Source organism: Micromonospora sp. NPDC005324, from assembly GCF_040607155.1.
GTDB classification, from domain to species: domain Bacteria; phylum Actinomycetota; class Actinomycetes; order Mycobacteriales; family Micromonosporaceae; genus Micromonospora; species Micromonospora trifolii.
Genome location: NZ_JBEXGE010000019.1, coordinates 1 through 56709, shown reverse-complemented (window position 1 = coordinate 56709; position 56709 = coordinate 1). Strand labels below are relative to the sequence as shown.

At 71.8% G+C, this 56709-nt stretch carries 52 protein-coding genes (1 of these 52 only partly in view); 25 read left to right on the top strand and 27 right to left on the bottom strand.

From position 1 onward, the window contains the following. The 6 genes from ABZS40_RS20350 to ABZS40_RS20325 form a co-directional block, all read right to left on the bottom strand. On the bottom strand, positions 1-178 hold the start of the coding sequence (locus ABZS40_RS20350; RefSeq protein ID WP_354944819.1) for a flavin reductase family protein. 383 nt of this gene lie to the left of the window's left edge; only the first 178 of its 561 coding nucleotides appear in the window; it begins with the start codon at positions 176-178; its stop codon lies beyond the left edge, outside the window. Then, complete coding sequence (locus tag ABZS40_RS20345; RefSeq protein ID WP_354944817.1) at positions 175-1509, bottom strand: LLM class flavin-dependent oxidoreductase; 1335 nt, start codon at positions 1507-1509, stop codon at positions 175-177. Before ABZS40_RS20345 ends, ABZS40_RS20350 begins: the two co-directional genes overlap by 4 nt. 11 nt (positions 1510-1520) lie before the next feature. Beyond that, complete coding sequence (locus ABZS40_RS20340) at positions 1521-2387, bottom strand: ABC transporter permease (protein ID WP_354944815.1); 867 nt, start codon at positions 2385-2387, stop codon at positions 1521-1523. Continuing rightward, a complete protein-coding gene (locus tag ABZS40_RS20335) occupies positions 2380-3225 on the bottom strand; it encodes an ABC transporter ATP-binding protein (RefSeq protein ID WP_354944814.1) in 846 nt (281 codons plus the stop codon). Before ABZS40_RS20335 ends, ABZS40_RS20340 begins: the two co-directional genes overlap by 8 nt. Then, a complete protein-coding gene (locus tag ABZS40_RS20330; RefSeq protein WP_354944813.1) occupies positions 3222-4253 on the bottom strand; it encodes an ABC transporter substrate-binding protein in 1032 nt (343 codons plus the stop codon). The genes ABZS40_RS20335 and ABZS40_RS20330 overlap by 4 nt, the downstream gene beginning before the upstream one ends. A 131-nt stretch (positions 4254-4384) precedes the next feature. Beyond that, positions 4385-4462, bottom strand: coding sequence for a putative leader peptide (locus ABZS40_RS20325; RefSeq protein WP_349881247.1), 78 nt, complete (start codon positions 4460-4462; stop codon positions 4385-4387). 248 nt (positions 4463-4710) lie between these two features. Between ABZS40_RS20325 and ABZS40_RS20320 the strand changes: the two genes are divergently transcribed. Further along, positions 4711-4887, top strand: coding sequence for a DUF4236 domain-containing protein (locus ABZS40_RS20320; protein ID WP_354944811.1), 177 nt, complete (start codon positions 4711-4713; stop codon positions 4885-4887). A 73-nt stretch (positions 4888-4960) separates the two neighbouring features. On the opposite strand, the gene ABZS40_RS20315 is transcribed toward ABZS40_RS20320, so the two are convergent. Both ABZS40_RS20315 and ABZS40_RS20310 read right to left on the bottom strand, forming a co-directional pair. Further along, positions 4961-5845: a hypothetical protein gene (locus ABZS40_RS20315; RefSeq protein ID WP_354944809.1), complete on the bottom strand. Its 885-nt coding sequence runs from the start codon at positions 5843-5845 to the stop codon at positions 4961-4963. A gap of 24 nt (positions 5846-5869) precedes the next feature. Then, a complete protein-coding gene (locus tag ABZS40_RS20310) occupies positions 5870-6391 on the bottom strand; it encodes a VOC family protein (protein ID WP_196921829.1) in 522 nt (173 codons plus the stop codon). Between the two features lie 49 nt (positions 6392-6440). Here ABZS40_RS20310 and ABZS40_RS20305 point away from each other — a divergent pair, with 49 nt between their 5' ends. Together ABZS40_RS20305 and ABZS40_RS20300 are read left to right on the top strand one after the other, a co-directional pair. Next, the gene (locus ABZS40_RS20305) at positions 6441-6902 is read left to right on the top strand and encodes a MarR family transcriptional regulator (RefSeq protein ID WP_354944967.1); all 462 of its coding nucleotides are present in this window, start codon (positions 6441-6443) and stop codon (positions 6900-6902) included. A 57-nt stretch (positions 6903-6959) separates the two neighbouring features. After that, the gene (locus tag ABZS40_RS20300) at positions 6960-8570 is read left to right on the top strand and encodes a tetratricopeptide repeat protein (RefSeq protein WP_354944807.1); all 1611 of its coding nucleotides are present in this window, start codon (positions 6960-6962) and stop codon (positions 8568-8570) included. Positions 8571-8890: 320 nt separating this feature from the next. Here the strand turns inward: ABZS40_RS20300 and ABZS40_RS20295 are convergent, their stop codons facing one another. Further along, positions 8891-10309: an ATP-binding protein gene (locus ABZS40_RS20295; RefSeq protein ID WP_354944965.1), complete on the bottom strand. Its 1419-nt coding sequence runs from the start codon at positions 10307-10309 to the stop codon at positions 8891-8893. Positions 10310-10383: 74 nt separating this feature from the next. Next, complete coding sequence (locus ABZS40_RS20290; RefSeq protein ID WP_124816037.1) at positions 10384-11040, bottom strand: response regulator transcription factor; 657 nt, start codon at positions 11038-11040, stop codon at positions 10384-10386. A 95-nt stretch (positions 11041-11135) separates the two neighbouring features. Here ABZS40_RS20290 and ABZS40_RS20285 point away from each other — a divergent pair, with 95 nt between their 5' ends. Further along, on the top strand, positions 11136-12269 hold the full coding sequence (locus tag ABZS40_RS20285) for a sigma-E factor regulatory protein RseB domain-containing protein (protein WP_354944806.1): 1134 nt from the start codon (positions 11136-11138) through the stop codon (positions 12267-12269). A 68-nt stretch (positions 12270-12337) separates the two neighbouring features. On the opposite strand, the gene ABZS40_RS20280 is transcribed toward ABZS40_RS20285, so the two are convergent. Beyond that, positions 12338-12964: an SGNH/GDSL hydrolase family protein gene (locus ABZS40_RS20280; RefSeq protein WP_354944804.1), complete on the bottom strand. Its 627-nt coding sequence runs from the start codon at positions 12962-12964 to the stop codon at positions 12338-12340. Between the two features lie 146 nt (positions 12965-13110). Here ABZS40_RS20280 and ABZS40_RS20275 point away from each other — a divergent pair, with 146 nt between their 5' ends. Further along, positions 13111-15405: an ATP-binding domain-containing protein gene (locus ABZS40_RS20275; RefSeq protein WP_354944803.1), complete on the top strand. Its 2295-nt coding sequence runs from the start codon at positions 13111-13113 to the stop codon at positions 15403-15405. A gap of 56 nt (positions 15406-15461) precedes the next feature. On the opposite strand, the gene ABZS40_RS20270 is transcribed toward ABZS40_RS20275, so the two are convergent. Next, positions 15462-15881, bottom strand: a complete 420-nt coding sequence (locus tag ABZS40_RS20270; protein WP_354944801.1) for a hypothetical protein — start codon at positions 15879-15881, stop codon at positions 15462-15464. Between the two features lie 191 nt (positions 15882-16072). On the opposite strand from ABZS40_RS20270, the gene ABZS40_RS20265 reads away from it, so the two are divergent. Together ABZS40_RS20265 and ABZS40_RS20260 are read left to right on the top strand one after the other, a co-directional pair. Next, positions 16073-18115, top strand: a complete 2043-nt coding sequence (locus tag ABZS40_RS20265; protein ID WP_354944800.1) for a glycerophosphodiester phosphodiesterase family protein — start codon at positions 16073-16075, stop codon at positions 18113-18115. 177 nt (positions 18116-18292) lie between these two features. Further along, positions 18293-18670, top strand: a complete 378-nt coding sequence (locus ABZS40_RS20260) for a hypothetical protein (RefSeq protein ID WP_354944799.1) — start codon at positions 18293-18295, stop codon at positions 18668-18670. Positions 18671-18735: 65 nt separating this feature from the next. Here ABZS40_RS20260 and ABZS40_RS20255 read toward each other — a convergent pair whose 3' ends face one another. The 3 genes from ABZS40_RS20255 to ABZS40_RS20245 form a co-directional block, all read right to left on the bottom strand. Continuing rightward, on the bottom strand, positions 18736-19686 hold the full coding sequence (locus tag ABZS40_RS20255; RefSeq protein ID WP_354944798.1) for a sporulation protein: 951 nt from the start codon (positions 19684-19686) through the stop codon (positions 18736-18738). Positions 19687-20144: 458 nt separating this feature from the next. Next, positions 20145-20354, bottom strand: a complete 210-nt coding sequence (locus tag ABZS40_RS20250) for a DUF397 domain-containing protein (RefSeq protein ID WP_354944797.1) — start codon at positions 20352-20354, stop codon at positions 20145-20147. Next, positions 20351-21223 carry a helix-turn-helix transcriptional regulator gene (locus ABZS40_RS20245; RefSeq protein ID WP_354944964.1) on the bottom strand — a complete coding sequence of 291 codons (873 nt, stop codon included), beginning with the start codon at positions 21221-21223 and terminating at the stop codon, positions 20351-20353. Before ABZS40_RS20245 ends, ABZS40_RS20250 begins: the two co-directional genes overlap by 4 nt. Positions 21224-21554: 331 nt before the next feature. Between ABZS40_RS20245 and ABZS40_RS20240 the strand changes: the two genes are divergently transcribed. Next, a complete protein-coding gene (locus ABZS40_RS20240; protein WP_354944796.1) occupies positions 21555-21827 on the top strand; it encodes a DivIVA domain-containing protein in 273 nt (90 codons plus the stop codon). 86 nt (positions 21828-21913) lie between these two features. Then, positions 21914-22150 (top strand): hypothetical protein, encoded by a 237-nt coding sequence (locus ABZS40_RS20235; protein ID WP_354944962.1) that lies wholly within the window; start codon positions 21914-21916, stop codon positions 22148-22150. Positions 22151-22341: 191 nt separating this feature from the next. Here the strand turns inward: ABZS40_RS20235 and ABZS40_RS20230 are convergent, their stop codons facing one another. From ABZS40_RS20230 to ABZS40_RS20220, 3 genes are all read right to left on the bottom strand, one after another. Then, entirely contained in the window at positions 22342-22830 is a 489-nt protein-coding gene (locus ABZS40_RS20230) for a hypothetical protein (protein WP_354944794.1), read from the bottom strand. A gap of 117 nt (positions 22831-22947) precedes the next feature. Then, positions 22948-23724, bottom strand: a complete 777-nt coding sequence (locus ABZS40_RS20225) for a DeoR/GlpR family DNA-binding transcription regulator (RefSeq protein ID WP_112675483.1) — start codon at positions 23722-23724, stop codon at positions 22948-22950. A gap of 37 nt (positions 23725-23761) precedes the next feature. After that, positions 23762-25753 carry a beta-galactosidase gene (locus tag ABZS40_RS20220; RefSeq protein WP_354944792.1) on the bottom strand — a complete coding sequence of 664 codons (1992 nt, stop codon included), beginning with the start codon at positions 25751-25753 and terminating at the stop codon, positions 23762-23764. Between the two features lie 282 nt (positions 25754-26035). Here ABZS40_RS20220 and ABZS40_RS20215 point away from each other — a divergent pair, with 282 nt between their 5' ends. The 7 genes from ABZS40_RS20215 to ABZS40_RS20185 all read left to right on the top strand — a co-directional run bounded on the left by ABZS40_RS20215 (position 26036) and on the right by ABZS40_RS20185 (position 34091). Then, positions 26036-27364, top strand: coding sequence for an ABC transporter substrate-binding protein (locus ABZS40_RS20215; protein ID WP_354944791.1), 1329 nt, complete (start codon positions 26036-26038; stop codon positions 27362-27364). Between the two features lie 21 nt (positions 27365-27385). After that, positions 27386-28342 (top strand): sugar ABC transporter permease, encoded by a 957-nt coding sequence (locus ABZS40_RS20210; protein ID WP_354944790.1) that lies wholly within the window; start codon positions 27386-27388, stop codon positions 28340-28342. Beyond that, on the top strand, positions 28339-29223 hold the full coding sequence (locus ABZS40_RS20205; protein ID WP_354944789.1) for a carbohydrate ABC transporter permease: 885 nt from the start codon (positions 28339-28341) through the stop codon (positions 29221-29223). Before ABZS40_RS20210 ends, ABZS40_RS20205 begins: the two co-directional genes overlap by 4 nt. After that, entirely contained in the window at positions 29220-31355 is a 2136-nt protein-coding gene (locus tag ABZS40_RS20200; protein ID WP_354944787.1) for an alpha-galactosidase, read from the top strand. Before ABZS40_RS20205 ends, ABZS40_RS20200 begins: the two co-directional genes overlap by 4 nt. 104 nt (positions 31356-31459) lie before the next feature. After that, the gene (locus ABZS40_RS20195; RefSeq protein WP_354944786.1) at positions 31460-31861 is read left to right on the top strand and encodes a YciI family protein; all 402 of its coding nucleotides are present in this window, start codon (positions 31460-31462) and stop codon (positions 31859-31861) included. A gap of 3 nt (positions 31862-31864) precedes the next feature. Next, complete coding sequence (locus ABZS40_RS20190) at positions 31865-33127, top strand: sigma-70 family RNA polymerase sigma factor (protein WP_354944961.1); 1263 nt, start codon at positions 31865-31867, stop codon at positions 33125-33127. A 643-nt stretch (positions 33128-33770) separates the two neighbouring features. Then, complete coding sequence (locus tag ABZS40_RS20185) at positions 33771-34091, top strand: multidrug efflux SMR transporter (protein WP_354944784.1); 321 nt, start codon at positions 33771-33773, stop codon at positions 34089-34091. 83 nt (positions 34092-34174) lie between these two features. Here the strand turns inward: ABZS40_RS20185 and ABZS40_RS20180 are convergent, their stop codons facing one another. Further along, the gene (locus ABZS40_RS20180; RefSeq protein WP_354944783.1) at positions 34175-35509 is read right to left on the bottom strand and encodes a cellulase family glycosylhydrolase; all 1335 of its coding nucleotides are present in this window, start codon (positions 35507-35509) and stop codon (positions 34175-34177) included. Between the two features lie 375 nt (positions 35510-35884). On the opposite strand from ABZS40_RS20180, the gene ABZS40_RS20175 reads away from it, so the two are divergent. Together ABZS40_RS20175 and ABZS40_RS20170 are read left to right on the top strand one after the other, a co-directional pair. Continuing rightward, positions 35885-36847: a TIGR03557 family F420-dependent LLM class oxidoreductase gene (locus ABZS40_RS20175; protein WP_354944782.1), complete on the top strand. Its 963-nt coding sequence runs from the start codon at positions 35885-35887 to the stop codon at positions 36845-36847. Then, positions 36844-37719 (top strand): alpha/beta fold hydrolase, encoded by an 876-nt coding sequence (locus tag ABZS40_RS20170; RefSeq protein WP_354944781.1) that lies wholly within the window; start codon positions 36844-36846, stop codon positions 37717-37719. The genes ABZS40_RS20175 and ABZS40_RS20170 overlap by 4 nt, the downstream gene beginning before the upstream one ends. Positions 37720-37914: 195 nt before the next feature. Here the strand turns inward: ABZS40_RS20170 and ABZS40_RS20165 are convergent, their stop codons facing one another. From ABZS40_RS20165 to ABZS40_RS20135, 7 genes are all read right to left on the bottom strand, one after another. Continuing rightward, entirely contained in the window at positions 37915-38052 is a 138-nt protein-coding gene (locus tag ABZS40_RS20165) for a hypothetical protein (RefSeq protein WP_354944780.1), read from the bottom strand. Further along, on the bottom strand, positions 38049-38858 hold the full coding sequence (locus ABZS40_RS20160; RefSeq protein ID WP_354944779.1) for an endonuclease/exonuclease/phosphatase family protein: 810 nt from the start codon (positions 38856-38858) through the stop codon (positions 38049-38051). The genes ABZS40_RS20165 and ABZS40_RS20160 overlap by 4 nt, the downstream gene beginning before the upstream one ends. A gap of 11 nt (positions 38859-38869) precedes the next feature. Next, positions 38870-40360 (bottom strand): phosphatase PAP2 family protein, encoded by a 1491-nt coding sequence (locus ABZS40_RS20155; RefSeq protein ID WP_354944778.1) that lies wholly within the window; start codon positions 40358-40360, stop codon positions 38870-38872. Between the two features lie 70 nt (positions 40361-40430). Then, on the bottom strand, positions 40431-41432 hold the full coding sequence (locus ABZS40_RS20150) for a YihY/virulence factor BrkB family protein (protein ID WP_354944777.1): 1002 nt from the start codon (positions 41430-41432) through the stop codon (positions 40431-40433). Beyond that, on the bottom strand, positions 41425-42429 hold the full coding sequence (locus tag ABZS40_RS20145) for a diacylglycerol kinase family protein (RefSeq protein ID WP_354944776.1): 1005 nt from the start codon (positions 42427-42429) through the stop codon (positions 41425-41427). Before ABZS40_RS20145 ends, ABZS40_RS20150 begins: the two co-directional genes overlap by 8 nt. Before the next feature lie 93 nt (positions 42430-42522). After that, positions 42523-43101, bottom strand: a complete 579-nt coding sequence (locus ABZS40_RS20140) for a Clp protease N-terminal domain-containing protein (protein WP_354944775.1) — start codon at positions 43099-43101, stop codon at positions 42523-42525. Then, entirely contained in the window at positions 43101-43337 is a 237-nt protein-coding gene (locus ABZS40_RS20135; RefSeq protein ID WP_030336062.1) for an HTH domain-containing protein, read from the bottom strand. Before ABZS40_RS20135 ends, ABZS40_RS20140 begins: the two co-directional genes overlap by 1 nt. A 152-nt stretch (positions 43338-43489) precedes the next feature. Between ABZS40_RS20135 and ABZS40_RS20130 the strand changes: the two genes are divergently transcribed. The 3 genes from ABZS40_RS20130 (at position 43490) to ABZS40_RS20120 (ending at position 47680) form a co-directional block, all read left to right on the top strand. Further along, complete coding sequence (locus tag ABZS40_RS20130; protein ID WP_354944774.1) at positions 43490-44350, top strand: universal stress protein; 861 nt, start codon at positions 43490-43492, stop codon at positions 44348-44350. Positions 44351-44417: 67 nt separating this feature from the next. After that, on the top strand, positions 44418-46811 hold the full coding sequence (locus ABZS40_RS20125) for a phosphoketolase family protein (protein WP_354944960.1): 2394 nt from the start codon (positions 44418-44420) through the stop codon (positions 46809-46811). Between the two features lie 11 nt (positions 46812-46822). Then, positions 46823-47680, top strand: coding sequence for a universal stress protein (locus ABZS40_RS20120; protein WP_354944773.1), 858 nt, complete (start codon positions 46823-46825; stop codon positions 47678-47680). A 36-nt stretch (positions 47681-47716) separates the two neighbouring features. Here ABZS40_RS20120 and ABZS40_RS20115 read toward each other — a convergent pair whose 3' ends face one another. After that, positions 47717-48709: an NAD-dependent epimerase/dehydratase family protein gene (locus tag ABZS40_RS20115; protein WP_354944772.1), complete on the bottom strand. Its 993-nt coding sequence runs from the start codon at positions 48707-48709 to the stop codon at positions 47717-47719. 204 nt (positions 48710-48913) lie between these two features. Between ABZS40_RS20115 and ABZS40_RS20110 the strand changes: the two genes are divergently transcribed. Genes ABZS40_RS20110 through ABZS40_RS20095 form a run of 4 tightly spaced genes read left to right on the top strand, consistent with a single transcriptional unit; the run spans position 48914 to position 56493 of the window. Continuing rightward, positions 48914-49846: an ABC transporter ATP-binding protein gene (locus ABZS40_RS20110; RefSeq protein WP_354944771.1), complete on the top strand. Its 933-nt coding sequence runs from the start codon at positions 48914-48916 to the stop codon at positions 49844-49846. Beyond that, entirely contained in the window at positions 49843-50565 is a 723-nt protein-coding gene (locus ABZS40_RS20105) for an ABC transporter ATP-binding protein (RefSeq protein ID WP_354944770.1), read from the top strand. The genes ABZS40_RS20110 and ABZS40_RS20105 overlap by 4 nt, the downstream gene beginning before the upstream one ends. A 7-nt stretch (positions 50566-50572) precedes the next feature. Next, positions 50573-53737: a permease gene (locus tag ABZS40_RS20100; RefSeq protein ID WP_354944768.1), complete on the top strand. Its 3165-nt coding sequence runs from the start codon at positions 50573-50575 to the stop codon at positions 53735-53737. Beyond that, positions 53734-56493 carry an FtsX-like permease family protein gene (locus tag ABZS40_RS20095; protein ID WP_354944766.1) on the top strand — a complete coding sequence of 920 codons (2760 nt, stop codon included), beginning with the start codon at positions 53734-53736 and terminating at the stop codon, positions 56491-56493. The genes ABZS40_RS20100 and ABZS40_RS20095 overlap by 4 nt, the downstream gene beginning before the upstream one ends. Positions 56494-56709: the final 216 nt, after the last annotated feature.

Genomic DNA, 56709 nt, shown 5'->3' with positions numbered 1-56709 from the left:
TGAAGCCCGCCCGGATGGGCGCGCCGATCCCACCCAGGCAGGCGGGGTCGGTGGCGCGGGCGACGGCGGTGACCACCGTGACGCTGCTGGCCTGCCGCCGCAGCAGTGCGCGGAACAGGTCCGCGTTGACCGGTCGCAGCTCGGCGATGTCCGCCGAGGGGCGCTCCACGGTGGTCACGCCGGCACCAGGGCCGGCGCCGCGTACGCGCTGGCCGGTCGGGGCAGGCCGTAGTGCTCGCGCAGCGTCCGACCGGTGTACTCGGTGCGGAACAGTCCACGGGAGCGCAGCACCGGCACCACGTGGTCGACGAAGTCGGCGAGCCCGCCGGGCAGGTGCGGCGGCATGATGTTGAACCCGTCGGCGGCGCCCTGGGTGAACCACAGCTCGATCTGGTCGGCGACCTGTTCCGGCGTACCGGCGACGACCCGGTGACCCCGGCCGCCGCCGAGCCGGCCGATCAGCTGGCGTATGGTGAGCTGTTCCCGGCGGGCCAGCTCGGTGACGAGCTGGTAGCGGCTCTGGTGGGCCTGCACGGTGCCGGCGGCCGGCAGCTCCGGCAGCGGCCCGTCCAACGGCAGGCCGGTCAGGTCGATGCCGAGCATCCCGGAGAGCTGGGCCAGGGCGTAGTCGGGGACGATCAGCTCCTCCAACTCGGCGGCGAGCGCCAGCGCCTCGGCCTCGGTGCCGCCGAGCACCGGCGCGATGCCGGGCAGGACCTTCACCAGGTCCGGGTCCCGGCCGGCGGCGGTGACCTGCCGGCGCAGCTCGGCGTAGAAGCTCTGCCCGTCGGCGAGGGTCTGCTGCGCGGTGAAGACCGCCTCGGCGTAGCGGGCGGCGAAGGCGATCCCGTCCGGCGACGAGCCGGCCTGCACCAGCAGCGGCCGGCCCTGCGGCCCCCGGGGGATGTTCAGCGGGCCACGGACCTGGAACTCCGGCCCGCGGTGCGCCACCTCGTGCACCCGGTCGGTGTCGGCGAACACCCCGGCCGTGGTGTCGAAGACCAGCGCGTCGTCCTCCCAGCTGTCCCAGAGCTTGATTGCCACGTCGACGAACTCGGCGGCCCGGCGGTACCGGTCGGCGTGTTCGGGGTGGCTGTCCCGGTTGAAGTTGACAGCCTCCCGCTCCTGAGCGGAGGTGACGATGTTCCAGCCGGCCCGGCCGCCGCTGAGGTGGTCCAGAGAGGCGAACTTGCGGGCGACGTGGAACGGCTCGTTGTAGGTGGTGGAGACCGTCGCGATGAGACCGATGTGTTCGGTCACCGCGGCGAGCGACGCGAGCAGGGTCAGCGGCTCGAAGACGGCCTGGATGTTGTGTCGGGGGTTCGGCCCGACCGACAGACCGTCGGCGAGGAAGAGCGAGTCGAGGGTGCCGCGTTCGGCGATACGGGCCAACTCCTGGAAGTGCCGTACGTCGGTGACCCGACGCGGGTCGGTGCGGGGGTGCCGCCAGGCGGCCTCGTGGTGGCCGACGCCCATCAGGAACGCGTTGAGGTGCAGGGTGCGGGTCATTGGTGTCCGTCCTATCCGGCAGAGACGTCGACGCGCCAGGTGGAGAAGCGACGTTCGAGGGCGACGAGGAGCTGGTTGACGACCAGGCCGATGGCGGAGATCGTGATGATCCCGGAGTACATGTCGGCGATCGCGAAGTTGTACTGCGCGTAGTTGATGAGGTAGCCGAGCCCGGCCTTCGCGCCGACCATCTCGGCCGCTACCAGCACCAGGATCGAGTACGCCCCGGCCAGCCGGACGCCGGTGAAGATTGTCGGCACCGCCGCCGGCAGGATCACCTTCTGGAACAACCGCAGATGGTTGAGCCCCATCGAGCGGGCCGACCGGATCAACAGCGGGTCGACGCCCTTCACCCCGGCGATGGTGTTCAACAGGATCGGCCAGGAGCACGCGTACAGCACCAGGGCGATCTTGGAGGTCTCCCCCAGGCCGAGGATGAGCACGAACACCGGCAGCAGGGCCAGCGCGGCGGTGTTGCGGAACACCTCCAGTAGCGGGCTGAGCAGCTCGGCGAGCGGCCGGTACCAGCCGATCAGCAGCCCGAGCGGGATGGCGGTGAGCACCGCCAGGCCGAGCCCGGCCAACGACCGGGTGAGGCTCGCGCCCACGTGCTCGGCCAGCTGCCCGCTGCGCAGCAACTCCCACCAGGCCACCAGCACCTCCGACAGCGGCGGCAGAAAGACCCGGTCCACCAGCCCGAGCCGGGGCGCGCCCTCCCAGATCGCGGCCAGCGCGGCGATGGCGACGGTGCGGTGCAGCACCTTCGCGCCGATGCCGAGCAGCCGACCGGCGCGACCGGGAACGGCCCGCTCGGCCGACAGGCGGGGCACTGTGGGTGGGCCGGGGAGTCGGATGGGACGTTCGGCGATGTCAACCAACGCGGGCCTCCTCGGTGTGGCGGACGCCGGTGCCCTCGGCCGCCTGAGCGGCCCGCACCTCGTCACGCAGCAGGGTCCAGATCTGGTGGCGGTGGTGGCGGAACGCGTCGGTGGAGCGGACGTCCTCGACCGCGTCCCGGTCGCCCAGGTCGATGTCGATGACCTGCTTGAGCCGCCCGGGCCGGGACGTCAGCACCGCCACCCGCTGACCCAGGTAGACCGCCTCGTCGATGCCGTGGGTGATGAACACGATGGTCTTGCCGGTACGGGCCCAGATCCGCACCAGCTCGTCTTGCAACGAGTCGCGGGTCTGCGCGTCCAGGGCGGCGAACGGCTCGTCCATCAGCAGCACGTCCGGGTCGTACGCGAGGCTGCGGGCGATGGCCACCCGCTGCTTCATCCCACCGGACAGCTCGTGCGGGTAGCGGTCGGCGAACCCGCGCAGGCCCACCAGGTCGAGGTGGTGCGCGATCAGGGCGGCGCGTTCGGCCCGGGGCACCCCCTTCGCCTCCAGGCCGAACGCGACGTTGCCGGCGGCGGTGCGCCAGGGCAGCAGCGCGTACTGCTGGAAGACGATGCCCCGGTCCAGGCCGGGACCGGTGACGGGCCGACCGTCGACGAGCACCCGCCCCGCGGTCGGCTCGGTGAGCCCGCCGAGCAGGTCGAGCAGCGTGGACTTGCCGCAACCGCTGGGGCCGACGACGACCAGGAACTCGCCGGGGCGTACCCCGAGGGTGACCTCGTCCAGCGCGGTGACCGCGCCGGCGCCGCCACGCCGGCTGGCGCGGACCGGGAAGGTCTTGCTCACCCGATCAAAGAGGATCTTGTCGGTGCTCACGCGTTCCCCCCGTCCACGAAGGGGTTGAACCGGTTGGTGTAGACGTCGCCGGGCTTCGGACGGTCGCCCTTGAGCTCGCCCTCGGCGGCGAGCCAGTCGATCCAGGTGCCGAACTCCTGCTCGCCGATCACCCCGCCACGGCCGGCGACGCCGCTGCTCTTCCAGTAAGCGACCAGCGACGGGTCCTCGTTGCGGCCGCGCTTGCCGATGATGTCGCGCATCCGGGCGACCACTGTCTCCCGGGGCTGGGTGCGGGCCCACTCGATGGCCTTGCCGACCCCGGTGACGAACGCCTTGACGGTCTCCGGGTTGCGCTTGATGAAGTCGTCGCGGAAGACGTAGGTGCCGCCGCTGAAGGCGCCGAGCAGCTCGTAGTCGGTGAAGATGGTGCGGATGCCGCCACTGGCGACCGCTTTGTCGCGGATCACCCCGCCGAGCACCGCGACGTCGATCTGCCGCTGCCGCAGCGACTGCTCGGTGTTCACCGGTGGCAGGGCGACCAGCTCGACCTGCTTGATCTCGGCGGGGGTGAGACCGCCACGGGCGAGCCAGGTCTTGAGCACGGCCTCGGCGTGCGCGCCGAGGGTGTTCATGCCGACCTTCTTGCCGATCAGGTCACGGGGGCCGCGGATCGGGCTGTCGTCGAGCACGTAGTAGCCCTGGAACGTCTGCGCGTCCGAGCCGTAGTAGCTGACCACGGCGGTGATCGGGGCGTTGGCGGCGGCGAGCTTGACGATGGCGCCGTTGAACGCGCCGCCGAAGTCGCTCTGCCCGGTGGCGGTGGCCTGGATGTCCTGCGGACCACCTGTGACGTTGCCGATCCACGTGAGCTTGACGTCGCCGAGGTAGCCGAGGTCGGCGGCGAGTTCGGGGAGGGTTACCTGACCGACCGAGCCCTGGTAGCGCAGCTCGCTGGCCTGGGCGCCGCCGGCTGCCGCGTCACCGCCGCAGCCGGCGGTGGCGGTGAGCACGACCAGCGCGGCAACGGCGGCGAGGGTACGCAGAATGGCACGACGGGGTGGGGACATGAGGAGTCTCCTGATCTGTCCACGATGGGAGCGGGGACGCCCGGATGAGGGCGTGCGGGCACGCTGCTCCGCGTTGAGCGGGCGGGCGGTGAGAGTGCGGCGCTGAAGGCGAGCCGGATGGACCGGTCAGCTCAACAGAGCGCGCTCGCGTGCCGGACCAGGTCGACGTGCACACGAGCGGTGAGGAGAAGCTCATCCCGCTGCGACATGACCCCATGCTGCCCGGGATCGCAACGAGCGGTCAACGGCCTTCCAGAAGATGAGACTTCTATCGCTGCCGATGTTACGGAGCGCCCCGACCAGCGTTTACCGTGCCGCAACACCTATCTGTTGGATAGAGATTGCGGTGCCCGGTGGACGACCGTCCAGGGCGGACAGCGAGAGTGTTTCAAAAGTTGCCGGTTCGGGAATGTTCGATCTCGACACGGCAGGGAACGGTGACGAGGGGAGACCTCCGATGGGCCTCATGTTTCGCAAGCGCAAGAAGTACGGTCCGCTAATCCTGAACTTCACCGAGAACGGCTTCTCCTCGTGGAGCATCAAGATCGGTCGCTGGTCCTGGAACTCCAAGGCCCGTGCGCACCGGGTCGACCTGCCGGGTCCGCTGAGCTGGAAGCAGGACAAGTCCCGGTAGTAAGCATCCCGGGAGTCGAGCGGGGTGCCGGTGATTCACCGGCACCCCGCTCGGCGTCTGCGGGGTGGGGCGCTCAGCGCGCCAAAAGGATGATTTCGTCGCCGGCCAGCCGCCCGGATTCGCGGTCGCGTCGCAGGACGCCGGCGTCGATCAGCTCGACGAGGGCCTGGTTGGCGTCGACGGCCCGATAGACGGTCGCGGTGAGGGTGTGCCGGCGTAGCTCGGTGACGGCCCGTGGTCCGCCCGCCCGCAACTCGGCCAGCAGCTCGTGGGCCAGCGGTTCGAGGTCGGGATCGCCGACCACGTCGACAGTCGTGCCGGTCGGGTCGAGCGGGTCGCGGTAGCGCACGTCGAGGTCCGCGCCGACCGCCCAGAGCGCGTCACGGACCGCCTCCAGGCTCCGATCGGAGCGGCTGCCGAACGCGATCACCCCGACGGCCTCGCCGCCGGGCAGCACCGGTGCCACCTCGGCGACCAGAGGGAAGCCGGCGGAGACGAGCACGTCTCGGGCGCTGTCGGCGGTGTGCAGCAGCAACTCTCCGGTCCGACCGTTGGTCGCGGCGCCGAGCAGCTTCGGCGTCACCGCGCCGGGCAGGTCCACGAAGGAGAACAGCGGCGCGCCGGCCGCCCCGGCGGCCTTCACCGCGACCGGCAGCCGGTACGGCTCGCCGGGCAGCAGGTGCACTGTGACCTCGGCGGGCAGCTCCGCTTCGATCGGGCCGAGTCGGGCCGGCAGGTCGGCGGCGGCGTCGGTCAGCACCAGCACCGTCACCTGCCGGCCGCGGACCTGGTCGCCGTGCGTGGCGACCAGGCGCAGCGCGGCCTCCGCGCTGCCCGCGTCGGCGCCCGCGAGGGCTATGGTGGCCCGCCGGGAGCGGTGCAGGGCCGCGGGCAGCCAGGTCGTCAACTGGCGGACCAGCAGCTCGCGGAGAAAATCGGTGGTCCGGTCGGTCGGCATCGGTCCGTTCTACCGTACGGGCGGTCAGGCCGGGACGGAGATCCCCACCCCGCCCCGGGTCTGCCCGCCGTAACGCTGCCGCTCGGCGTCCAGGTCGAGCCGACCGATCTGCTTGCGGGCGGCCAGCGCGGTGTCGTCGAGCAGGTCGGCCGGGATCAGCCAGACCACCTCGAACTCCAGGCCGTCCGGGTCCTTGCCGTAGAGGCTCTTGGTCGTGCCGTGGTCAGAGGTGCCGACCAGCGCGCCAGCCGCGACGAGCCGCTCGGCGGTGGCGGCCAGCTCGTCGAGCGTGTCCACCTCCCAGGCGAGGTGGTAGAGGCCGACGGTGGACCGACCTGCTGTCGACCGACCGGCGCCCGCGCCAACCTCGAAGAGGCCGAGGTCGTGGTCGTTGGTGGAGTCGGGGGCCTGGAGGAAGGTGGCGCCCCGGAAGCCGTCCGGGGTCATCGCCACCGGGCGGAAGCCCAGCACGTCGCTGTAGAAGGCGACGCTGCGGGCGAGGTCACTGACGTAGAGGACCGCGTGGTTGAGCCGGTGGATACCCATGACCCGAGGCTAACGCGGTTTAGTTGAGCATTCAACCATCGGGGGTATGATGGCGGTCATGACCCGCTGGTTGGACCCCGACGAGCAGCGCACGTGGCGCGCGTACCTGACAGCCTCCCGGGTGCTGATGGACACTCTCGACCGCGAGCTGCAACGCGACGCGGGCATGCCGCACGCGTACTACGAGATCCTGGTCCAGCTCTCCGAGGCCCCCGGTCGTCAACTGCGGATGAGCCAGTTGGCCCAGGCCGCGGGGTCGTCGCGCAGCCGGCTCTCGCACGCCGTGGCCCGGCTGGAGGCCGCCGGCTGGGTGCGCCGCGAGGACTGCCCCACCGACCGGCGCGGGCAGATCGCGCTGCTCACCGACGAGGGCTTCGCCACCCTCGCGGCCGCCGCACCCGGCCACGTCGAGGGGGTACGCCGACACCTGTTCGACGCGTTGAGCCCCGCCCAGGTCGACCAGCTACGCCAAATCAGCGAGACCCTGGCCGAGCACCTGAGGAGATCCTGACCAATCGACACCGGCGCGGGTCTTGTACTTACCGTCGTCGGATGAGCACGATGGGGCGTGTCTTCCGGCTTCGGTGAACTGACTGATCAGGCGCACCACCTCGTGTCCTCCGGCGATCTGGCCGGCGCACAGCAACTGCTGTCCGACGCGCTCACCGACGCCGACCCCCGTCCTGCCAACGCCACCCCCGAGCTGGCCGAGGCGGCCAGCCTCCAGGCGCGGGTCCTGATCGCCCTCGGTGAGCCGCACTCGGCCCGGGGGTGGGCCGCCTTCGCGTACGCGGCCACCACCCGCCTGCACGGCCGCGCCGACCCGCGCACGGTGGCCGCGGCGGCGACCCTGGCCGCGGTGCTGCACCGGGTCGGCAGCCACTCCCGGGCGGCGCGGCTCTACCAGGAAGTCATCATCGAGCTGACCGCGCAGGACGGCCCGGAGTCGCTGCGGGTGCTCGCCGCGCACGCCGACCTGGCCACCGTCGAGTACGCGCGCGGGCAGTGCGCGGTGGCCCGCGACCGCCTCCAGGACGCCTGGGAGCTGCACCGCGAGGTGTACGGCGACGGGCACCCCAGCGGCATCAAGATGCTGGCACGGCTCGGGGCGATGCAGCGCGACTGCGGGCAGTTCACCGAGGGACACGACAACCTGGCGCTCGCCCGTGAGCTGTGCCGGCAGCACCTGCCCGCCGACGACCCGCTGGCCACCCAGGTGGCGGCCCTGGCCCGGGCGGCGGCCAGTCCCGACCACGCCTGCGCGGACAACCCGCCCACGGCTCGGGACACGCCCGTCGTGCCGGCCGCCCGCGTCCCACCGCACGGCGACGGGCCGGTCGAATCCGGTTACCACCCGCCAGCAGCCGCGACCCACCACGCCGGGGCGGTGCCGAACCCCCGGCTGCCCTCCGACGAAGCGGTCGGCTCGACAGGCGGCAGATGGGCGTCCGCACCGGTGGACGAGCCCTCGCCGCACCCCACCGACCCTCCGGTGCCCCCGTCGGTGGTCGGGCTGGCCGGCGGCACGGAGGAGCAGCCCGGGGTGTACCGGCTGCACCGACCCGCCGCCCCGTACGCGTCGTCCGGGCCGCACCAACCATCCGACCCGTACGCCCGCCCGGACCCGTACGCGCAGGTGGAGCCGTACACGCCGTCGCGGCTGCTGCCGGTGCCCGTGCACCGCGCGCCGCCGGAGCAGCGCAACCGGCTGGTGCCGGTGCTGGTGGCCGGCGTGGTGGTGGTGCTCCTCGGCGCGGCAGCGGTGATCGCCGGGGTGGCCCGGGTCGACGGCGACGACGAGCCGACCCCGCCGCCGGCCAGCGCCTCCCCCACCGCCGGTGGGCCGGCCAGCACCGCGCCGGCCCCGGGCGGCATGGCACCCACGTCGGCTGCCGCCGCGGCGCCGCCCGGCACTCCGCCCAGCGCGGTGACCCTGCGCGACACCCGGGACAGCATCGCGCTGAACTGGACCTATCCCCCCGGTGGCGAGGGCCCCGTGGTCATCGCGGGCGGCCGCACCGGCCAGACCCACAACATCTTCGCGACGCTGCCCGCCGGCACCACCAGCTTCGTCATCTACGCGCTCAACCGCACCAACGACTTCTGCTTCACCGTCGCCGTCGCCTGGTCCACCGACACCGTGGCCCGTTCCAAGCAGGTCTGCACCCGCCGCCGCTGACCCACCCGTCCGCGTCCCGCCAGCCGCATCCCGCCAGCTGCATCCCGCCAAGCCACACATGTGGTTAACGTCCGCTGCCATCACTCAACGTGGTCTACCCGTTGACGACACCGCCGTTACACCGCGTTAAGTCGGCGTACCTGGCACGATGCCTCATCCGGCCTTTGCTCTGCTTCACTCCACGCAACACCTCTGTCGACCAGCGGAAACGTTGCAGCAGCCGCTTCAAACTGCTTCTACGGGCATCACGTGGCGTAGCTGTTGCGCCCGTTGAAGCAGAGCAAAGGACCACCATCGGGTGGATGGGGGCACCGTCGCGGTCACGAACCGTCAACCTTTGGACCACCGCCTTCCTCGGCCGGCAACGCTGGCAGCAGCAGGCACACCCGAAGCCCTTGCTGCTCCGGCGCGTCGGTCAGGGTGATGCTGCCGCCCGCGCGTCGGACCAACTCTCGGACGATGGCCAACCCCAGGCCGGCGCCCCCGTCGTCGCGGGCCCGCCCGTCATCCAGCCGGGTGAACCTGTCGAAGACCCGCTCCCGGTCCGCCACCGGGACGCCCCGGCCGTCGTCGGTCACCGTCACCAGGTGGTGCGCCCCCACGCCAGGCCCGGCCGTCGTCCCAGTCGCCACCGCCACCCCCGTCGCTCCCGCCGTCGACGTCGTCGCCTCGGCCGCGAGCACGACATCGCCCCGCGCGTGCCGTACCGCGTTGTCGACCAGGTTGGCCAGCACGCGACGCAACTCCTCGACGCTGCCGATCGTCCAGAGCGGGCCCGCCGGCGGCGTCACCCGCACCGGCGGCGACGGGTAGCGGGCGGCGACCTCGGTCAGCAACGCGCCCAGCTCCACCGGGCCGGTCCCCCGGGCCGGTGGAGCCTCGTCCAGGCGGGCCAACAGCAGGAGATCGTCGACCAGTCGGCTCAACCGGTCGGTGTCGGCGAGCAGGTTGGCGGTTACCGCCGTCCAGTCCGTCCGGTCGGCGAGGCGCTGGGCCACCTCCAGCTCCGTCCGGATGTTGGTCAGCGGGCTGCGCAGCTCGTGCGCGGCGTCGGAGACGAAGGCCCGCTGCCGGACGCGGGCGGACTCCAGCCGGCCCAGCATGCCGTTGAGGGTGACCGCCAAGCGGTGGATCTCGTCGGCCGACGCCGGCACCGGCAGCCGGCCCGCGCCCGCCCTGCCGGTGATCTCCTCGGCGCCTCGACGTAACGCCTCGACCGGCCGCAGGGTCGCGCCCACCACCCGCCACGCCACCCCGGCCAGCACGGCCACCAGCAGCGGGAACGCCACCAGCAGGATGGTCCGGACCACGTGGGTGCTGTGCCGCACGTCGGCCATCGAGCGGGCGACCAGCACGGTGAGCGGGTCGGCCGCGGTGCCGGCGGGTACGGCGACCACCCGTACCGGGCCGGCGAGCCCGACCCGCTCGGCCGGCACCTCCAACCGCTGCCGACCGTCGCGGTTCAGTCGCTCCGGGCGGACCATCGGGACCAGGCGGTCGGCGTCGATCGAGGCCGCCCGGATCCGACCCTGCCCGTCGACGACCTGCACGCGGACCTGCCCGCCGGCCACCGGCAGCGGGTCGGGCAGCGCGTCCTCGGCGGCGAGCAGGGCGACCGCGTCGGCGGTGCGGAACGCCTCGGTGTCGACGGTGCGCTGGAGCACGAAGCCGAGCGCGCCGAGCAGCACCACCCCGCCCACTGCCAGCCCGATGGTGAGACCGACCACACCGATCGCCATGAGCCGCCCCCGCAGCCCCAGGACCGGCATTCGGACGGGCCTCGCCCGACGGGTGGGTGCCGGGCCGTCGGCGGTCACGTCGCCAGCCGGTAGCCGGCACCCCGGACCGTCTCCAGCCGGTCCCGGCCGAGCTTGCGGCGCAGGTAGCCGACGTACACCTCGACGGCGTTCGGCGCGGTCTCCAGGCTCGCGTCCCAGACGTGGTCCAACAACTCGATCTTGGAGATGACCTGGCCCGGCCGGCGCATCAGGTAGTCCAGCAGCGCGAACTCCCGCGCGGTCAGCGCCACCTCGGCGTCCGCCCGGGTCACCCGCCGACGGGCCGGGTCCAGCCGCAGGTCACCGACCGCCAGCACGGTCGGGCGCTCCGGCGCGCCCCGACGCAGCAGCGCCCGCAGCCGGGCCAGCAGCACCACGTACGAGAAGGGTTTGGTAAGGTAGTCGTCGGCGCCGCAGTCGAGGCCGTCGGCCTGGTCGTACTCGCCGTCCTTGGCGGAGAGCATCAGCACCGGCAACCAGTGCTGCTCCGCGCGCAGCCGCCGGACCAGCTCGTACCCGGAGAGGCCGGGCAGCATCACGTCGAGGATCATCGCGTCGTACCCGCCGTGTCGGGCCGCGTCCAGGCCCGCCGGGCCGGTCGCCGCCACGTCCACAGCGAACCCCTCCGCCTGGAGACCGCGTTGCAGGGCGGCCGCCAACCGGGCCTCGTCCTCCACCACCAGTACCCGCACAGCTCAAGGGTGCCACCTGGGTCAATCGGCGCGGTTCGGTGTCCTCAGCGCGTTCACAGCACGGAGGGGGCAAGATGGCCGCAGGAGGTGCCACCATGTCCGTCCTGAGAAGTCGTCCCGTCCTTCGTTGGCTGGTCCCGGCCACCGCGGCCGTCGCCGTCATCGGCGGCGGCGCGGCGATCGGCACGTTCGCCGCCGAGGCCGAGCCGAGCCTGCCGCCCCGAACCGCCGCTCAGCTCCTGGTCGACCTGCAGACGTCCCGGCTGGAGGGGTTGTCCGGGACCCTGGTGCAACGCGCCGACCTCGGCCTGCCGCCCCTCGTCGGGCTGGTTCCCGGCAACGAGCTGACCACACTGCTGACCGGCACCCACACCCTGCGGGTCTGGTATTCCGGGCCGGACAAGCAGCGGGTCGCGCTGGTGGACACCCTGGGCGAACAGGACATCATCCGCAACGGCCGAGATCTGTGGACGTGGCAGAGCCGCAGCAACACCGCCACCCACCGCAAGCTGGGCGGCGACGCCGGGGCCTGGAAGCCCGCCCCCGAACCGGCAGCGAGCCTGCCGGCCACCCCGCAGCAGGCCGCCGACCTGGCACTGGGGGCGATCGACCCGAGCACCGAGGTCAGCGTCGGCCGGTCGGCCACCGTCGCCGGCCGGGACGCGTACGAGTTGGTGCTCCAGCCGCGCGACCAGGATTCCCTGGTGCATCAGCTGCGGATCGCCATCGACGCCAAGCAGCACGTGCCGCTGCGCTTCGAGGTGCTCGCGAAGGGCAGCGACCGGCCGGCGTTCGAGGTGGCCTTCACCCAGGTCGACTACCGCCGCCCGGACGCCGACCAGTTCCGCTTCAACCCGCCGCCCGGCGTGACGGTCAACGAGGAGAAGGCCGAGCGCCCGACGGGCAAGCCCGGTCACGTCGAGCCGGCGGGTGACCCGCAGGTTCGCGCCGTGGGCGAGGGCTGGACGACAGTGCTGGTCGGCCGCCTCGACGGGGCCGAGGGCGGCCGCAAGCCCGCCACGAAGCCGGCCGCTCCGCCGGCCGGCGCCGGCCCGGACATGGACATGGACATGTCGAAGCTGCTCGGCGGGCTGCCGGCGGTCAGTGGTGACTGGGGCAGCGGTCGGCTCCTGACCAGCAAACTGTTCAGCGTGCTGCTCACCGACGACGGCCGGGTGCTCGCCGGAGCGGTGACGCCCGATCGGCTCTACCAGGCCGCCCGCGGCTGATCTCCGCGGTGTTCGCGCCGGGTCGACCTGACGGTCGGCCCGGCGCTTTGCCGTGGGTCAGGCCGAGGTCAGGAGACGCCGAGAGCGCTGAGGTACGCGTCGGCGAGGACCGCGTGGCCGGGCAGGTACGGGTGGACCCGGTCGTCGGCCCAACGCGTCGACGGACTCACCGCCAACACCCGGTCGAACGCCGCCTGGTTGGGCACGTGCACCGCGTCGAACTCGGTGGCCAGCCCCGCCACGACCGCCGCGTACCGGTCGGTGTCGGCGCGTTGCGGGACACTCCGGTCGGCCTCGATGAAGAACGGGTCACCGAGGATCAGTCGGCAGCCGGTGGCGCTGACAGCCCGACGGAGCAGGTCACGCAGGGTGCGCTCGTACTCCTCGATGCCAACCGCCTCGTCCGGCCGGTCACCGTAGTGCCGCCAGACGTCGTTGATGCCGATCATCACCGCGAGCCAGTCGGGGCGCTCGGCGATGGCGTCGTCGTCCCAGCGTGCGGCCAGGTTCCGCACCGTGTCACCGCTCACACCCCGGTTGACCCACTCCAGCTCCAACTCGGGGTGCCGCGCGTCGACCAGGGCGCGCACGAGGCTCACATATCCGCTGCCGTAGGGCGCGGCGACGTCGCGTCGACCACAATCGGTGATGCTGTCTCCGATGAAGACCACCCGTTGCCCGGTCCGCAGGATCATCCGCCGCCACCTCGCGATCACCGGCGCGCCGGACCGCCCGGCTTGGTGAGAACCGGCGGAACGCGCTATCTTCAACAGTTCGAAGGCACAAAAAAGAACGGCTAAAAGCCGTTCCTGCAAAGGATTCTAATCATTAGGGAGACGGCTTGTCAAGGCACTCCGGCGGTTCCGGCGAATTGCCGCTCGACGACGAGATCGGTCGCGAGCAGGGGTACGTCTCGATGCTCTACAACCGGCTGGACCAGCTGCGTGAACAGGCCACCCACCGGCTCACCGCCGAGCTGCACAACACCGGCGGCACCCTCCAGGACCGCTCGCAGCGCGACAGCTCGGTAGCGATGTACGCCGATCAGGTCGAACAGTTCTCCGCCGTGGAGAACGGGCTCTGCTTCGGCCGTCTCGACGGCGACGACGACAGCAGCCGCTACATCGGCCGGATCGGCATCTTCGACACCAGTGGTGACTACGACCCGCTGCTGATGGACTGGCGGGCGCCCGCCGCCCGCCCGTTCTACCTCGCCACCGCCGCCAACCCGCAGGGCGTACGCCGTCGCCGGCACCTGCGTACCCGGCAGCGCAAGGTGACCGGGCTCAACGACGAGGTGCTCGACATCGACACCGCCTCCCCCGGCGCCCACGAGGAGCTGACCGGTGAGGCGTCGCTGCTCGCCGCGCTCAACGCGGGCCGTACCGGCCGGATGCGCGACATCGTCGAGACCATCCAGGCCGAACAGGACGAGATCATCCGCGCGGAGCTTCCGGGCGTGATGGTGGTTCAGGGCGGCCCCGGCACCGGCAAGACCGCTGTCGCGCTGCACCGGGCGGCCTACCTGCTCTACACACACCGCCGGGAACTCTCCAGCCGTGGCGTGTTGCTGGTCGGCCCGAACGCGACCTTCCTGCGCTACATCTCCCAGGTGCTGCCGACGCTGGCCGAGACCGGCGTGCTGCTGCGTACCCAGGGTGATCTCTTTCCCGGGGTGAGCGCCCAACGGACCGAGCCCGCCGAGACCGCGGCGCTGAAGGGCCGGGCGGTGCTGGCCGAGGTGTTGGCGCTGGCCGTCCGGGATCGGCAGTGGGTGCCGGACGAGCCGCTGGAGATCGAGGTCGAGCGGGAGACGCTGACCCTCGACGCGGAAATCGTGCGGGCTGCCCGGGACCGGGTCCGCCGCGTCGACCGACCGCACAACCTGGCCCGCGCGTTGTTCGACGTGGAGATCGTGCACGCGCTCGCCGACCAGGTGGCCGAACGCATCGGCGCCGACCCGCTCGGCGGGGACAACCTCCTCGACGAGGCGGACCGGGCCGAGATCCGCCGCGAGTTGCGCGAGGAGACGGAGATCCAGGCCGCCCTCGACCGGCTGTGGCCGGTGCTCACTCCGCAGCGGCTGCTCGCCGATCTGTACGCCGACCCGGACCGGATCGCCGCCGCCGCGCCGATGCTCAGCGAGGACGAGCGCGCGCTGCTGCGCCGCGAGCCCGGTGGCTGGACGCCGGCCGACGTCCCGCTGCTGGACGAGGCCGCCGAACTGCTCGGCGAGGACGAGCGCGCCGCCGCCGCCCGGCGCGACCGCATCCGGGTGATGGAACGGGAGTACGCCGAGGGCGTGCTGGAGATCGCCCGGGGTTCCCGCTCGATCGACGTCGAGGACGAGGCCGAGGGCGGTGAGATCCTCGGCGTGACCGACCTGATCGACGCGGATCGGCTGCTGGAGCGGCAGGAGGAGGCCGACCGGCTGACCACCGCGCAGCGGGCCGCCGCCGACCGCACCTGGGCGTTCGGCCACGTCATCGTGGACGAGGCGCAGGAGCTCTCGCCGATGGCCTGGCGACTGCTGATGCGCCGCTGCCCGAGCCGGTCGATGACGATCGTCGGGGACGTGGCGCAGACCGGCGCGCTCAGCGGCACGCCCTCCTGGGCGGACGCCCTGGCCCCGTACGTCGAGCAGCGGTGGCGGCTCACCGAGCTGACGGTCAGCTACCGCACCCCCGCCGAGATCATGGCGGTCGCCGCCGACGTACTGGCCGAGATCGACCCCGCGCTGCGGCCACCGCGCTCGGTGCGGGAGAGCGGCGTACCCCCGTGGGACCGGACGGTGCCCGACGGGCGGTTGGCGGCGGAGTTGGTCGCCGAGGCCACCCGGGAGGCGGCCGGGCTGACCGAGGGCCGGCTCGGGGTGCTCGTGCCGGCCGGCCGGGTGGGCGAGTTGGGCGCGGCGGTGACCGCCGCCCTGCCCGAGGCCGCCGTCGGCGAGCATCCGGAGTTGGAGAGCCGGGTGGTGGTGTTGACAGTCGCGCAGGCCAAGGGGTTGGAGTTCGACTCGGTGCTGGTGGTCGACCCGGACCGGATGGTGGCCGAGTCGCTCCGCGGACGCAGCGACCTCTACGTGGCCCTGACCCGCGCCACCCAACGCCTAGGCGTCCTCCGCCCGGCGAGCTGACCACAAGAGCCCACCGCCCCCAGCGAGCAGTCGCTCGGCGGGGGCGGTGGGTGGGGTCAGTCGTTGGATCTGTCCCTGATGGACTTTGCCGGACCCGTCGCGGAGGTGGACTGGTCGCTGGTGCCACCACCCATCGGGGTGCTGAGGCCACCGGTGGTGGCATCGCCGGTGGTGGTCGGTGCGACAGTGCCCGGGTGTCGCTCCGGCTGCCGGGCCACCCGGCGTACGCTCGCCGGCCCGGCGGTGCCACCGGTGGTGGTCACCGCACCCTGTCCGCCGACGGGACCACCGTCGCGCAGCACCTGCGGGTCGATCCGTTCCTTCGCCGGATCGAACGGGTCATCGCGCTGGATCTGACTCTCCACATCGGTGCGGGGCACAGTCACCTCGTCGAGGGCGCCCTTGCCGTACACGCCGCCGGCAATCCGATCCTCGGCCTCGCGGGCGGCATCCTGCCGCATGTCGTCCTCACGCACGTCCATCACCTCGCAGAAGCTGTGGAACTGACTGCGTGCCCGGCCATCGGCCGACCAAACCCGGCCTGACCGGGAGGTCGTCCACGGCGGTTCACCCTCACGCCGCCCGCTGGCCGCCTGCCCGCAGTCCGAGATGTCCATGCTGTCCCGCGACCGGTGGGAGATGCCCGCCGGCAGGAGGGGATGACAGCGTGCGCACAGTACGCCGTACCGCCGTCGCGGCCCTGGTGGCCGCGACGGTGACGACCGGGCTCGCGGTGCCCGCCCAGGCGAAGCCACGACCGGACCGGACATTCGACGTGCAGGCTCACCGGGGTGGCCTCGGGCTGCGGGTGGAGAACACCCTCGCCTCCTTCGGCAACGCCCTCCAGCTCGGGGTGAGCACCCTCGAACTGGACGTGCAGATCACCGAGGACGGCCAGGCCGTCGTCACCCACGACCGCAAGGTGACCGGCACCAAGTGCGTCGACACCACAGCGGTGACGCCCGGCGACCCGGAGTTCCCGTACGTCGGGAAGTACATCAACACGCTCAGCCTGGCCCAGGTGCGCACGCTCGACTGCGGCTCGAAGACGCTGTCGGACAAGCCCGGCCAGCTCGCCGTCCCCGGTGCCCGGATGCCGCTGCTGCGTGAGTTCTTCGCGCTGGTCAACCGCTACCAGGCGAAGGACGTGAAGCTCAACGTCGAGACCAAGGTCGAGGCGGGCGCGCCGACCGAGACCGCCCCCCGTGAGCAGTTCGTCCGGGTCACCGCGGGCGAGATCCGCGCCGCCGGGCTGCTCAGGCAGGTCACCATCCAGAGCTTCGACTGGGGCGCGCTGATGCGCATGCGTCAGGTCGAGCCGAAGTTGCCGCTGGTCGCCCTGACCAACTACGACTTCCTCCAGACCGGTCAGCCGGGTGCCTCGCCGTGGCTGGGCGGGCTGGACATCGACGACTTCGGCGGCGACCCGATCAAGGCGATCCGCAGTTTCGGCGCCAGCGCCTTCTCGCCGGTGCACGGGTTCCCGCAGAACGGCACGGTCACCGACCCCGGCTACAAGCCGTACGTCACGAAGGAGATGGTCGCCCAGGCGCACCGTTACGGGATCAAGGTGATCCCGTGGACCGTCGACGACGTGCCGACCATGACCAAGCTGATCGACGACGGTGTTGACGGCCTCATCACCGACTACCCGGACCGGTTGCGGGGCCTGTTGGCGCAGCGCGGCTACCGGCTGCCGAAGGCGTACAGCGCGCCGTTCGACATCCAGGCGCACCGGGGCGGTCGGGCCACCCGGCCGGAGAACACCCTGCCGGCGTTCGCGAACGCGCTGTCCAACCGGGCCATCTCCACCCTGGAGCTGGACACCAACGTGACAGCCGACGGCAAGCTCGTGGTGCTGCACGATCGCACCGTCAACGGGTCGCACTGCGTCGACACCGCCCCGGTGCGCCCGGGAGACCGGAAGTTCCCGTACGTGGGCAAGCCGGTGCACGAGTTGACACTGGCGCAGCTCAAGACCGTGGACTGCGGCACGAAGACGCTGCCCGAGCTGCCCGCCCAGGTGCCTGCGCCCGGTGCCCGGATCCCGACCCTGGACGAGGTGTTCGCCCTGGTGAAGGCGAGTGGCCGCACCGACATCGGAATGAACATCGAGACGAAGATCAGCCCGGTGGTGAACGACACCGAGCCGTACCGCAGCTTCACCCGCAAGCTCGTCGACGCGATCCAGCGGGCCGGCTTCACCAGCCGGGCCACCATCCAGTCGTTCGACTGGCGCACCATCACGTACGCCCGGCAACTCGACCGGCGGATCGGCACTGTCGGCCTGGTCTGGCAGTACGGTCCGGCCGAGTGCGCGACCCTCGCCGACGAGTGCTCGCTGGAGGCGGTCTACGGCAACCCGTCGGTGAAGAGCCCGTGGACCGGTGGACTGGACTGGTGGAAGTACCAGGACCTCGGCAAGCTGACCCGGGCTGCGGGCGCTGGCACGGTGTCCGCCAACTGGCAGGTGCACGACCCGAAGCAGGGCACTGTCGCCTCGACCGACTGGTACCTGCGGGAGAACCCGGCATACTTCCACGGACCGGACGTTCGGACCCTCCAGACGCGCTACGACCTGAAGGTCATCCCGTACACCGTCGATGACGCCACCGTGATGCAGCGGGTCATCGAGCTGGGCGTCGACGGCATCATCACCGACGACCCCGGCCTTCTGGTGAGCGTGGCGATCCGCAACGGCCTGCGCTGACCCGTCGTCCACCCGATCGCCGGCCGGATTTTTCCGGCCGGCGATCGGTGTTACCTGCTCCGGGGCCTCGGGTAGTCGGGGGTTGTCCCCGCCACGAAAGCGAACCGTGCCGTGGCCGACACGCGGTAGCGGGGCGAGGGAATGCAGGTACGACTCATCGCATCCTGAGGAGGACAGATGAGCACGCAGGCTGCTTCCACCCGGCCGATGAACCGGCCCATGAACGACCCGCAGAATCCCGCTCAGATGCGGGACATGCAGACCCAGCAGATGCCGGTCATGCATGACGGGCGCCGCAACGACATGCAGGCACCCGGTACGGAGACCAAGCAGGCGTTCAAGACCACCGAGTTCTGGATCTACCTGATCGCGGTGGCCGCCGTACTGGGCGCGTCGCAGGTCGTTGGTAAGAACTCCGCAGGGGTGGACATCTTCCGGGCCGACAACGCCTGGTTCCTGATCACCCTGCTGACGCTCGGCTACCTCGGTAGCCGTGGCCTCTCGAAGGCCGGCAGCAACTGGCGCAGCAGCGAGGAGCGCAAGGCCCGGCACTGACCTCTTCACAGTGCACGGTGGCCTCCGGGAGAATCTCCCGGAGGCCACCGTCGCGTTCGGTCCGACTACTCGTCGCCGCCGAAGTCGCCGCCGAAGTCGCCCTCGAACGCGTCCTCGATCATCTCGCCGGCGACCATGCCGCCGGCGACACCGAGCGCCGCCCCGGCCACCATGCCGCCCATGCCGTGCCCGCGGCTGTGCCCGTGGCCGTGGCTCGGGCCGTACTGGGAGCGCAGGCTGCCGTAGCGGGACGTGGTCTCGCGCAGCCAACCGTCGACGACCTGCGCCCAGTCCACCCGGTCAGCGTCGGTGTGCGCCACCTGGTAGCGACCGAACGCGTCGTGCCCAGCGCTGAGGAACCCACCGCGCTTGTCGCACTCCAGGATGACCTCCACACCGCGCTGGCTGGTCACGAAGGTCAGCTCGACCTCCCGGATGGTGCTGGCGTACTGCGGGGAGGCGAAGAACTCGATCTCCTGGTAGAACGGCAGCGTCTGCTGCACGCCCCGGATGTGCCCACGCTCCAGGTCGGCGTGCTTGAACCGGAAGCCGAGCCGCTGGAACGCCTCCAGGATCCGCTCGTGCACCGGCAGCGGGTGCACCGCCACCTGGTCCAGGTCGCTCTTGTCGACCGCCCGGGCGATCGCCAGCTCGGTGCGCAGACCCATCGTCATGCCGTGCAGGCGCTGGCCGTACACGTCGGTGATCGGGTTCTCCCACGGCACCGGCAGCTGGAACGGGATCGAGAGCTGCTGCTTCGGGGCGAGCTGGAGCGGACCACTGACCGCCATGCGGTGGAACTCCATCGTGCCCGCGTACTCGGTGTCGTGTCCCTCGACCTCGACCCGGGTGACAAGGCCGATCACCACCTGCTCGATGGCTGCCTCAGCGTCACCACCGACGAGGTTGACCTGCCCGTCGAGGGTCAGGCCGGGGCGGGTGTTGGGGTTGGTCAGCACGGTGTCCACGCTGGGACCGCCCACACCGAACGCGCTCAACATCTTCTTGAAGACCATCGAAACTCCTGTGCGACGCCGACCGCTCCAGGCTGGAGTCGGACGTTGACTCGAACGGCACCCTATCCAGCACCCCTGTGAGGTGGCTGTGAAGCGCCAAGCCGGCGCCGCCGGCGTCGACGCCTCTTGATCGACTCGGAGCCACGATCACCAGCTCGGCCTACCGATGTCCGCCTCTCGCTCAGCGCCAGCGGAGGGCGGATGTCAGTCGACGAGCCTTTGGAGCTGATGTCGGAAACGAATCAGGTGTTCGACCTGCCGCTGTGCAGCCCACCGCACCGGCGACTGGTCAGAGCGTCGGCGGCGGCGAGGGCCGCCAAACGCGCCCGAGGTCGAGCCCCCACACTGTTGCATGCCGAAAGACGGCACCAGCAGAGGTGTCGACTCGCTTTCCCGGAAGTCGGGGTGTCCTGGCCGCGGTGACACCCCGACTTCCAGCAACCCGAGTCGATCACGCATCAGGGCGCGAAAGCGCCGTCCTTCACCCCGTTGACGAAGGCCGTCCAGCCGCTTACCGGGTAAACGAGGGTCGCCGCAGCGCGATCCTTGCTGTCGCGCACCGCCACTCTGCCGGAACCATCCAGGACCGGCCCAGCCTCGACACAGTTGCCGCCGTTGTCGGGGCTCCTGGTGCTGATATGCCAGGCGATGGGCATGGACTCGCTCATGACAGCTCCTCCGCGAGTGCTGCAATCAGCTTCGCCGACTCGTTCGCGCTGAGTGCGGCCTCCCGGAGGCGATCGTACGCGCGGACGTAACGCAGGGCTCTGTCCGACTCGAGAAAAAGCCGCCCTCCGAGGGTCTCCGCATGGGCCACATCGGAGTATGGGGCGGGCATTTTGAAGAGCCAGAACGTGCCGTCCAAGCCCCCGTGCAGCCCGAGCGTGAGCGGGACGACGCGAATCTCGACACTGGGTCTCCTAGCGGATTCTGCGAGGTGGGCGAGTTGAGCGATCATCACGCTCTTGCTCATCACCGGCCGCCGTAGCGCGGCTTCCTCGATGATGACGGCGAGTCCCGTCGGCGAAGGGCCGCCCAAGAGCCGCTGTCGGTCCATGCGGAGTTGTACCCACTTGCGGATTTCCACCTCGCTCGCTGAGCTTGGCTCTGCGTTCCTGATGACTGCTTCGGCATAGTCACGCGTCTGGAGCAGGCCGGGGATCAGGAGCGCGGCATAGGTGCAGACCTGTTCGGCTCTCGACTCCAACCAGGGGAAATCGATGAACGAGGTGTCATAGATCGTCCTGTCGAGGTTGCTGTCCCAGCGGTCGATCCGCCAGGCATCCTGGGTGAGCTGGATCAGGCGGTCTCTTTCCCGCTCGTCGTAGACGCCGTAAAGATCAAGCAACGCGACGACGAGTTCTCTGCGGAATGGCCACTCGGCTCGTTCGTAACGTGCCAGCGACGAGAAGTCCCGCTCCAGATACTGAGCGACGTACTTGAGGGTCAGGCCACGTCGCTCCCGCAGCTCACGCATCTGCTGGCCTAGCCACTGAGCACGCAGGGTTCGGACGAATGGCTCTCTGCTCGCGGCCATGCTCACCTCTCCAGGCACCGATTAACGATTCCGTTGGTGTCGTTGCACCAACAGCGAGGCCACTGGAAACGTGGCCTTCGGGTGAGGGTGATCGCCGGCTCCCGGGGATGACCGGTGCAAACACGGCAACCGCGGCTGCGCCAACAGCCGAGAAGGTGACGAGAGACGGCCTCGCGAGTGGCAGTCGCATACCGGCTCTCGTCGGGTCTTAACTAGAGCGTCGGGATGCGTGAATCCCGGCTCCGAACCGACTTGAACGAATATCTACCACGGCGAAGGGCGCGTTCGCGACCCTGACCCGCCCATCGGTCGACGACGCGCGAGGTGACGAATGACCCGAGGCACGCTCTACGACGGCACGTTCCACGGCGCGGCTCGGCTGGCTCGGCTGCACCCGAGTCAGGTCCGCGACCGGCAGTTCACCGTCGTCGGTTTCGGCCGACGGGGCCTGGACCCCGCTGAGGTACGACGGTTCCTGCACCGGATCGCACTCGACCTTGCGACGTTGCACCACGATGTCGCTCGGCTCAGCGAGGAGAACGTCCGGGTCAAGCGAGCGCTGCGCGACTGGCAGAGCGCCTGGTCCGAGCGGCGTCAGCCATGAGCCCTGGATGGGAGCACCAGTACAGCGGGCTCTTCACGCCGCTGCCGCGGTTCGCCGTCGAGGCGTACACGGAGAGGCCCCGGCATGTGATCCACCTGCCGGTGGCGGTCGCCGACCTGGCTGGGGCATTGGACCTGGCGCGGACGCTCGCCCGCTCGCTGGCCTCCACACCGCAGGTCGACCTCGGCGGCACCACGGTGTCGACCGAGGACGCGCAGCACGTACGACATTGGGTCTTCTGCGACCGACTCCTGCCCGATCGCCGCCGCTGCGGGCGGCACGCCGACCACGTCGGTGCCTGCCTGCCGGACGACGATCCATAGACCAATACGACACGGCAACCGTGGACGAGACGCGTGGATGCCAGGAGCAACGACAGGCCGACGAGGCGAAGGTCCAGGTCAGCCGCTGGGAACCGCCGGAAGATCTTCCGCATCTCGGTGAGTATTCGGAGATTCACTGGCAGGCGCGCGCATGGAGAGGTGGGGGTCGAAGGGCGGGTGGCCGGCCGCTGTCAGGTCGGCGTGGCGCTCGACTCGGCCGGCGCGCTCGGCGCCGGCCTCGGTGCCCTGACCGTCGCGGTGATCAACCAGGCGAGCGCGGCCAGCAGCGCCACGAGGCCGGCGGGGACCAGACCCCAGGGCAGGGCACGCGGCGACAACGTCCATGCCTGCCGGGTGTCGGCGAGTACGCGTGGCTGTCGAGCCGAGGCCGGGACGGCCACCTCCCACTCGTACGCGCTGCTGGGCTCGTCGTCGATGACCTTCCAGGACTCCTGGACGTCGACGCCGTGGATCGGCCCCTGCTGCCCGCGGCCGCCGCGGGTCCAGTTGCCGACGCACCGGCTGTGCATGGCCTCCAGCCGATCGTGGGTCACATAGCAGTGATCGACGGTCGCCCGGGTCTGGTCGGCGGGCCACAAGCCGGCCACCCAACTCAGCATCCCGACGAGGGCCAGGCCCACGACGACGATCGCAGCGAATCGCACCTTGACCGCGTGCATGCCTCGCTCCACCTTCCGCGATCTTGCATTTTCTGTGACGACTTAAGGGGCATTCCACGCATCTCGACGACCGAAACTGCAAGATCGGCGCGGCATGCTGGGCGGGGCGCCGCAGCCCTAGTCGGGTTCCACGATCACCAACTCGCCGACCTGTTCGCCGATCGTCGTGCGCGCCTCGGTCGGCAGCCCACGGTCGGTGATCAGCACGTCGGCGGCCTCCAGTGGGGCGATGGTGGCGATGCCGATCGTCTCCCACTTGGTGTGGTCGGCGAGCACCACGAGCCGACGGGCCGCGCCGATGAGACACCTGTTGACCCCGGCCTCCAACAGGTTGGGCGTGGTGAACCCGGTTCGTGGGCTGAGGCCGTGCACGCCGAGGAAGAGCAGGTCGACGTTGAGCGCGCTGATCGCCGCCTCGGCCACCGGCCCCGTCAACGCGTCCGACGGGGTGCGGATGCCACCGGTCAACACGACGGTCTGGTCGGCGCGCGGGTTCTGGTAGAGCGCGTCGGCCACCGGGATCGAGTTGGTCACCACTGTCAGCCCGCGTACGTCGGAGAGCAGCGTGGCCAGCGCGGCGGTGGTGGTGCCGGCGGAGAGCGCGATGGCCATCCCCGGCTCCACCATCGTCGCCGCCCGCTCGGCGATGGCCCGCTTCTCCGCCTGCTGGCGGATCGACTTCGCGGCGAAGCCGGGTTCCTCGGCCGAACCCGGCCCGGCGAGGGTCGCGCCGCCGTGCACCTTGTCGACCAGGCCGCGTTCGGCCAACACCTCCAGGTCACGTCGGATCGTCATGTCGGACACGCCGAACCGACTGACCAGGTGACTCACCCGCACCCCGCCGCGTTGGCGGATCAGATCGAGGATGGCGGTCTGCCGCTGCTGGGCGAGCATGGGGGGAACCTCCTTCGCGCCGTGACTGTCGTCAGAATCAGGTCCGATCCTCACGGACGACCGCCACCTCACCGGCCGGCAGTGCCAGCTCACCGGCGCAGTGCCCTCCGGCCAACAGCTCGACGCCGTGCGCCGGCAGGCGTACCTCGGTGTCGGTGTGGTTGACCGCGAACAGCCAGGTCCGGTCGCCGTCGCGGCGGCGGACCACCTCCACCCCGGACGGCGCCGACACCGCCGGGCGGACGCCGGCCTCGGCGAGCAGCCGGGCCACCAGCCGATCGGTGGCCGGCTCGTCCAGCCGGGTGCCGACATACCAGGCGGCGCCGTCGCCCACCCGGTGTCGGGTCAGCGCCGGCACGCCCGGCAAGGGCCCATCGGTGTACGACGCGAGCACCTCGGCGCCGTCGGGATGCACCCACTCGGTCCACACGTCGGCGGTGCCACCGTCGTCGAGGTGGACCTGCTCGCCCTCGCGCAGCGGGAAGAACTCCTCGGTCCGGATGCCGAGCAACTCCCGGAACGCGCCCGGGTAGCCGCCCAGCCGGATGTGGTCGTCGGCGTCGACTATGCCGCTGAAGTAGGTGACCGCCGCCGTGCCACCGGCCGTGACGTACCGCTGCAGCGCGTCGACGTCGGCGTCCCTGACCAGGTAGAGGGTCGGCACCAGGACCAGCCGGTAGCGGCTGAGGTCGGTCGACGGGTGGACGATGTCGGCGGTCACGCCGGCTCGCCACAGCGAGCCGTACAGGGCGTTGAGCCGGTCGGCGTAGGTGACGTCGACGCTGGGGTGCGAATCCAGCTCGACACCCCACCACGCCTCCCAGTCGAACAGGATCGCCACGTCGGCGTCCACCCGGCTGCCGCGAACCTCCGCGAGGGCCTTGAGGTCCGCGCCGAGCTGGCAGACCTCGCGGAACACCTTGGTGTCCGGGCCGGCGTGCGGGACCAGCGCGGAGTGGAACTTCTCCGCGCCGGCCCGGGAGGCACGCCACTGGAAGAAGAGCACGCCGTCGGCGCCGCGGGCGACGTGCGCGAGGCTGTTGCGGCGCATCTGCCCGGGCAGCTTGGCCACGTTGCGCGGCTGCCAGTTGACAGCGCTGGTGGAGTGCTCCATCAGCAGCCACGGGTTGCCGCCGGCGACGCCCCGGGTGTGGTCGGCGGCGAGCGCCAGCCCGAGGTGTGCCTGCGGGTCGGCGGCGGTCAGGTAGTGGTCGTTGGAGACGAGGTCCACGTCGGACGCCCAGGAGTGGTAGTCCATGTGCTTGATCCCGAGGCCGATCATGAAGTTGGTGGTGATCGGCTGCCGGACCAACGTCTGCAACACCTCGCGCTCGGCGCGCAGTTGGGCGCGCTGCTCGTCGGAGGAGAACCGCAGGAAGTCCAACTGCTGCGTCGGGTTGGCGAAGGTCAGCGCGGCGCGCGGCGGGTTGATCTCGGCCCAGTCGCCGTAGCGCTGGCTCCAGAACGCGGTGCCCCAGGCATCGTTGAGCCGGTCCAGGTCGCCGTAGCGCTCGCGCAACCAACCGCGGAACGCCTCGGCGCTGACGTCGCAGTAGCAGTGCACGTTGTGGCAGCCCAGCTCGTTGGAGATGTGCCACATGACCACGGCGGGGTGCTCGGCGTACCGGCCGGCGACCGCGCGCACCAGCTCCAGCGACCGCTCGCGGAACACCGGTGAGCTGGGGCAGTACGCCTGTCGTCCGCCCGGCCAGAGGATCGCGCCGTCGGCCCGGCGGGGCAGGATCTCCGGGTGCGCGCGGGCCAACCACGGTGGGGGGCTGGCCGTGGCGGTGGCCAGGTCGACCTGGATGCCGCCGGCGTGCAGCAGATCCAGCACGCGGTCCAGCCAGCCGAACTCGAACCGCCCCGGGGTGGGCTCCAGCAACGCCCAGGAGAAGATGCCGACGGAGACCAGGTTGACCCCGGCCTGGCGCATCAGGTCGACGTCCTCGGACCAGGTTTCCTCGGGCCACTGCTCGGGGTTGTAGTCGCCGCCGAAATAGATGCTGTCACCCTGCCATCGCCGCATGACAGCTGAGGGTGCACCCGCTGGTCGGTGGAAGTCAACAGGTTCCAACATCGAGCTTCTTTCCAACGTTTACCAGGTAACGGCCGTGTCACGACTGGGTTATCAGAGGCGAACTGCCCTCTTGACAGCGCCCGACCGCAGGGTAGCTTGAGGCCCCAATGGCCGTTCGTGTTCGCCAATGTGGATTCTCGGTGGATCTCAATGTGTGATCACGGCGTTGGACCTGCCCTCACCACCATGAGGCCCTTGGGCGTAGCTCCTTCTCATCCGCAGGAGGCACAGATGTCCCGTCCCCAATCCCAAGCCGAGTACCTGGCTCGGCTCGTACCGCCCTCAGTCGCCGGCATCAACCGACGGTCGTTGCTGGCCGGCGCCGCCGGCACGGGCGCGCTGCTCGGCACCGGCCTGCTCGCCGGCTGCGGCGACGACTCCGGCTCCGGCGGGTCCAGCAAGGACGTGTCGCTCGGCTCGAACCAGTCCGACCCGAAGCCGAAGGACGTCATGGTCAAGGTCACCGACGGCTTCAAGACCTCGTCCGGGGTGCAGGTCGCGGTCAATACGGTCGACCACAACACGTTCCAGGAGAACATCAACAATTACCTACAGGGCAAGCCGGACGACGTTTTCACCTGGTTCGCCGGCTACCGGATGCGCTTCTTCGCGCAGAAGGGCCTGGCCAGCGACATCAGCGACGTGTGGGGCAAGCTCTCCGGCTACTCCGACGCCTTCAAGAAGGCATCCACCGGCGACGACGCCAAACAGTACTTCGTACCGGCGTCCTACTACCCGTGGGCGGTCTTCTACCGCAAGTCGGTGTGGCAGCAGCGCGGCTACGAGGTGCCCACCACCCTGGACCAGCTCACCGCGCTCAGCGCTCAGATGAAGAAGGACGGCCTCACCCCCATCGCCTTCGCCGACAAGGACGGCTGGCCGGCGATGGGCACCTTCGACATCCTCAACCTGCGCATCAACGGCTACCAGTTCCACATCGACCTGATGGCCGGCAAGGAGACCTGGACCTCCGACAAGGTCAAGAAGGTCTTCGACACCTGGGCCGGCCTGCTCCCCCTGCACCAGCCGGACAGCCTCGGCCGCACCTGGCAGGAGGCCGCGCAGTCGTTGCAGCAGAAGAAGAGCGGCATGTATCTGCTCGGCCTCTTCGTCGGTCAGCAGTTCAGCAACGAGGAGCAGAGCGACCTCGACTTCTTCACCTTCCCCGAGATCGACCCGGCCATCGGCGCCAAGGCGCTGGACGCCCCGATCGACGGCTACATGATGGCGCGCAAGCCCAAGAGCGAGGACAACGCGCGCAGGCTGCTGGAGTACTTCGGTGGCAAGGACGCCGCGAACATCACTGTCAAGAACGACCCGGCCACCCTGGTGGCCAACGGCAGCGCCGACGTCAGCGGCTACACAGCGCTGCAGAAGAAGGCCGCCGAGCTGGTCGGGTCGGCCACCGAGATCGCCCAGTTCCTCGACCGGGACACCCGGCCGGACTTCGCCTCGACGGTGATCATCCCGGCGCTCCAGCAGTTCATCAAGGACCCCAAGGACATCGGCGGGCTCACCTCGTCCATCGAGAACCAGAAAAAGTCGATCTTCACTGACTGACGGCGGAAGGGGGAGGACATCGTGTCCGACCTGCCCCTGATCCAAGCGGATCGCGCCGTGCCGCCGCCGGCCGCGACCACCTCGACTGGTGGTCGTCGCCGGCGGCTACGGCTCCTGTCCCGCACCGACCGCGTGGTCATCACGCTGATGGTGCTCGTCCCACTGCTGCTCGTCACCGGGTTCGTCTGGTTGCCGGCGGCGGCCACCGTGCTGCTCTCCGGCACCAACTGGGACGGCATCGGCCCTCTCAACGAGATCGAGTTCGTCGGCGCGCGCAACTACAGCGACGTGGTGAACATCTACCCGCCGTTCGTGCCGGCGGTCCAACACAACCTGCTGTGGCTCGCGGCGCTCTTCGTGGTCGCCACCCCGTTCGGCATGTTCCTGGCCGTGCTGTTGGACAAGGAGCTGCGCGGCAGCCGCTTCTACCAGACCGCGCTCTACCTGCCGGTGGTGCTCTCGCTGGCGCTCATCGGCTTCGTCTGGCAGCTGCTCTACTCCCGGGACCAGGGCCTGATCAACGCCGTCTTCGGCAGCAGCATCGACTGGTACGGCGACTCGAACGTCAACATCTGGGCGGTCATGATCGCCTCCGGGTGGCGGCACGTCGGGTACATCATGCTGCTCTACCTTGCCGGCCTGAAGGGTGTCGATCCGTCGCTGCGCGAGGCGGCGGCGGTCGACGGCGCCTCGGAGAGCCGGACGTACTTCCGGGTCGTGTTCCCGGTCATGCGGCCCATCAACATCATCGTGCTGGTGGTGACCGTGATCGAGTCGCTGCGCGCGTTCGACCTGGTCTGGGTGGTCAACAAGGGCCGCAACGGGTTGGAGCTGATCTCCGCGCTGGTCACCCAGAACGTGGTGGGTGAGGCGAGCCGGATCGGCTTCGGCTCGGCGCTGGCAACGATCATGCTGGTCGTCTCGCTGGTCTTCATCGCCATCTACCTGGCGACCGTGATGAGGGAGAACCGGGAATGAGCGTCGACACTCCGGTCCGCCGCCGCAAGAAACTGACCCCGTTACGGATCCTGCTGCACGGCTTCCTCATCGTCGTCTCGCTGGCCTGGCTCTTCCCGATCGCCTGGGCGGTGCTGACCTCGCTGCGCTCGTACGACTACACCGCCGCGAACGGCTACGTCTCCTTCGGCGGCTGGACCTTCGACAACTACGTCACCGCCTGGCGGACGGCGGAGTTCGGGCAGCACTTCCTCAACTCGGTGTACATCACAGTGCCGGCGGTGCTGCTGACGCTCTTCCTCGCCTCCTGCGTGGCGTTCGTCATCGCCCGGTTCAGTTGGAAGCTCAACCTCGTCCTGCTCGGGATCTTCACCGCTGCCAACCTGCTGCCCCAGCAGGCGCTGCTCATCCCGCTGTTCCGGCTCTTCACCGAGGTGCCGCTGCCGGAGTTCATGAGCGACTCGGAGCTGCTCTACGACAGCTACTGGGGCCTGATCCTGATCAACGTGGCCTTCCAGTGCGGGTTCTGTGTCTTCGTGCTCAGCAACTACATGAAGGCGCTCCCCCGCGACCTGTACGAGGCGGCGATGGTCGACGGGGCGAGCATCTGGCGACAGTACTGGCAGGTCACCATGCCGCTGTGCCGGCCGGCCCTGGCCGCACTGGCGACGCTGGAGGTGACCTGGATCTACAACGAGTTCTTCTGGGCCACCGTCCTCATGCGCACCGGCGACAAGTTCCCCGTGACCAGCTCGCTCAACAACCTGCGCGGTGAGTTCTTCACCGACAACAACCTGGTCTCGGCGGGCAGCGTGCTCGTCGCGATCCCCACCCTGGTGATCTTCTTTATGCTCCAGCGGCACTTCGTTCGGGGCCTGACCTTGGGAGCCTCCAAAGGATGACGATCCTGCACCTGCGCCGCGCGCTGACCAGCCTGGTGCTCGACGCGCGCGGCCCGGGGCTGCCCCGGGTCGTGCACTGGGGCGGCGACATCGGCGACCTCGACGACGACGGCCTGCGCCAGCTCACCGACGCGACAGTACCGCCGGTGGTGCCGAGCAGCTTCGACGAGCCGACAGTGCTGTCAGTGCTGCCGGAGGCGAGCGCCGGCTGGAGTGGACGGCCCGGTCTGGCCGGGCACCGCGACGGGGCCGACTGGTCCACCGCGTTCCGGCTGGACGGCCTCGACGTCGACCAGCCCGCCGACGGACCGGCCCGGGTGACCGTCCGGGCGTCGGACCCGGCGGCCGGGCTGGCAGTGACCATCGAGATCACGCTCGACCCGCACGGCCTGCTGACCGTTCGGCACCGGCTGCGCAACGACGGCGACAGCGCGTACGAGCTGCGGGAGCTGACGCCGGTGCTGCCGGTGCCGGCGGTCGCCACCGAACTGCTCGACCTGACCGGCCGGTGGTGTCGGGAACGGTCCCCGCAGCGGCACCCGTGGCAGCACGGCGCCTGGGTCCGCGAGAGCCGACACGGCCGTACCGGGCACGACGCCACACTGCTGCTGGTGGCCGGCACCACCGGGTTCGGCTTCGGCCACGGCGAGGTCTGGGCGGTGCACACCGCCTGGAGCGGCGACCACGTCACGTTCGCCGAGCGTCGGCCCACCGGCGAGTCCACAGTCGGTGGCGGCGAGCTGCTGGCCCCCGGGGAGATCCGGCTCGGGCCCGGCGAGTCGTACGAGACTCCCCTGCTCTACGCGGTCTGGTCCGACGCCGGGCTGGACGGGCTCAGCGACGTGCTGCACACCCACCTCCGGGCCCGCCCCGGACACCCGCGCTCCCCCCGCCCGGTCACCCTCAACGTCTGGGAGGCGGTCTACTTCGACCACGACCTGGACCGGCTGCGGGCGCTCGCCGACCGGGCCGCGCAGATCGGCGTGGAGCGGTTCGTGCTCGACGACGGCTGGTTCCGCGGCCGGCGCGACGACACCGCCGGGCTCGGCGACTGGTACGTCGACGAGGGCGTCTGGCCGGACGGCCTGCAACCGCTGATCGAGCACGTCGCCGGCCAGGGCCTCCAGTTCGGCCTCTGGGTCGAGCCGGAGATGGTCAACCCCGACTCGGACCTGTTCCGCGCGCACCCCGACTGGCTGCTCGCCGTGCCGGGGCGGCTGCCGCCGGCCTGGCGTCACCAGCAGGTGCTCGACCTGGGCCGCCCCGAGGCGTACGACCATGTGCTGGAACGCCTCGACACGCTGCTCACCGACCACCCCGGCATCCGGTACCTCAAGTGGGACCAGAACCGGGATCTCACCGAGGCCGGGCACCACGGCCGCCCCGGGGTGCACGGGCAGACCCTGGCGGTCTACCGGCTCCTCGACGAGCTGCGCGATCGACACCCGGGTCTGGAGATCGAGAGCTGCTCGTCCGGCGGGGCCCGGGTTGACCTGGCCATCCTGGCGCGCACCGACCGGGTCTGGGCCAGCGACTGCAACGACGCCCTGGAACGGCTCAGCATCCAACGCTGGACGGGGCTGCTGCTGCCACCGGAGCTGATCGGCACCCACGTCGGCCCGGAACGCTCGCACACCACCCACCGCGTACACGACCTGGGTTTCCGGGCGGCGACCGCGCTCTTCGGCCACCACGGCATCGAGTGGGACATCGCGTCGATCAGCGCCGGCGAGCAGACCGAGCTGGCCGCCTGGGTGGCACTGCACAAGCGGCTGCGCCCGCTGCTGCACGCTGGCCGGGTGGTCCGGGTCGACCACCCGGACCCGGCCGTCTGGGCGCACGGCGTCATCGACCACGACAACACCCGAGCGGTGTACGCGGTGGCCCGGCTGACCACCTCCGTGACCCAGGTGCCCGGCGCGGTGCGGCTGCCCGGCCTCGACCCGGGCCGGCGGTACCGGGTACGACAGGTGTCCGGCGTCCCTGCTCCGGCGAGTATCGACCTGTCGCCGCCCACCTGGCTGGCGAGTGGTCTGACTCTCAGCGGGGGGGCGCTGGCCCGGGTGGGTGTGCAGCTGCCCGCCCTGCACCCGGAGCAGAGCCTGGTGCTGGAGGTCGACGCCGTCGACTGAAAAGATTCTGGAGAATCGTCGGCCGGGGTGTCGAGAACGGCGGGGCCTGCTTCTACCTCAGTGTGAGAGCACCGACGAGGGTGCGCGGGCGTGAGGAGCCAACCATGAAGTACATGCTGCTGATGCAGTTCAGCGCAGCCGGGACCGACTTCCCGAGCATCGACACGTGGACCCAGGACGAGGTCCGGGCGCACATCGCCTTCATGGGCGAGGTCAACGACAAGCTCACCGCCGCCGGCGAGTGGGTCGACGGGCAGGGCCTCGGCGGCCCGCAGCAGGCCCGCATCGTCCGCGCCGGTGAGGGCGGGGCCCCGGTGGTCACCGAGGGGCCGTTCGCCGAGACGAAGGAGTTCCTGGCCGGCTTCTGGATCGTCGACTGCGAGAGCCCGCAGCGGGCCGTGGAGCTGGCGGCGCACATCTCCACGGCGCCCGGCCCCGGCGGCCGGCCGCTGAACATGCCGATCGAGGTGCACCCGGTGATGTCCGCCCCGACCCAGGAGCTGTGAGGGCTGAACACCGATCCCCGCATCGAGGACCTGCTGCGCGAGTTGGCGCCGCAGGTCCTCGGCGTGCTCAGCCGCCGCTTCGGTGACTTCGCCACCGCCGAGGACGCGGTGCAGGAGGCGCTGCTGGCCGCCGCCACCCAGTGGCCGACCGAGGGGCTGCCGGCGAACCCCCGGGGCTGGCTGATCCAGGTCGGTTACCGGCGGATGATCGAGCTGGTCCGCGGTGAGCAGGCCAGACGCCGCCGGGAGGACTTGGTCGCCCGCCGGGACCCGGACGACCAGCGGTACGCGCCAGCCTCAGACGAGGAGTTGACCGCCGAGCGGGACGACACGCTGGTGCTGCTCTTCCTCTGCTGCCACCCGGCCCTCGCGCCGACGTCGGCGGTGGCGCTGACCCTGCGCGCCGTTGGCGGGTTGAGCACGGCCGAGATCGCCCGCGCGTTCCTGGTGCCCGAGGCGACGATGGCGCAGCGGATCAGCCGGGCCAAGCAGCGCATCCGGGCATCCGGGCTGCCGTTCCGGATGCCCGAGCCGGCGGAGCGGTCGGACCGGTTGATCGCCGTACGGCAGGTGTTGTACCTGGTCTTCACCGAGGGGCACACCAGCACCACCGGCCCGGACCTGCGCCGCGTGGACCTCGCGGCGGAGGCGATCCGGCTGACCCGCGCGCTGCACACGCTGCTGCCGAACGACAGCGAATCGGCCGGGCTGCTGGCGCTGATGCTGCTCACCGAGGCACGCGGCCCGGCGCGGACGGGGCCCTCCGGCGAGCTGATCTCACTGGCCGATCAGGACCGCAGCCGCTGGGACGCGACGGCGATCGCCGAGGGCGTCGCACTGGTCACCCGGGCCCTGCCGCGCGGGCCGGTCGGTCCGTACCAGGTGCAGGCCGCCATCGCCGCTCTGCACGACGAGGCGTCGAGCACCGAGCAGACCGACTGGCCGCAGATCCTGGCGCTGTACGAGGTACTGGAACGGCTGGCGGGCAGCCCCGTGGTGGCGCTCAACCGGGCCGTGGCGACGGCAATGGTGCACGGCCCGGCCGCCGGCCTGGCCGCCCTCGACGAGTTGGCCCACGACCCGCAACTGGCCGCACACCACCGGCTGGCCGCCGCCCGCGCCCACCTGCACGAGATGGCCGGTGACCAGGCCCAGGCGATCGCCGACTACCGGGCCGCCGCCGCCCGCACGAGCAGCCGCCCCGAACAGCTCTACCTGACCATGCGAGCTGCCCAACTGGCCACCGAGTCCGCTGACCTGCCGTGAAGCCACGGACCAAGTGCCGCCTGGCGCAACCAGCCGGCTTCACCCGCCTTGGCGGCGGCACGACGCCACGGCGACGGCCCGGCGGCCCGGCGGCGGCCCGGCGGCCCGGCGGCGGCCCGGCGGCCCGGGCGGCAGCGCGGCTCGGGTTAGCGGCGGCGCGGCTCGGGTTAGCGGCGGCGCGACCCTACCGAGACTGGGGTGAGCGGGTGTGCTTGGCGTCCTTTGGAGCTGATGCCGTAAACGATTCATCCACCGGGGCGGGTGCCGGGCGCACGGCAGATCCAGTGGGCGACGTCTGATTTATTAGTGAGGCTGATTCGCCAGTTCGTCTGATTTGTTGGCGAGGCTCGCTTCATCGCCACACCCGATTCGTTTGAGACATCAGCTCCAAAGGACTTCTGCGACATGTGCCGGGGCCGCACGGGTGCCGCCTCAACGGGCCGCGCGGACGCCACGTCGGCGGGCGGCACGGACGCCACGCAGACGGGCGGCACGCACGCCACGCAGACGGGCGGCACGCGCCCCACGCAGACGGGTCGACTCGACGTCGACCGGGCGTGGGCGGGGCGGCCGGACGGGGACAGTACCGGCACTAGCCTGGGTAGCGACGAGCTTCATCGACCACGAAGCACCGAGGGGACGCATGGCGTACGTGCTGTTGGGGATCGCCATCCTCGCCGAGGTGATGGCGACCAGCCTGATCAAGAGCACCGCCGGGTTCAGTCGCCTGTGGCCGACGGTGGCGTGCCTGGGCGGCTACGCGGTGGCTTTTCTCCTGCTGGCCCAGGCTGTCAAGGAGATCCCGGTGGGGGTGGCGTACGCCCTCTGGTCGGGTCTGGGCACCGCGGCCATCGTGGCGATCGGGGCCGTGTTCCTGGGTGAGTCGGTGGGGCTCGCGAAGCTCACCGGCATCGCGCTGATCATCGCCGGGGTGGTGATCGTGAACCTGTCCGGGCAGCACTGACCGGGGCGGGTTCCGGTGGCCGGGTCCGACGCGGACCCGACCACCGGTCCGGGCCGTCGCGGACCCGACCACCGGTCCGACGGTCAGCTCGCCGTGCAGCTCACCGCCGGCGGGCTGTTGGTGCCCGTCCAACTGCCGAGGAAGCCGAAACTGGCGCTGGCCCCGGCGGCCAGCCGTCCGTTGTAGTCGGTGTTGCGGGCGGTCACAGTGGTTCCGCTGCTGGTGAGGGCCACATTCCAGGACTGGGTGATGCGCTGGCCGTTGGCGAAGGTCCAGCCGGCGGTCCAACCGGTGATCGCCCTCGCGCCGGCGGTCACCCGTACCTCACCCTGGAAGCCGCCCTGCCACTGGTTGGTCACCGTGTACGTCGCCGTGCAGCCACCGTTCGTCGGCGGGGGCGTCGTCGGGGGTGGGGTGGTCGGCGGCGGGGTGCCGCCGAAGACGCTGGCCTCGCGGGCGGTCTGCCGGATGCCGTTGACGCCGTTGAAGAGGCGCCGACCCCAGTCGGTCAGGCTCGCCGGGTTGAAGTTGGTGGCCAGGTCGAGATACTCGACGCCGCCGCCGTTGCCGCTCCACGACCAGCCCAGCCAGCCGATCCCGTTGGCCTGGCTGTACGCGAGGATGGCGTCCTCGTCCGGGTTCCCGTCGGAGTGGTTGAAGCCGAACTCACCGACCACGATGGGCAGCCCGGCAGCGCGGAACCGGCCCAGGTAGTCGCTGATCTCCGCGGCGGTGTCGAACACCCCGTACATGTGGATGGAGAACACTGTGTTGCGGGCCGGGTCGGCGGCGAAGACCGACGCGGCGTTGTCGCGCATGGTGAACGACCAGTCCTGCCCCCAGTTCGGCGCGTCCACCATGATCGTGTGGGTCAACCCGCCGGCCCGCAGGCGCTTGATCGCGTTGGCGCTGTCGGTGGCCCAGGAGGCGTAGTTCTGGTTGCCGTACGGCTCGTTGCCGATGTTGACGATGACGTACCTTTCCTGGCCGGCGAGGACGTCGGCGAGGCTGAGCCAGTAGTCGACGGCGCGGTCGAGGGTGATCGCGCCGCTCTGCTCGCCGTACCCGGTGGTGTCGTGCACCTCCAGCACGCAGATCAGCCGGTTGGCCTTGCAGAGCGAGATGACGTTGGCGACGTCGGCGTTGGTGTTGCGGGTCCACCGGTCGCCGCTGGAGAGCACCACCCGCACGGTGTTCGCGCCGAGCGCCTTCACGTCGGCGAACGAGCTGGTCTGCTGCGGGTACCAGGTGTGCGCGTGGTTGACGCCGCGCATGATGAATTCGGAGCCGTTGGCGTCGTACAACTTGCCGCCTGCGACGGAGAAACCAGCCGCGGCGTGTGCCGGCTGGCCGAACGCCAGCACGGTGACGAGCAACGCGAGCAGAGTCGCGCCGGCGGCGGAGAGTCGAGTCTTCATGGCCTTCCTCAGGGAGGACCCCCGGTGCCCGACAGGGGTGGGGATGTGACGGGGGAAGGCGGCTGCAGCCCGGCAGCCGCGCCCAGCTCCCGGCGCAGGCATCAGCGTAGGACGATGGCTTGGTCTTCGCAACCGGTTCAGTTGACGGGCCCGCAGCCCGGACAGCCGCAACGGCCCACGCGGACGCGGGCCGTCGCGGGGCGGTCATCCCCACCACAGGATGTGCGCCACACCCGGCTCTTAACCGGTTAAGAGCGACGGTAGGCAGGCGGCCGGGATCCGTCAAGCACCCCGGCGGCCGAACCGGACGGGAGGGTTGACCGCCGTGCACCGGGGTATCCCGGGAACGATCCGTCAGCGAGAGGGGATACCAGGATGGTCAGCGTCGGCTACACCCTGATGAGCGAGCAGGCCGGGCCCAAGCAGCTGGTGGACCATGCGGTGCGCGCCGAGGCGGCTGGTTTCGACCAGCTGGTGATGTCCGACCACTACTACCCCTGGCTGGACTCGCAGGGCCACTCTCCGTACGCCTGGTCGGTGCTCGGCGCGGTCGCCCACGCCACCTCCCGCGCGCAGCTGATGTCCTTCGTGACCTGCCCGATCCGCCGCTACCACCCGGCCGTGGTCGCGCAGAAGGCCAGCACCATCGGGGCGCTCTCGGACGGCCGGTTCACCCTGGGCCTGGGCGCCGGGGAGAACCTGAACGAGCACGTGGTCGGCGGCTGGCCGCACGTCCAGCAGCGGCACGAGATGTTCGAGGAGGCGTTGCAGATCATCCGGCCGTTGCTCAACGGGGAGACGCTGACCTTCTCCGGCAATCACTTCGACGTGCCCGACGCCTACGTCTGGGACCGCCCGGAACGGCCGGTACCGATGGCCATCGCCGCGTCCGGTCGACAGTCCGCGACGCTGGCCGCCGAGTACGGCAACGGCCTCATCTCCACCGAACCCGACCGGCACATCATCGAGATGTACGACGACGCCGGTGGCGCCGGCCAGCCCCGCTACGGCCAGGTGGCCATCTGCTACGGCCCCGACGAGGCGGAATGCCGCAAGATCGTGCACGACCAGTTCCGCTGGTTCGGCATGGGTTGGAAGGTCAACGCCGACCTGCCCGGCCCCGAGTCCTTCGCCGCCGCCACCCAGTTCGTCCGCGAGGAGGACGTCGCCGAGGGCATCCCCTGCGGTCCGGACCTGGACGCGCACTTCGAGGCGTTCCGCAGGTTCGTCGACGCCGGCTTCACCCACGTGGCGATCGTCCAGGTCGGTGGAGAGACCCAGCCGATGTTCCTGGACTGGGCGCAGGAGCAACTGCTGCCCCGACTGCGCCAGCTGTGAACCGCACCGCGATCCATCCGCCGCACCGGCCGGCCCGACCGGCTCGGACCAGCCGGTTCGGGTTGGCCGAACTGCGGCTCGGCATGGCCGCGCCCCGGCCGGCCGCCGGACTGACCAGCGAGTGGCGGCTCGTCGACGGGCTGCGCACCCACACCCGGCGCGCTGCGGGCCCGACCAGCGAAGCGCCACCCGTGGTGCTCGTGCACGGCCTGGCGGTCTCGCACCGGTATCTCACCCCGCTGGCCGTCGCGCTCGCCACCACCCATCAGGTGTACGTGCCGGACCTGCCCGGCTTCGGGCTGACCGAACGCCCCCGGGGCGCGTACGACGTGCGCCGGCATGCCGAGCACCTGGCCGCCTGGCTGGCCGCGTACCGACTGCCGCCGGTCTGCCTGCTCGGGCACTCGTTCGGTGCCGAGGTGGCCGCCGCGCTCGCCGCGAACCACCCGGGCGCCGTACGCGCGCTGGTGCTGGCCGGGCCGACCAGCGACCCGGCCGCCCGGACCCGCCGGGGACTGCTCGGTCGGTGGCTGGTGGACAACACCCGCGAGGCGCCGCTCCAGGCGCCGGTCCTGGCGCGGGACGTCTGGAACGCCCGGCCCTGGCGGGTCTTCGCGACGCTGTCGCACTCGGTGCACAATGCCATCGAGGCGGACCTGGTCCGGATCACCGCGCCGACCCTGGTCCTGACCGGTGGGCGGGACCCGATCGCGCCGCCACGCTGGCGTGATGAGGTGACCCGGCTGGTGCCGGGCGCCAACCTGGTGGTCGTTCCCGGCGCCCCGCACAACGCGGCGACGACCGACCCAGCGGCGGTCGCGGACGCGATCCGGCAGTTGCTCGCCCCTCATTCCGCACTCACGGACAGGTGACCATCATGCGCTTCGGCAACACGGAGATCCGCCCGCTCGGCGGGGGCCTCGGCTGCCTCCTGATGATCCTCTTCTCGATCGTGGCCTCGGTGGTGCTGACCGTCCTGCTGAATCTCGTGCTCTGACGCCTAACGGTCGACCCCGAGATCTGGGTATGGGAGGGCTCCGGTGAGCCCTCCCATACCGTCCCCGACGTCAGAGGAGTCGGATCGCGTCCCACTGCCAAGCGGCGCTGGCCGGGACAATCAGGCTGTTGGTGTAGGCACCGAACCCGCCGCTCGACGTGGCGAGCAGCGCCGCCACGACGGGGTCTACGGCCGTTCGGGCGCTCACCCGTCGGCGAGGTCCACCTCGGCGAGCAGCGGGTAGTGGTCGGAGGCGGTGGCCGTCACGCCGTCACGGATCACCCGGCAGTCGCGCACCCGCTGCGCCACCGCGGTGCTGCCGAGCAGGTAGTCCAGCCGCATCCCGGCGAACTCGGCCCCGCCGAGCCGGGTGGGCACTGTGTGGCCGGCGGCCTCCGGCACGTCGACGTTGCCCGAAGGCCAGAGGTCGACGAGACCGGCGGCGAGCAGCCGGGCGATCGCGCGGGTGTCCACGGCGTCACCGGAGCGACGCAGGTGCCGCCGCCGGTAGAGGGTGGGCATGCCGGCCAGCCGGGCCGTGTGGTCGACGGTCGGGTCGAGCGAGTTGAGGTCGCCGGCGACCAGCGTCAGCGGACCCTGGTGACGGCGCATCGCGGCGACCAACCAGTCGACCTCCATCCGCCGCCGGCCACCGGAGTACGGGTAGAGGTGGGTGCCGAGCACAGTGAGCGGGCCGGCCGATGTGGCCACCACGACGCGGGCGGCGGCGTGGTGGAACGGACGACGCACCGGCCCCGCGTCGACGACCCGGTACGGCGGCCGGACCAGTACCGCCACCGGCTGCCCGACGCAGGACCGGGCCAGGTGGGGACTCATCCCCACCCGGCCCGCCACGGCGGCCATCAGCCCGTCCCGGTCGAAGCCGCGCAACTCCTGCAGGGCCAGCACGTCCGGTGCCTGCTCGTCGACGACCTGGACCACCTGATCCAGCCGGTCGAGGCCGCCGCGATCCCGGCCGCCGGTGCGGATGTTCCAGGTCATCACCCGCAGCACGACGGCGGCGCCTAGTCGGCTCGGCCGGCCCGCGCCAGCTCGTCGTCGAGGGTGTCCACGTCCTCCGACTCGATGGCGGGTCGGTTGCCTTCCTTCAGGTCCTCGTTCGGGCGGATCACCAGGTAGAGCAGGCCGATCCAGAGCGCGGAGAGCAGGATCGCGCCCATGAAGTCGGTCGGGTGGTGCATCCCCCGGTACATCCGCGACGTGGCCACCCCGACCGGCATGAGCACGGCGAGCGCCACGAAGATCCAACGCCACCACCTGTCGGTACGCGGGAAGACGATGAGGGTGATCGCCAGCCAGACGCAGATCGTGGCAGCGATGTGCCCGGACGGGAACGACGAGGTGGGCATCTGGCCGTCCAGGTTCTCCACCGGCGGACGCGGCCGGTCGATCGCGCGGGCCGACGCGAGGAAGAGGGTCAACTCCCCCACCATCGCCAGCGCCACGAAGAGCACCGGACGCCAGCGCCGCCACACCGCCAACACCAGCGGGCAGAACACCAGCGAGATCAGCAGGATGGCATGGGTGTCACCGAACTTGCTCCACCACCAGCTGACGTCGGTCAGCACCTCGGTGTGCCGCTCGGCGAACCACCGCGGCACCTCCGTGTCGAGGGTGTCGAAGAAGGTGCCCTTGGCGTGGTAGCTGACGTACGTGCCGAAGCCGTACAGCGCCCCGAACACGATCACCCAGCCGACCAGCAGCTCGGCCACCGCCGAGCGGGGGTGGGCCAACACGTGTTCCTCGGCCGGGGCGGGGGCGATGTCGTGCCCCGCCTCCGGCTCCAGGCCCTCGGTCAGCGGCGGCACCGGCCGCCCCCGCTCCCGCCGCCACAGTCGGAAGGCGTACGCGGTGACACCCAGCCAGGCGGCTCCGAGCAGCCAGGCGGCCAGCACGTCGGAGACGAAGTGCACGCCCAGCGCGATCCGGGTCAGCCCGACCAGTGTCACCAGCACACCGACGCCGACGATGGCCGGCTTGCGCCAGCGGGGCGCCATCGCCGGCAGGAACACCAGCAGCAGCGCGCCGTACGCGACGAACGAGCCGAGCGCGTGCCCGCTCGGAAAGCTGTTGCCGGGCGCGCTGGCGATCGGCACGTCCACGACCGGGCGGAGCCGGCCGACAAGCGTCTTCAGCGACGGGTCGAGGATCAGGCCACCGACCCCCGTGATGATCAGGTAGACGGCAAGTCGGGGCTGCCGCCGGATCAGCAGCCCGACCACGGCGATGGTGACCAGCCAGATGAGGATCGGTCGGCCGCCCAGGTCCGTCACCGCCTGGAGCACTGTGACCAGCGCGTGGTGCGGGGCGACGAGCCCGTTGAACCACTCGGCGAGCCCGTGGTCGGCATCCTGGAGCGGGCTCCACCGCACCCGGACGAGCAACAACAGCAGCCCGAAGGCCACCCCGGCGCCGGTGACGGCCACCAGACCGGCAATGCTCCGTTCGGCGAAATGACCGATCGGACGGCGAGCCACCTCTTTGACCGCGGTCACCCCGCACCTCCCTTTCCTGTCTGGCGAGGCGCATTACCCGATCCGCGTGCCCCGTACACGCGAGGTGCCGCTAGAGCGCCGACATGTCCCCGGTGTCGTACAGCTCGGCGCGGTCCGGGTCGGGCTCCCACAGGTCCGGTTGGGCGGGCTCTTTCGCCCCGATGCGAACCGCCTCCAGTTGGGCGGCGAAGGCCAGCCCACCGAAGAGCGCCATCCCGGTCAGGTTGGCCCAGAGCAGCAGCGCCATCATGCCGGTCAGGGCGCCGTAGGTCTGCCCGAAACCGTCACTGAACCGCACGTACGCGGCGAGCAGCAGGCTGGCCAGCCACCACAGCGCCGTGGCGATGCCGGCGCCGAAGAACAGCCAGGACAGGCCGGGCTGGTTGCGGCGCGGCGCGTGTCGGAACAGCACGGCGACGGCGACGACGGTCAGCCCGAGACTCAGCGGAAAGCGGATCACGTCCCAGATGCCGTTGGCGAGGGCGCCCCACTCGTAGTGTTCGCGGACCGAGTCGCCGATCGCGCCGCCGCCGACCAGGATCAGGAAGCCGGCGAGCGCGGGCAGGCCGGCGGTGACGGCCAGGACGGCTGCCCGCAGGTATTTGCGCAGCGCCGGGCGGTCCCGCTCGACGCCGTAGATGCGGTTGGCGCCCCGCTCGATCTGGGCCATCGTGGTGGTGAGCGCGAACAGGCCGGTGAGCAGACCGAGGGTGAGCGCCAACTCCCCGGCGTCCTCGACGCGCTCGCCCTCGCCGAGCAGCTCGGAGACCATCTGCGCGCTCTGCCCGGGGGTGAGCGCCAGGACGGTGTCGGCGACCACCCGGCCGCCCTCCTCGACGCCCAGCTCGCTGATGAGGCCGGTGAGAGCGATCAGGAACGGCACCACGGCGAGGCAGAGTTGGAGCGCGAAGGCCCGGGAGTGGCTGAACCCGTCGCCGTAGCGGAACCGGATGAACGCGTCCCGCAGCAGGTGCCAGCCGCCGTGCCGGCGCAGTGTGTGCCAGGCGTCGTCGGCGGACAGCTCCTCGTCGGCCATCAGCCGGGTCTCCGGCACGATCCGGGTGCTACTCACGGCGCGCTTCCTCGATCAGCTGCTCGCCCCGCTCCCCGGCGCCTTGCGCGTCGACGGCCAGGTCGGGGGCGTCCTCGGGCTGGGGGACGCAGAGCCAGAGCGCCTGGGGCCGGACCTCGGCCTCGAGGTGCCGGCCCGGGGCGATGAGGTCACCGTCCAACTCCCGGGGGTGGGCCCGGTTGCTGGAGACCACCACGCGCTTGCCCCGGAACACCTCCAGCCGCGGCACCTGGCCGCTGCGGCGGATCACCGCCCAGCCGAGCGCGAGCCAGTGCCGCAGGTTGTGCGGAGTGAGCACGGCGACGTCGAGCCAGCCGTCGTCCGGCTCGGCCTCCGTCAGCAGGGTCACGCCGCCCTGCAGCCGGCCGACGTTGGCGATCAGGACCGAACGGGCCCGGCGGCGCATCGGCGGCCGGTCGTCGACGCGGATCTGCACCCGCATCGGCCGGTCCCGCAGGTGACGGGCGGCACCCATCACGTATGCCGGCCAGCCGATGCGGGCCTTGGTGGTCTCGTTGGTGGCTTCGAGCATCTGGGCGTCGAAGCCCATGCCGGCCATCACCGTGAAGTACTTGTCCTCGACAGCGCCGACGTCGAGCAGCCGTCGGCCGCGTTCGACGGCGACCTGCAACCCGGCGGCCAGGTCGGTGGAGAGCCCCAGGTTGGCGGCGAGCAGGTTGCCGGTGCCCTGCGGCAGCACGGCGAGGGCCACGTCGGTGCCGACCAACCCGCTGACGCAGGACATCACTGTGCCGTCGCCCCCGCAGGCGAAGACCAGGTCGACGCCGTCCTTGACGGCCTGCTCGGTCTGGCCGCGACCCGGGTCGTCGACTGTCGTCTCGTACCACTGCGGCGCGGGCCAGCCGGCCGCGGTCAGGGCGTCGTCGACGGTACGGCGCAACTCGTCGAGATCGTCGACCTTGACCGGGTTGACCACCACCGCGGAGCGCAACCCGCCGTCGCCGCCCGAGGGCCGCCTGTCCTGTCGAGAATCCACGGCGCCAGTGTGCAGCACCCAGACGGCTTCAGCGACCCGGCGACCGGCACGCGTCGGAAGTGCCACAGACAGGTTTCAACCCGACCTCACCCGTCAGGCCGCCGCCCGCAGTGCGAGCTCCACCCGCCGGCGCAGATCATCGAGGTCGACCCCGGACTCGGTGAGCACCAACGCGCCCAGCCCGTTGCCCTCCCGAAGCACCCCGAGCAGGATGTGCTCGGTGCCGATGTGGCGGTGGCGCAGCCGGATGGCCTCCCGCAGTGACAACTCCAGCGCCTTCTTCGAGCGGGGCGAGAACGGGCCGCCGAGGTACCGCTTACGCCCCCACCGGCGACGCGGCGCCGGCACCGCCTCCCGTAGCGCGTCCGGGCCGAAGGACTGCTCGATGCGGGCCACGATCGCGGCCAGGTCGATGCCGATCTCCCGCAGGGCCGCCGCGTCCGCGTCGCCGAGGCCGACGCCGCCGCTGGCGGTGTGTCGCCGGACGCGTTCGCGAAGGTCGTCGGCGTGCACCCCGGCGTCGGCAAGCACCCGGCTGGCCAGCCCGGCGTCGTCGGCGAGCAGGGCGAGCAGCAGGTGCTCGGTGCCGACCGGCCGCTGGCCCTCGACCCGCGCCTCCTCCAGCGCCCGTCGCACCACGTCGCGCGCCCGGTCGGTGAATCGTTCGAACATCACGCCTCCCAGGATGAGTTGACCGCCGGTCGCCCGGCGTGCTTCTTGTGCACTGCCTGCCGGCTGACCTCGAGCGTGTCGGCGATCTCCTGCCAGGACCAGCCCTGTCGTCGGGCGTTGTCGACCTGGACCACCTCGAGCCGCTCGAGCAGCCGGCGTAGCGCGCGGACGGCGCGCAGCCCGACCCGGGGGTCGGTGCTGCCGGCTGCCGCCGCGAGTTCTGTCGCCTGACTCATGCCGTCAACATACGTTGACAACCCATCGCCTGTCAACCCTGGTTGACGAGCGGCGGCCGCAGCGGATCGGACCCGCTGCCGTGTTCATCCGACTACCCTCGGTCAGGGACAGCTTGGTCGTGCCGGGCGCGACGCCCGGGAGGTGATATCGGATGGCCGCACCCGCCGACGCAGCGGTGCTGGTTGGCCTCGGGTCGGAACTCGACCTCCCGGTCGTCGAACAGGCCGCGCAGGAGGCCGCCGGACACGGCCGGCCACTGCACCTGCTGCACACCTTCGACTGGCGCGCGGCCTTCGCCGCGGACACCGTCGCCGCACCCCGCGACCAGGCCGAGAAACTGATCGCCCGCGCCGCTCAGCTCGCCCACCAGACCGAGCCAGGGCTGACCGTACGCGGGGAGATCGTCGAGAGCGCCATGCTGCCCACCCTCATCCGCCGCTCGGAGGGCAGCTTCCTGCTGGCCGTCGGCGACAGCGGAATGGCGGGCAGCGGCCAGAGCGTTCCGGCCGAGACGCCTGCCGTGCAGTTGGCCGCACGGGCCGGCTGCCCGCTGTTGGTGGTCCGCCGTGAGCCGCCGCCACAGGGCCCGGTGCTGGTCGGAGTGGACGGCTCACCCAGCTCGCACCTCGCCCTGCAGTGGGCCGTGGAGTGCGCGGCCCGCCGGGACGCCCGACTGCTGGCGCTGCGGGCGGTGGAGTACGACGAGGACACCGACGCGGTCACCGAGCAGCTCAGCGAAGCGCTGGACCGCCACATCGGCCGCCGCAGCGCGGTGCCGACCGAGTGTCGCGTGGTACGCGGCGACCCCGCCGAGGTGCTGATCGACACCTCCCGCAGCGCGCAGGTGGCGCTGGTCGCCGCCCGCGGCGACGAACCGGGCCGGGCCATGCTGGGCGCTGTCGCCCAGTCCCTGCTCTACCACTCCCCGGCCCCGGTGGTCGTCGTCCGCGGCCTCGCCGAGGCGCCGCTGACCGGGCCCGGCGCCCGCCCTTCGCGGGACCAACGGCCCTGACCCCGGCCGTCCGCAGTGGCCAGGCTCGATGCCGGACGCCCCACTCCTACCCGCGAGAGGCAGCATGATGGAGACCGCGCTCGACGTGCACCGCGCCCTCACCGACGACGAGCTGCGTCGGCTGGACGCCTACTGGCGCGCCGCGAACTACCTCACCGTCGGGCAGATCTACCTGCTGGACAACCCGCTGCTGCGCGAGCCGCTGACCCCCGACGACATCAAACCCCGGCTGCTCGGGCACTGGGGCACCAGCCCCGGCCTCAACCTGATCTACGCCCACCTCAACCGGGTGATCGTGGCGCGCGACCTCAACGCCATGCTGGTCACCGGCCCCGGCCACGGCGGTCCGGCGATCGTGGCGAACACCTGGTTGGAGGGCACCTGGTCGGAGCGCTACCACGACGTGGCCCGCGACGAGGCCGGGATGTCCCGGCTCTTCCGCCAGTTCTCCTTCCCGGGCGGCATCCCCAGCCATGTCGCGGCGGACGTGCCGGGCTCGATCCACGAGGGCGGCGAACTGGGGTACGCGTTGAGCCACGCCTACGGCGCCGCGTTCGACAACCCGGACCTACTCGTGGCCTGCGTGATCGGCGACGGTGAGGCGGAGACCGGGCCGCTGGCCGGCAGTTGGCTCTCCGACGTGTTCCTCAACCCGGCACGCGACGGCGCGGTGCTGCCCATCCTGCACCTCAACGGCTACAAGATCGCCAACCCGACCGTGCTGTCCCGGATCCCCGAGACCGACCTGCTCGACCTCATGCGCGGATCGGGCTACCAGCCGTACGTGGTGGCTGGTGACGAGCCCGCCCGGGTGCACCGGACCCTCGCCGCGACGCTGGACCGCGTGCTGAGCGAGATCGCCGAGATCCAGCGGCGGGCCCGCTCCGGAGGAGTCGTCGACCGTCCCCGCTGGCCGATGATCATTCTGCGGACGCCGAAGGGCTGGACCGGCCCGCGTGAGGTCGACGGCACCCGGGTGGAGGGCACCTACCGCGCCCACCAGGTGCCGCTGTCGGGCGTCCGCGACAACCCGGCGCACCGGGTCGAGCTGGAGCACTGGCTGCGCAGCTACCGGCCGGAGGAGCTGTTCGACGCGACCGGCGCCCCGGTGGAGGAGCTGCTGACGCTGCCGCCGCGCGGTGACCGGCGGATGAGCGCCAACCCGGTGACCAACGGCGGTCTGGTGCTGCGCGACCTGGCCCTGCCGGACTTCCGCGACTACGGCGTGGAGGTACCCGAACCGGGTACGCCGATCGCCGGCGCGACCGGGGTGCTCGGCCCGTGGATCCGCGACGTCATCAACGCCAACCCCCAGACGTTCCGGCTGTTCGGCCCGGACGAGGTCGCGTCCAACCGGCTGAGCGCCGCGTTCGAGGTGACCGACCGGGTCTGGGTGGCCGCCACAGTGCCCGGCGACGACCACCTCTCCCCCGACGGGCGGGTCATGGAGGTGCTCTCCGAGCACCTGTGCCAGGGTTGGCTGGAGGGCTACCTGCTGACCGGCAGGCACGGCGTGTTCACCAGCTACGAGGCGTTCATCCACATCGTCGACTCGATGCTCAACCAGCACGCCAAGTGGTTGAAGGTGACCCGGGCCATCCCCTGGCGGCAGCCGATCGCCTCGCTGAACTACCTGCTCTCCAGCCACGTCTGGCGGCAGGACCACAACGGCTTCTCCCACCAGGACCCGGGCTTCATCGACCACGTCGTCAACAAGAAGGCAGAGGTGGTGCGGGTCTACCTGCCGCCGGACGCCAACACGCTGCTCGCCACGATGGACCACTGCCTGCGCAGCCGGCACTACATCAACGTGGTGGTGGCCGGTAAGCAGGCCGCCCCGAACTGGCTGACGATGACCGAGGCGATCCAGCACACCCGGCGTGGCCTGGGCATCTGGGAGTGGGCCAGCAACGACGGCGGCACCGAACCGGACGTGGTGCTCGCCTGCTGCGGAGACGTGCCCACCCTGGAGACGTTGGCCGCCGGCGAGCTGCTGCGGCAGAACCTGCCGACGTTGAAGGTGCGCCTGGTCAACGTGGTCGACCTGATGCGACTCCAGCCGGACACCGAGCATCCACACGGCCTGACCGACAACGAGTTCGACACCATCTTCACCGAGGATCGGCCGATCATCTTCGCCTACCACGGTTATCCGTGGCTGATCCACCGACTCACCTACCGCCGCAGCAACCACGAGAACCTGCACGTGCGCGGTTACAAGGAGGAGGGCACCACCACCACCCCGTTCGACATGGTGATGCTCAACGACCTGGACCGCTTCCACCTGGTCATCGACGTCATCGACCGGGTGCCCGGGCTGGCCGCCCGGGCCGCGCACCTGCGCCAACGGATGGTCGACGCCCGGCAGGCGGCCCGCGACTACACCCGCCAGTACGGCGAGGACGACCCCCAGGTCGCCGAGTGGCGCTGGGTCCGCGAAACCGACCCGACCACCCCCTGAAGGAGGCCGACGTGCGCGACGCGGAGATCCTGGTCGGCTACGACGGCTCCACCGACGCCTCGGTGGCCCTGGACTGGGCCGTGGAGGAGGCGCAGCACAGCGGCCAGCCGGTGCGGCTGGCGTACGTCTTCGAATGGCTGACTGTGGCCAGCTGGGTCGGCCCGGGCGTGGCCCCCGGCGTGTGGCCGGACGACACCGCCCGCCGGCAGGTCGAGGACCTGGTCCGCAGCGCCGCGGCGGACGCCACAGCGGCGAACCCCGGGCTGCGGATCACCGGCGAGGTGTACGACGGGCCGCCCGCGCTGGTGTTGCAGGAACGCTCGGCCGAGGCCGGGATGCTGGTGCTCGGCAGCCGGGGTCACGGCGGCTTCGGCGGCCTGCTGGCCGGGTCGACGGCGGTCTCGGTCGCCGCGCACGCCCACTGCCCGGTCGTGGTGGTCCGGGACGGGGCTGGCAGCGCCGCGACCGACACGTCGAACCGCCCGGTGGCGGTCGGGGTGGACGGCTCGGGACCGTCGCTGGTGGCGCTCGGCTTCGCGGCCGAACGGGCGGCGCAGCGGCAGCTGCCTCTGCGCGTCCTGCACGCCTGGACACCGGGCCCCGGCGGGGCGGCCGGGGTGCCCGACGAGCGGGCCGCCGTGGAGCAGGCGCTGGAGCCGTGGCGGCGAACGTTCCCCGAACTGGCGGTGACCGTCGACCTGGAGTCGACAAGCCCGTCGGCGATGCTGATCGAGGCGAGTCGGAACGCGCGGCTGGTAGTGGTCGGCAGCCGGGGCCGGGGCGGGCTGGCCGGCATGCTGCTCGGCTCGGTGAGTCAACAGCTCATCCAACACGCCGCCTGCCCGGTCGCCGTGGTCCGCGAACGCTGACCACGCCGTAACGCTTCGGTGTGCGCCGGGGCACTGTCAGGCGGCGAGCACGGCGGCCTCCACTGTCGGGTCCAGCCCGATCGAGCTGCGCTGCGGTCGGCCGGCGCGGGGCGGAACCGCACCGACCTCGCTGAGCCAGCGCCAGGTGTCGCCGACGGTCTCGGCCACCGGCCGGCAGGTCAATCCGGCGGCCAGCACTCTGGTCACGTCCTGCTCCAGCAACCCCCGGTACGGGTGGCCGCGCGGCAGCCAGATCGGCAGGTCACTCCAGGGCTGCACCCCCGCGGCGAGGATCGACGCCGGGTCGGTCCAGCGCAGCCGGGCGTCGGCGCCGGTGACTGCCACGCACGCGTCGAGCAACTCGCCCATCGTGGTCCGCGCCAGAGGACCGACCGCGTTGAACGTGCCGCCCACCCGCCGGGCGCCCGCGTCCAGCATCCACCCCGCCAGGTCGCGGACGTCGACGTACTGCACCGGCAGGTCGGCCGGCCCGGGGGCGAGCACGTCCCCGCCCCGCTCGACGCGCCGTAGCCACCAGGGCAGCCGGCCGATGTCCTCGCCCGGGCCCAGGATCAGGCCGGCCCGGGCGACCAGCAGGCGTTGACCGAACACCTCCCGCACGGCACGCTCGGCGCCGGCCTTGAGCTGCGGGTAGTCGCCGTCGACGGAGCCCGGGTCGGCGTCCACCACCGGGGAGTCCTCATGCAACCCCGCCACGGCATGGTCGGTGTAGACCGAGCCGCTCGACACGTACACGTAGTGGCCGACCCTGTCGACCAGGGCGCGGGCGGCGTCGCCGGCGGACCGCGGCGCACCGTCCCAGGTGTCCACCGCGACGTCCCACTCGCCGCCGGCCAGCGCGGCCAGGCCGTCCGGCGCGGTGCGGTCACCCCGCAACCGGTGTACGCCGGGCGGCACCGCGCCGTGCAACCCCCGGTTGAACACCGTCACCGACCAGCCGCGGCGCACCGCCTCGGTGACAGTGGCCCCGCCCACGAAGCCCGTACCGCCCAGCACCAGCAGTCTCATGCGCTCCACCCTGCTGGCACCGGCCGACGAAGGGCACCCCTGTTCACCGGCAGCGGATCTGCTCGTGGCAGAACCCCGAGGTGACCCTCGCCCAGAATGCAGGAAAGCCGCCCCGGGCATGGTCAACAGAGCCGGCGATTGCGAAACTGCTTCAATCTGCGTCAGCACTGGCAACCGAGGCGCACGACCCGGACGGAGAAGGGCATGTCCAGCACGCCGCTGTCCCTGCCGCAGCCATCCGCGCGGGCGCCCGAGTTCGGCCGGGACGCGCTCATCGTCTGCGAGAACCTGGTGCGGATCTACCAGACCGGTTCGATCGAGGTGCAGGCACTGCAAGGACTGGACCTGGCCGTGGAGAGCGGCGAGCTGGTCGCCGTCGTGGGTGCCTCCGGGTCGGGCAAGTCGACACTGCTCTCCATCCTGGCCGGCATCGACGCCCCCACCGCCGGGCGGGTCCGGGTCGAGGAGTGGAATCTGCTGACGATGTCCCGCGCCGACCGGGTGGACTACCGGCGGCGCACCGTCGGGTTCGTACGGCAGCAGACGGCGAGCAATCTGATCCCTTACCTGACCGCACGGGAGATGGTGGACCTGCCGATGACGGCGGCCCGTACCGCGAAGAAGGAGCGCCGGGAGCGCGCGGCCGAACTGCTGGACAGCCTCGGTGTCGCCGACTGCGCCGATCGGCGCCCCGGGCAACTCTCCGGAGGGCAGCAGATGCGGGTCGCGATCGCTGTGGCGCTGGCCAACCAGCCACGGGTCCTGCTCGCCGACGAGCCGACCGGCGAGCTGGACGCCGCCACGTCCGCGGAGGTCTTCGGCGTGCTGCGCGACGTCAACCGGCGCTACGGCGTCACCGTTGTCGTGGTCACCCACGATCCGGAGGTCAGCGGCCAGGTCGAACGGACCGTCGCGATCCGGGACGGGCGCACCAGCAGCGAGGTGCTGCGCCGCACCACCACCGACGCGGAGGGCGACACGCACATGGTCGCCGAGGAGTACGCCGTGATGGACCGGGCCGGGAGGGTCCAGGTGCCCCGCGACTTCCGCCAGGCGCTGGCGCTGACCCGACGGGTCCGGCTGGCCCTGGAACCCGACCACGTCACGATCCGCCCCGACTCGGGAATCGGCGAATGAGCAGCGGGCCGCTGCTCAGCGTGCGCGGCGTACACCGGCGCTTCCGCACCGGGCCGACCGTCGTGCACGCCCTGCGCGGCGTGTCGTTCGACGTGGCCGCCGGTTCGATGGTGGCGCTCGTCGGCCGGTCCGGCTCGGGCAAGACCACCCTGCTCAACGTCATCGGCGGCCTGGACCGCCCGGACGCCGGCACCGTGCACGTCGACGGCACCGACGTCACCGCGCTCGACGAGGATGGCCTGTCCCGGCTGCGGCGCGAGAAGGTGTCGTACGTCTTCCAGAGCTTCGGGTTGATCCCGGTGCTGTCGGCGGCGGAGAACGTCGCGGCCCCGCTGCGGATGGCCCGCGTCGCCCCGGCCGAGCGCGAGCGGCGGGTCGAGTTGCTGCTGGAGCTGATCGGCCTGGCCGACCACGCCCGGCAGCGGCCGGCCGAGCTGTCCGGCGGCCAGCAGCAGCGGGTGGCGATCGCCCGCGCGCTGGCCGCCTCGCCCCAGCTTCTGCTCGCTGACGAGCCCACCGGGCAACTGGACGCCGAGACAGGCCTGTCGGTGATGGCTCTGCTGCGCGGGATAGTCGAATCCGAAGGCGTCACCGTCCTGGTATCGACGCACGACGCGGTGATGATGGCCTTGGCCGACCGGGTGATCCGCATCCACGACGGGCACCTCGACGAGCAGGCCGCCGGGCAGCCGTCGGCGCCCGTGCCGGACGCCCTGTGACGCGACGATGAGGCTGGTCAGCCGGCGGGCCCGCGCGCAGTGGCCGTTGCTGGCAGCCCTCCTCGGGGTCGTCACGATCGGCGCGACAGTGCTGGGTACCTGCACCCTGCTGGTCACCCGCACCGTCGAGCGGGCGCTGGAGGTCGCCATGGCCCGCGCCGCTCCCGCCGCCGTCGACGTGACCGTCTACACCGGCACCGTCGAGGGCCCGGACACGCCGTCCGTCGCCGCCGACACCCGCACCGCGGTGGCCTCCACGCTCGCACCGTTCCCGGTGACGACAACCGCGCGGGCGTCGACAGTGCTGCGGGCGCTGCCGCCCGGGCTCGCCGAGGGCACCAGCGTCGGAGCCCAGGCGTACCTGTCGGGGCTGGACGACCTGCCGACCCGAGGCGAGCTGGTCACCGGGCGCTGGCCACAGCACCCTGGCGACGCGGTGCTGCTGGAGTCCACCGCACAACTGCTCGGCCTCACCCCCGGTAGCCGGGTGCGCCTCGGCGCCGAGCTGGCCCACGCGCCCGTCCCGGCCATCGACGTGCTCGTCGTCGGTGTGGCACGCCCGCTGCCCGGGCGCGGCTGGGACCGCGACCCGCTGGCCGCGGCCGGCTCCGCCACCGGCTACCGGGACGGCCGCTTCCAGCAGCCGGTCAACGCCTACGGCCCGTTCCTGGTCGACCTCGCCGACCTGGTCACCACCGGTGCCACAGTCGACCGGCTGGAGGTCACCGCCCATCCGGACCTGACCCAACCCGACCGCCACGACCTGGAGACCGTGGCCGGGGCCGTCAGCGATGCCGACCGCCTGCTGGCGGGCACCCTCGGCGACCGCGTCCGGCTCGCACGTGTCTCCTCCGAACTGCCGCTGACCCTGCGGGCCGCCGACGACCAACGGCACGTCACCGCCGCCGTCGTGCTCGCCATCGCCGTGCTCGGCGGTGTCCTGGCCGCGACGGCACTCGTCCTCGCCGGCCGGCTGACCACTGGCATACGCGCCGACGAGACCGCCCTGCGGTCCGCCCTGGGCACCAGCCGTCGCCAACTCGCCGCCACCGCGACACTCGAGGCCGGGCTCGTCGCCGCCGTCGCCGCCGCGCTCGCGACACCGGCCTCGTCGGCCCTGCACGCCGGCTTGACCCACCTGCCGCCGCTGGACGGCGCCGGCCTGACCGTCCGGCCGGCCATCACCGGTGCCCAGGTCCTCGCGGTCGTCGGTGGCGCGCTGGCGCTCGCCGCTGTACTCACCGTCCTGGCGATCCGGTCCGTCCCGGCGGCCGGCGACCAGCGCACCCGTCGTGAACTGCTGGCCCGATCCGGCGCCGACCTGATGCTCGCGCTGTTCGCCGCCGCCGGATGGTGGCAGCTGTACGCGCAGCCCACCACCGCCAGCCCACGCGCCGACGCGGTCCGGGTGCTCGCGCCGGCGCTGCTGCTCACCGCAGGCGCCGCCCTGGCTCTGCGGGTGGTGACGCCCGCCCTTCGCGGCGCCGACCGGTTGGCGTTCCGCGCTCGTGGGCTGGCGCTTCCACTGGCCGTCGCCGAGACCGCCCGCCGACCACAAGCGGTCGCCGCCGGGCTGCTCGTCGGACTGGCCTGCGCGGCCGGAACCTTCGGCCTCGCCTTCGACAACACGTGGCACCAGTCGCAGCGCGACCAGGCCGCGCTCGCCGTCGGCACCGACCTGGCACTCACCCTCAGCACGGCGCCGGTGGCCGGAGACGGCGCGGTCGTGAGCGCGGCCACCGCGGGGGCCGTGAGTCCGGCCCTCGACCGTGGTACGGCCGTCGGTCAGTGGCTCGGCACCGCCGGCGATGCGCCACGCCTGCTCGCCGTCGACACCACCCGCGCCGACGCGCTGCTGCGCGGGCGCCTGGACAGCGACCGCGGATGGGCGGACGTGGGCGCCGCGCTGGCGCCACGCACCCGGGTCACCGGCCTCGCCGTTCCGGCTGGCGTCCCACTCGTCCTCAGCGGGACCGCCGACGACGACAGCCCGCTCGTCGTGACGCCCCGGCTGCTGCTCCAGGACGCCACCGGCCTCCGCACGTCCTGCACTGGTCCCGCCGTACCGCTCGACGGCCAGGAGTTTCGGCTGCCCGCCTGCGCGACGGCTGACGGGCTGCGCCTCGTCGCGGTCGCCCTGCCGGTCACCACCGACACGGTCGGCGGACCCGTCGCCGTGGCCGTCACACTCACCGTCCCGCCCGCCGGGCCGGCGCAGAGGCCCGCTGACGGATCCGACTGGACCGCCACGTCCGCGCCGCCGGTCCCGAGCAGGTTGCGCGACCCGACCGTCGTGGTGTCCGCCACGCCGACGGGAACCACCCTGCGGATGGCCGCGACCGTCGACCTCGGCGGCGTCGAGGACGCCGCCCGGACCCTCGTCGCCAGCGCCTTCCCGGACCCCGGCCCGGTGCCCGTCGCCGTCTCCGCCCGCTTTGCCAGCGAGGTCGGTGTCGAGAGCGGCAGCCAGCTCAGCGTCACTGTCGGCATCACGCCCGTCCCGATCGTCGTCACCGAGGTCGTGCCGACCGTGCCGTCCGCCCCCGGCGCCGTCGCCGTCCTGGCCGACCTGGACACGCTGTCCCGCGCACGCGCGGTCACCGGCGACCTGACGTTCCCGGTCGACGCCTGGTGGGTCGGCCACCCAGCCGGCCCCGGTGCCGCCGAGCGGGCCGCCGCCCTGCACCTGGGCGCCGTCGCGACCCGCGAGGCGGAGACCGCCCGCCTCATCGGCGGCCCGCTGCACGCCGGGGTGCCGGCCGCGCTCCGGCTCATCGTCCCGGCCGCGGCCCTGCTGCTGCTCGCCGGCGTCGTCCTGCACGTCACCTGTGATCTCCAGGTCCGCGCCGTCGAGGTGACTCGGCTGCGCGGCCTGGGAATGTCCCGGCGCGGCATCCGGGCCGTGCTGCTCGGCCAGCACGCCGGAGTCCTGCTGCCCCTGCTCGCGGCGGGCGCGGCCGTCGGCGCGCTCGCCACTTATGTCGTCGCTCCCCTGCTCGTGCGCTCCGACACCGGCGCCGCGCCCGTCCCTGCCGCCCAGCCACACTGGCCGTGGCCGGCCGAGGCCGCGCTGCTCGCTGTACTGCTGGCCGGATGCATGCTGGCAGTCGCCGTCGTGGTCACCGTTCAGGTCCGCCGGGCCGACGCCGCTCACCTGCGGGTGGCACCGTGAACCGGTGGCTGACCCGCTGGCGGCCGGCGCTGCACTGGCCCAGCATTCGCGGCCGTGGCCGTACCGACGCCGGACCGCTGCTGCTCACCGCCGCCGTCATCGCGGCCGTCGCGCTGCTCGCCGGGGCCACGCCGCCGCTGCTCCGCGCCGCCGCCGACAACGCCGTCAAGGACACGGTCCGCCGCGCCGGCAGCGACTCGAACGTCCTCGTACACGCCAACTGGGAACGCGACGACGGGCCGACCGGCGGGCGGGTCCGGATGCCCAGCCTCGCCGAGGACCTCGACAACTTCCGCGCCCGGGCGACATCCGCGCTCGGGCCCGATCTGGATGCCGCGCTGCTTCCGCCCCTCGCCGCTGTCAACGGCCCGATCCTCACCATCACCGACGGCAGCGCGCCGCGTACCTTCCAGTTCACCTACCTGGCCGGCGACGCCGGCGGCCCGGACGTGACCTGGATCGCCGGCAGCCCACCCGGCCCCGCCGTCTCCGACCAGTACGTCGAGATCCCCTACGACGGACCGCCCTGGCCGGTGCAGGTCGGCCTCTCCGAGGCGGACGCCGCCGCACTCGACCTCGGCCCCGGCGATCGAATCCCGGTCAGGGACGGCCAGGGGCGCGACAAAGATGTTCGGATCAGCGGGATCTACCAACCGGCGGACAGCGCCGACCCAGCCTGGCGACTCGCCCCGGCGCTGGTGCGCCCCGTGCCCGGCGCCGACGGCGTGGGGACCACCCGATTCGCCGGCCTGCTGTCACGCGAGTCGTTACCGGACGCCCGGCTCGCCATCGACGAGGACCAACTGCGGCGCACCATCCACTTCGCACCCGTTCCCGACGCGCTCACCAGGGACGCCACCGCGGCGCTCGCCAGCCAGGTGGTCAAGCTGAAGGCGGCCTCCGGCTCGTCAAGCGACCGCGACCAGTCCCTGAAGTGGGAATCGCAGCTCGACACCGCCCTGCGTGACGCCCGTGCGCGCAACAGCGCCGCTTTCGCGCAGGCCGCCGTCCTGCTCGCCGGGGTACTGACCGCCACGGTGCTGGTCCTGCTGCTCGCCGCCGACCTGCTGGTCCGCCGCCGTACCCCGGTGCTGAGCGCCGCCCGGCAGCGTGGGGCGGCGCTACCCGACCTCGGTGCGGAACTGATCATCGAGTCCACAGTGGTGTCCCTGTCGGCCGCCGCCGTCGGGCTCGCGCTCGCCCGCGCGGCCGCTCCGGGCGTCTCGTGGACCTGGGCCGTTCCCGTGGTCCTGGCCGGTGCCGTCGCCGGGCCGGCGTTCGGCACCCTCGCCGCCGCCCGCGCCAGCCGTGACCGGCGCCAACCCGCCAACCCGGCCGCTCGGCGCTGGATCCGGGCCACCGGCCAGTTGCGCCGCGTCGCCGTGGAGGCCGCTGTCCTGATCGCCGCGGTCGCCGCCCTCGTCACACTGCACCAGCGCGGGCTAGTGCCCCTGGCCTCCGACGGCGACACCGGTGAGCTGACCGGCGACCTGATCCTGCCGATCAGCGCCCTCACTCTGGGCGCGCTCGTCGGCGCGCTCGTCCTGCTCCGGCTACTGCCCCTCGGGGCGCGGTTCGCACTCCGACAGGCCCTGCGCTCGCGCCACCCGCTGGCCGTGTTCGGTGCCGCCCAGGCGGCCACAACGGCCGGGCGTGCGCTGCCGCTGCTGGTTCTGGTCAGCACCACGGCGCTCGCGTCGTTCGCGCTCATCCTCGGCGCCACCGTCACCCGGGGTCTGAGCGACGGCGCGTGGAGCACCGTCGGCGCCGACGCCCGCCTCGACATCGGCACCGACGCCGAGGCCGCCACGCCCGCACTCGCCGAGCGCATCGCCGCCGCACCCGGGGTGGGGCAGGTCGTCGTCGCGCAGGTGACCGACTCGGCACGCGTCTTCACCGAGTCGACACTGCTCACCCCACGCCTGGTCATCGTGGACACCGCCGCGTTCCAGCGCCTGCTGGCCACCACTCCGCTGCCCGACGCGCCGGCGTTGGCCCGGCTCACGGCACCCCGTCCTGGCTCCGGGGACGTGCCAGCGCTGGTCCGATCGAGCGACGGCGCGCTGCGGACCGGTACACCGCTACAGCTCCCCCGGGAGGGCGGCCCGGCGATCCGTCTCGCCGCGGTCGGTACCGCTCCCTCCGTCGGCGGCGCCGACGACGTCGTCATCGTGGACGCCGCCGCCCTCGCCGACGCCGGGCTGCCCGTTGCTCCGAATACCGTCTGGGTGACCGGCCCCGGCGCGGCGCGGGCAGTGTCGAACACCGGCGTCGCCGCCGACGTCGTGCTGCGGGCCGACGTGCTGCGGGCGCAGCGGGTGGCTCCGCTGACCGCAGGGCTCGTACGGCTGGCGTGGACGGCAGCCGCCGTACTGCTGGCGCTGGGGTTGCTCGGCCTCACGCTCGCCGCCGCCGCCGGCGCGTCGCAGCGGTGGCAGACCCTGACCCGGCTGCGAACCCTCGGCCTGAGACCACGCGACGCCCGCTGGGTCGCCGCCGGAGAGCTGCTGCCGCCGGTCGTGGTCACCGCGGTATGTGGCCCGCTACTCGGGGCGCTGCTCGCACGCCTGACGCTCGGCCCGCTCGACCTGCGGCTGCTCACCGGTCAAGCCGCCGACCCGGCGGCGGTCCTGCCGTGGTGGCTGCTGGGCCTGGTGAGCGTGGCGCTGCTGGCGGCGGCCGCCACTGTCGTACCTGTCGAGTCGGCGCTGCGGCGACGCGACCGGCTGAGCGAGGTGCTCCGCGCCGGCGAGTGACCGGCTACTGGCAGGGCCCGGCGGTGTCCGGCGGATGTCCACGCAGGAGCCGACCGGGCGATCTCCCAATGCAGGGAACAGAAACGCAGAGACCCGCTACCGGTCATCCGGTAGCGGGTCCTCTAATGGGGGCTACCGGGTTGGTGTCGGTGCAGGATTTCGGTCTTGTCCTGGCGGAAACTCGGTCCGGTAGCCGCCGGCGGGTGAGCACTGCAA

What these genes read in the sequence shown, in the direction of transcription:
- ABZS40_RS20345 (WP_354944817.1), bottom strand. Translation starts at nt 1,509, where the DNA reads ATGACCCGCACCCTGCACCTCAACGCGTTCCTGATGGGCGTCGGCCAC.
- ABZS40_RS20330 (WP_354944813.1), bottom strand. Translation starts at nt 4,253, where the DNA reads ATGTCCCCACCCCGTCGTGCCATTCTGCGTACCCTCGCCGCCGTTGCC.
- ABZS40_RS20325 (WP_349881247.1), bottom strand. Translation starts at nt 4,462, where the DNA reads ATGTCGCAGCGGGATGAGCTTCTCCTCACCGCTCGTGTGCACGTCGAC.
- ABZS40_RS20320 (WP_354944811.1), top strand. Translation starts at nt 4,711, where the DNA reads ATGGGCCTCATGTTTCGCAAGCGCAAGAAGTACGGTCCGCTAATCCTG.
- ABZS40_RS20315 (WP_354944809.1), bottom strand. Translation starts at nt 5,845, where the DNA reads ATGCCGACCGACCGGACCACCGATTTTCTCCGCGAGCTGCTGGTCCGC.
- ABZS40_RS20310 (WP_196921829.1), bottom strand. Translation starts at nt 6,391, where the DNA reads ATGGGTATCCACCGGCTCAACCACGCGGTCCTCTACGTCAGTGACCTC.
- ABZS40_RS20305 (WP_354944967.1), top strand. Translation starts at nt 6,441, where the DNA reads ATGGCGGTCATGACCCGCTGGTTGGACCCCGACGAGCAGCGCACGTGG.
- ABZS40_RS20295 (WP_354944965.1), bottom strand. Translation starts at nt 10,309, where the DNA reads ATGGCGATCGGTGTGGTCGGTCTCACCATCGGGCTGGCAGTGGGCGGG.
- ABZS40_RS20285 (WP_354944806.1), top strand. Translation starts at nt 11,136, where the DNA reads ATGTCCGTCCTGAGAAGTCGTCCCGTCCTTCGTTGGCTGGTCCCGGCC.
- ABZS40_RS20280 (WP_354944804.1), bottom strand. Translation starts at nt 12,964, where the DNA reads ATGATCCTGCGGACCGGGCAACGGGTGGTCTTCATCGGAGACAGCATC.
- ABZS40_RS20260 (WP_354944799.1), top strand. Translation starts at nt 18,293, where the DNA reads ATGAGCACGCAGGCTGCTTCCACCCGGCCGATGAACCGGCCCATGAAC.
- ABZS40_RS20255 (WP_354944798.1), bottom strand. Translation starts at nt 19,686, where the DNA reads ATGGTCTTCAAGAAGATGTTGAGCGCGTTCGGTGTGGGCGGTCCCAGC.
- ABZS40_RS20250 (WP_354944797.1), bottom strand. Translation starts at nt 20,354, where the DNA reads ATGAGCGAGTCCATGCCCATCGCCTGGCATATCAGCACCAGGAGCCCC.
- ABZS40_RS20245 (WP_354944964.1), bottom strand. Translation starts at nt 21,223, where the DNA reads ATGGCCGCGAGCAGAGAGCCATTCGTCCGAACCCTGCGTGCTCAGTGG.
- ABZS40_RS20240 (WP_354944796.1), top strand. Translation starts at nt 21,555, where the DNA reads ATGACCCGAGGCACGCTCTACGACGGCACGTTCCACGGCGCGGCTCGG.
- ABZS40_RS20230 (WP_354944794.1), bottom strand. Translation starts at nt 22,830, where the DNA reads ATGCACGCGGTCAAGGTGCGATTCGCTGCGATCGTCGTCGTGGGCCTG.
- ABZS40_RS20225 (WP_112675483.1), bottom strand. Translation starts at nt 23,724, where the DNA reads ATGCTCGCCCAGCAGCGGCAGACCGCCATCCTCGATCTGATCCGCCAA.
- ABZS40_RS20220 (WP_354944792.1), bottom strand. Translation starts at nt 25,753, where the DNA reads ATGCGGCGATGGCAGGGTGACAGCATCTATTTCGGCGGCGACTACAAC.
- ABZS40_RS20215 (WP_354944791.1), top strand. Translation starts at nt 26,036, where the DNA reads ATGTCCCGTCCCCAATCCCAAGCCGAGTACCTGGCTCGGCTCGTACCG.
- ABZS40_RS20205 (WP_354944789.1), top strand. Translation starts at nt 28,339, where the DNA reads ATGAGCGTCGACACTCCGGTCCGCCGCCGCAAGAAACTGACCCCGTTA.
- ABZS40_RS20200 (WP_354944787.1), top strand. Translation starts at nt 29,220, where the DNA reads ATGACGATCCTGCACCTGCGCCGCGCGCTGACCAGCCTGGTGCTCGAC.
- ABZS40_RS20195 (WP_354944786.1), top strand. Translation starts at nt 31,460, where the DNA reads ATGAAGTACATGCTGCTGATGCAGTTCAGCGCAGCCGGGACCGACTTC.
- ABZS40_RS20185 (WP_354944784.1), top strand. Translation starts at nt 33,771, where the DNA reads ATGGCGTACGTGCTGTTGGGGATCGCCATCCTCGCCGAGGTGATGGCG.
- ABZS40_RS20180 (WP_354944783.1), bottom strand. Translation starts at nt 35,509, where the DNA reads ATGAAGACTCGACTCTCCGCCGCCGGCGCGACTCTGCTCGCGTTGCTC.
- ABZS40_RS20175 (WP_354944782.1), top strand. Translation starts at nt 35,885, where the DNA reads ATGGTCAGCGTCGGCTACACCCTGATGAGCGAGCAGGCCGGGCCCAAG.
- ABZS40_RS20140 (WP_354944775.1), bottom strand. Translation starts at nt 43,101, where the DNA reads ATGTTCGAACGATTCACCGACCGGGCGCGCGACGTGGTGCGACGGGCG.
- ABZS40_RS20135 (WP_030336062.1), bottom strand. Translation starts at nt 43,337, where the DNA reads ATGAGTCAGGCGACAGAACTCGCGGCGGCAGCCGGCAGCACCGACCCC.
- ABZS40_RS20130 (WP_354944774.1), top strand. Translation starts at nt 43,490, where the DNA reads ATGGCCGCACCCGCCGACGCAGCGGTGCTGGTTGGCCTCGGGTCGGAA.
- ABZS40_RS20125 (WP_354944960.1), top strand. Translation starts at nt 44,418, where the DNA reads ATGGAGACCGCGCTCGACGTGCACCGCGCCCTCACCGACGACGAGCTG.
- ABZS40_RS20115 (WP_354944772.1), bottom strand. Translation starts at nt 48,709, where the DNA reads ATGAGACTGCTGGTGCTGGGCGGTACGGGCTTCGTGGGCGGGGCCACT.
- ABZS40_RS20110 (WP_354944771.1), top strand. Translation starts at nt 48,914, where the DNA reads ATGTCCAGCACGCCGCTGTCCCTGCCGCAGCCATCCGCGCGGGCGCCC.
- ABZS40_RS20105 (WP_354944770.1), top strand. Translation starts at nt 49,843, where the DNA reads ATGAGCAGCGGGCCGCTGCTCAGCGTGCGCGGCGTACACCGGCGCTTC.
- ABZS40_RS20100 (WP_354944768.1), top strand. Translation starts at nt 50,573, where the DNA reads ATGAGGCTGGTCAGCCGGCGGGCCCGCGCGCAGTGGCCGTTGCTGGCA.